This is a genomic window from Clostridioides sp. ZZV14-6154 (assembly GCF_020657785.1).
Classification (GTDB): domain Bacteria; phylum Bacillota; class Clostridia; order Peptostreptococcales; family Peptostreptococcaceae; genus Clostridioides.
In genome coordinates, this window is record NZ_JAGWCY010000017.1 from 1 (window position 1) to 47,112 (window position 47,112).

The following is a 47,112-nucleotide window of genomic DNA, read 5'->3' on the forward strand; positions in this document are numbered from 1 at the left end:
AGCCAGGATCAAACTCTCAAATAAAAGTTTATCAGGCTCAGATACTATTGTTATCAAAATATCTGGCTTTATGGTTTGTTTCTTGTTTTATAAATTAACCTACTGTTTAATTTTCAAAGTTCATTTTGCTCTCTTTCGAGTACAGTAATAATAATATCACCTTTTAAATAACAAGTCAATACATTTTTTTATGTTTTTTTACATTTTTTCTATTCTTTTGTAAAAAACAAATTTATCTTGTTACACATTCATGTAGAATCAATACTTATTTTGTTTCTACTTTATTATCTATTAATTGTAAGTTATAACTTCTAATAACTTCTATCAGTAGTTCTGCATATATACGATTCCCACTTTTGTCTTCAGCTGTACTATATCCAGCATCTTCTAATGCTTGTGCTTGACTAATATAGTCTTTTGATTCAAACAATCCATTTTTTCTATACCTTTTATTATTCACTAAAAATAAACCATGGTCTTTTACAGAGTCCTCCAGTGAACCATATGACCTAAAACTTGCTACAATCTTTTCATTATAATGTTCAGAAGTTGAAATTGCTACACTTTTTCCCTTCCATGCTTTATCTGCCTTTATACCAAATAAATTATTACTTTGCTTTGTAAGTTTAGAATTACCCCACCCAGATTCTAATATTGCTTGTCCAATTGTTATAGATGGTAATATGCCATAATCGATATACTCTCTTATAGCTGAGTCTTCTAATTTCTTTATAAACTTAATTTTTTCATCACTATCTTTTAATTCTTTATTTCCAAGATACGTGTATTCTAAATCCTTCATGTATTTTTTTGCTCTACTTTTTTGAGAAGTGTCAAATTTCAATTCATTCAATACTTTATTAAACTTTTTTACCTTGTATACTTTTTCTCCCTTATCATTTTTGTCTTCTACTATAAATTTTTCACCGACATTTAATGTATCTTTCTTTTTTATATTACTTAAATCTTCATCATATATTACCATATCTATAGCAAGTAACTCCTTCCAGCTTAATTGAACTTTTCCGCCCCCTGCTTCATCAGCTACATCCATATAGTATTCAATTTTAGTAGTTTTTATATCTCTTACCTTGTATAAGTCTTCAAAATATTTTGTTATATTAAAAACAGCTATTATACTTGCTATTATAAATACAGTAATAAATATCTTTTTAAATATAAGCTTTAATCTTCTTATAGTTTTATTTTTACCTAAATTTTTTATACATTTTCTAGCCATATTATTCCCCCTTGCTAATTGTATTCCTTATCTTATCATAATTTTTATATTAAGTGGTTATATTTTAATTCTATCTTATATATAAAATTTAAATTAAGTTAATAAAAGCTAATTTAAGTATCTTCAATTAAATTTTTTCACTATTACATCCACTATATACTTACTTGCATTTCCATCCCCATATGGATTAGACGCTTTACTCATTTGAATATAATTATTTCTATTTGTTAATAATTGTTTTACAGAATTATATATATTTTCTTCATTTGTACCTATTAATTTAAGTGTTTTTGCTTTAACACCTTCTATTCTTTCTGTCTTTTTTCTTAACACAAGTACTGGTTTTCCTAGTGATGGAGCTTCCTCTTGTATTCCTCCACTATCAGTCATTATCATATAGGATTTGTTTAAAAAATTATGAAAATCAACTACTTCCAAAGGCTCGATAATGTGAATTTTTTTAGAATTTTTCCCAAATACTTCACTAGCTATACTACGTATTTCAGGATTTAAATGTATAGGATATACTACCTGTACATCTTCAAATTCATCTACTATTCGTTTTACAGCTCTAAATATATTTCTCATGGGTTCTCCTAAGTTTTCTCTCCTATGAGAAGTCAATAAAATCATTCTGTCATCACCAAGCTTATCTATTATAGGATGAGTATAATTTTCTCTTATTGTCATCTTTAATGCATCAATTGCAGTATTACCTGTTACAAATATATTGTTTTCAGACTTTCCTTCTGAAATTAAGTTTTGTTTTGCCAAACTAGTAGGGGCAAAGTGTATATCAGCAATAATTCCTGTAAGCTGTCTATTTAGCTCTTCTGGAAATGGAAAATATTTATCATAAGTTCTAAGTCCTGCTTCTATATGACCCACTAGAATTTTACTATAAAATGCAGTTAAACTAGTAGCTAGAGTTGTCGTTGTATCTCCATGTACTAAGATTATGTCTGGCTTTTCTTTATCTATAATCATGGGAAGTTCATTTAAAACTTTACATGTTATATCATTTAAACTTTGCCCTTTTTTCATTATGTCTAAATCATAATCTACATTTATATTGAAAGTTTCTATAACCTGGTCAAGCATTTCTCTATGTTGTGCTGTCACACACACAATACTGTTTATATGCTCTCTTTTTTCAAGTTCCTTAATTAAAGGAGCTACTTTGATAGCTTCAGGTCTAGTTCCAAATACAGTCATAACCTTGATGTCATCCATTTATATCTCTCCTAATCAACTATTTATATACTATAATTGTCTATTTATATAACAAGTTTATTTATACCAAGATTTAATAATCTTTATACTCTCTTTTGATGGATAAAAGTTTTTTTCTTCATCAATTTTACCTACACAAAATACAGAAAAACCATTTATCCAATCTTCTTTTTCAAAAACTCGCCTATATGCTTCAAAGCATCTTGCTTGTTCTTCATCATTTATAATTTCTGAAGGAACATGATTCCATGGTTGAGAGCTTGCATTTTCTCTATTTGAAAAACCTAATTCTCCAAAAAATATCGGTTTACGATGAACCTTATAAAGATTATATAGTTCTTCTTTTATATTTTGTCCTCTATTATTCACAGTAGATGAATGTAGAGCAGAAACCAATTCATCAACTGTATTGACAGATTTATCACTTAACTCAAAATACGCTGCTATGGATATAAAGTCTAACTTATCAAAAAAATTATTATTTAGTTTTTGTTCATAAGATAATTTACTATTTAAATCACCTTTTCTCGTATACCACCAATTAGTTCTATATGTTACAAGACCATCAAATTTTGATTGTACAAAATCTATTATTTCACCCCAATTTTGTTGATATTCTTCTAAGTATACAAAATTAGAGCCTACATTTAAAACCTTTACATTCAATGGATTTGATACATCTTCTATAAGTTCATTTAATACAGTATTTTGCCAGTTATAAAAAAATCTTTTTTTATTCATAGGATTCCAATCGGTCTCATATAACTCTCCATTTTTTATCCATGGATATGCTTCTAATATTGTGGAAATACCCTTCTTATTTAATTTTTTTATTAGTTTAATTGCCTTTTTTTTGCTATTATTATCTATTGACATGATATCAGAATTAATATCATCCACATTTATAACTATAGGTACATTTATTGTATTCAATCCTAGCTTATCTATATCCTTCATAACTTGATTTATTTCATAATCTATAGATAAATTGGCTGATTTAATCTTGCCCTCATACTGGCTATTTACTAAACTTCTATTTTTTAATTCAACATTTACAAAATAAATTATAAATATAAAAGTTAAAATAATTCCTAAGATTAAAATATTTTTCTTAAATTTAAATTTGTTTACATTTTTATTCAAATCATATACCTCATTTTAAAATAATACGTTTACTGTATTATCTTCTTTTATATTTCTTAATAAATAACATTGATAGAATTACAGCTACAACTATAACAATAAAAGAAACAACAAAAAAAACTTTAGCTGTTTTACTTATATTCAATTCTCTACTCGAATCTTTTATTTCTTTATTTATTTTTGTATTATACGTTAAATCTTTTACTTCTCCATATTCATCAATTGTTAATGTATCTCCTTTTAAATCATTCACTTGACTTTTATTTAATAAATAATCCATTCCTAAATATAAATTTTTTTCATCTATTGAACTTATTACCATAATATTTTTTTGATTATTGTAAGGTGATTTTATCAATTGTATTGATGAAATATTTTTACCATAATCGTCAATAAAGCTTATCTTATCATTTGATAAAAAGTTAGAATAGTTTTTATTGAACTTTATATTTAAGTTGCTATTTATCATCTTTATAACAGAGCTGTTAAGTGGTACTCCAAAAACTATAATATTCGTATCTTTATATTTATTGCTAAACTCTTTACCTCTAATTACATTTATGTTTCCCTCATGCGAATTCATATTTGCACCTAAATTAACACCTAGTCTGGACATCCATGTCATTGCTTGGGACCCTGAATAATCTGGCATTATCACAGTTAAATCATTAAACTTATCATTCTTAACAAATGGATATGGATAACTTTCAAAACTCAGTGACTGATTCTCTTTTGTTGATAGTTCCAAATAAGAGCTATTTGACACATATGCCCAAGGATTATTACTTTCTCTTGTAACACAATTTAAATTTTTTATACTTAAATTAAACACCAGCTTAACTTGATAATAGTTTTTATTATCTATATCTTTAGGTATTTTTAATTCTAGTTTGTCATTATCTGAATATGCCCTATCTAATTTTTTACTTCCTACGACAACATCATTTATATACACTGTAACTAATGATTTGTCAAAATCCAAATTATCAGAATATCTTAAATTTAAAACAATCTTTGAGCCATTATCTAACTTTCTACCTTTTGGTATTCTAACATCAAATAAAGCTTGTTGACTAAATGCACCTTCCAGCAAAATATCTGTATATCCTAGGTCTTCTAAAGTCATATGACCTAAATTTAATTCTTGTTCACCAGCAGTCTTTATATTAGTATCTTTATTTACAAGTATTGATGATGATAAAATTTGATTAGAAAGTCTATTGTCTATCAATAAATTTGATGCTTTTATTAAATCTTCTTCATTACTACCTATTACTACTAACATCTTCTTATTATTGTTGTATGGAGAATTTATCTGTTTAATTATACAATTTGAAGATAATAAAGTTTGTTCCTTTGCACTTAGAATATTTAAAATTTCTTCTGCCGTATTTTCAGGTTTACCAATGTATATAATGTTATCATCTGACCAGTTTTTCATTTCTGAATATAATTTAACATCAAACTGTAACTTATCGTTCTGTGTTATTTTTCCAAATTCCGATGCTAAATTAAACACAGCTGTAGATTCACCCCTACTCATATTATCTGGAACTACTAAAGTTGTGTCTAATTTAAAATTTTCTTCAATTTCTATATATGGATATGGATACTCATTTATTGAATTGCCCAATTTTTTCTGCTTATATCTAATTGATGTATAAGATTCCTTATGAATAACCATCCAGTTTCCAGTGTTAGAATCATCTTGACATATTTTATCAGATATTGTTTTATATGCTTTTACTTTTATTTCATTATATCCTTGTATTATATATTCTTTTGGTATTAATACTTTTAGTGTATCTTTATAATCTTTTTTGGCATTTAGTTTAATTGATTTTATTGGTACATTATTTATTAAGATAGTTAAACTTGAAACATCTCCATTTAATATTTGACTCTTACTAAAATTAAGATTAAATGACACTTCCTCAACGTCCCAATTTTTGTTTACTTCAAAAAAAGTACTATTGCTCCCTATAACTCCATCAATAGTTACATCTCTTTCAAACTTATAATTTTTGACTTTAGTTTCATCAGCTTTTACTTCATCTACAAATGCGATATTTGAAAAAAACAATACTAAAGATACAATTAATACAACAAATTTTTTCATATTAATACCTCCTGTACATGAATTAAAATCTTTCCGTTTTATACCATTTGACCTCTCTTTTAAAAATTATATCTTTTAAATACTCTACCATTCCTTTTATAGCAACAAATAGCCATAGTTGAGAATATGTAAAATACATAAGTGCTACTATAAATATATTCTCGATTGTAGCCTCACCTTTTTCTATAGTTAAGCTTATACTCACTTCTATGATAAATAAAATGTACGATAGTATCCATATTATGATAAAGTTGATTGGAATAGAAATCTCTATTAATTTAAATACACTTAAGACAAATAAAATATCTGAGATAATAACAGATGTTAAAAATAGAAAATATACAGAAAAAAAGTAGGCTATATCAAATACAATTTTATTTTTCCCTTGTTTAAATATATTTTTTATATATTTCATTAAAACGTATATATTACCTTTTGCCCATCTAGTCCTTTGCTTTATCCAAACTTTAATAGTTTCTGGTTCCTGCTCCCATGTTATTGACTGTGGCACAAGTTTTATCTTATATCCTAACTTATATATTCTAAAGCTAATTTCTGTATCTTCTGCAATTGCTTTGCTATCCCATCCCCCAATTTCTTCTATAATACTTTTTCTCAATATAAAGTTAGTTCCTGGTATTGTACATAAATTAAATAATTGCCATCTACCAGCTTGAGACATCCATTGAAAGCTTAAAGTTTCTATATTTATAAATTTCGTCAATAGATTTTTACTTTTATTTCTGGTTCTAAACTTTCCAATAACAGCACCTAATTCATCATCTAGAACTATTGTTTGTATTAAATACCTAAGTGCATCTCTATCTGGAGTATTATCTGCATCATAGACTGCTATAAACTCTCCTTTTGAAATTTTATATCCAATATTTAATGCATTTGATTTTCCCTTACCTCCAGTTATGCTATCTGTATTTATAATAGTAAAATTATAATTTTTATATTTATTCTTTATGCTTTCTAAAATTTCTCTACTATTATCAGAAGAATTGTCATTTATCACAATAAGTTCCATTTTATCTTTAGGATAATTAAGTAGTAGTAAAGATTCCACAGTCCTACCTATTACCTTGGCTTCATTATGAGCAGGAACAAGTATTGATACCATTGGATATCTATCAATTTTTTTTATTTTTTTATCAAAGTTCCTAAAATAAAATAAATACCCCCCCATAGCTAAAACTATATTTATAAGTAGTAAAGACCATATACTAAATAAACTAAATATAAATAGATACTCTGATACATTTAATCCTCTCATAAAATTCTCCTAAAATCTTTTTAAATCTTAGAACTTAATCTAAAATTTTTTATTTTAAAAATTTCTTTTTGTCTATTTTTTTAAAATACATAAATATAATTACAAAAACTAAAACACTTATGGATACTATTGATATTAAGATTTTGCTGATTTTAGATATAGATTTAAACCTAGTTTCATCTTCTTTATTTTTTTCTAAATTTCTATCATAGTTGACTTTAATTTCATTACCATCATTTCTTATTTGTATCTCATCAACCTTTACCCAATTATCAAAATCTCTTAAATCCATAAACTCTATATTTTGTTTTTCTAGGTATTCTATTGTATCTTTCAAATATTTTATATCTAAATACGAATGAAAGAAAAAACCGCCACTAAAGCCTCTGACAATAGATACTGTATCTAAATTTTCTTTTATATTTTGAAAAGTAAACTTATCCTCTGGGTCTATATATCCCAAATTCTCCGGTACAAATATATTAAACTCTTCTGTATCCCTAATAACATAGGGATATGTATTTGTGCTAAATTTTTTATCATTATTTTGATGTTGTCCTACATAAGTAGAAAAATATTTTTTTAATTCTTTATATCCTTCAGATTCTATTGCATAATGAGGAGCTTCAAATGCAAGAGGATAAATCCCATTTTCTATACATATTCTAAGCCCTTTTAAAACTCTATCTTTCACAAAAATTGTCATATTTTCTTTTAATGGAGCATCTTTTTCCCCATCCCAAAATTCATATCCTTCTCCAGAAACTTCTTCATTTTTATATTGATGAGTGTATCCATGTAATATCACTGTACCACCCTTATCTTGCATGTATTTTACTGCTTTAACAATCTCAGGGCTTTCTGATAAAGTAGTTATTCTATGATTTTTAGGATTTACATAAGCTGGTATTAAAGCAATTGTAAATGGTATGTTCTTATTGCTTAAATAATCAGCTATTTTTATTAATTCTTTTGGTTCTCTAAATGCATGTACATCTTCTATTCTTACAAATATGCGACCATTATTGAAGGTTTCAATATCAAACACATCATTTAGTGAATCACAAAATATATAAAATAAAACACCATCTAAATCCAACTTTGACACATAGAAAAGATTTTTGTCATTTACAATATACGGATATTCATTTACTGTATCACTAATAGTTCCTATAATTTTATTGCTTTTATCTGTTGATTTTACAATATTAAATAAATGGTGTTCATCTAAGTTATACTCTTTACCTTTATAGGTTACACTGTTTATATTATTTGTTTTTTTTACATATTCTAAATTATATTTCTTATATTCCAACAGATTTTCTATACCATATCCTAACCAACAGATGACTCCTTTATAGGAATCTAATGAATTAATTAAGATGTTAGTTTTTTCATCATTAATATATGAATTTTCATTTATCCCTATAATAAATATATGACTATAATAAGTTTTATTTATCTCATTATCATAGTTGCTTAATTTTAATAACTCGATATTTGAGCTAAATCTACCTAATAGAGTTCTTACAATTTTCAATATGTCTTGATTGTAAGATGTTTCTTTCTTAGAATCATAGATAACCAATACCTTATTTGTATTAGAATAAGTTTCTAGTGCATATGAGTGTATATTAAAATTTGACATTATCAATACTATTAAAAGCACAATTAATACTTTAGATAAATTTTTATTGTAAGTTTTAAACATCATACTGCAATTCCTCTTCAACCATATTCTTAAAATTTATACTATCTCCAAAAGTATCTCTATACTCTAAAATTGCAATTTTCACATCTATATTTACATATTTTCCTTTATCATTTAAATCTAAGTTTAACTCTTTTATCCTCTTCTTTATTCTATCTCTAACAACCTTTGAACCTTCTAATGCTGTGTTTGGCATCAGTATTCCTATCATATCTTTTTGTAAACTGTATATTATATCTTCATTTCTTGTACACTCTACAATATTTGAACTAATATATTTTACTATTTTGTTAGTTTTACTTTCACCAAATATAGTCTGTAGGTTTTCATAATATGGTAGTTTTACTATCATAAGAGAAAAAGTAGTAGTATGTCTGACTGACTTACTTATTTCCATATTTACATCATTATAAAAAATTTTTAAGTTTCTAAGCCCAGTTTCATTATCTATAGTTACTAGTTCCTCATATTGTTCAGTTAATTTTATATTTGTAAGTTGTAATTCATTTATATTTTTATTTATATTTCCCATTATAATTGAAGATATTGGTACTGCTATTATCCATATATATGATATAAACTCAATATCTATATTATGAGTAATATTGTTATATAAAATATAGGACGTATATATAAATATAATTATTGAACTTGTTATTAAACCAACTACTGAGTTTGATAAATAAGTTAACATTATTATAAAAAAAATAACTGATAACATTATAAATACATTCAATTTATTTTCTGTTCTAATAGATAGTATTACTATCCCAACAATTAAAAATATAAAAACAAACAAACTTAACATTAATAAATCTATCTTTTTATTTGTCCCATTCATTTTTTATAAATTTACACCTCCAATTATTTTATTAAGTTGCCCATTTTTTCTAATTATTATTAAAATCAATATGCAAATAATTTTTTAACTTAGTAAAAATAAATTAAATTATATATGTATATAAATAATAAAAAAACAAACAAATATTTAACATTAATGTTCTCTATTTGCTTATCTTCAAAATAATTATCATGTATGTATTCATAGTAAATAAATTATATATATCTATAACATATACATATATAGATATAAGTAAAAAAAATAAAACTGTTCAATAATTAGAAAATAATTTCTAAATAAGAACAGTTTTATTAAGTAAATATTATTAAATAAATAATACTCTATTTTGATTTTAACTCTATCCAAGCTTTATCGTATAACTTGATATTTTCACCAATATCTTCAAAAGTTTCACATTTAGCAAGCACATCTTTAGATGGATATGCAACAGGATTGCTAGTTATTTCTGGGTCCAATAACTTTAGTGCTCCTGTATTAGGTGTTGAATATCCAATGTATTCAGCATTTACTTTTGCATTTTCTGGGTCTAACAAGAAGTTTATAAATAACTCAGCTTCTTTTTTATTTTGTGCTGTTGTAGGTACACACATAGCATCCACCCACTTGTTCGTACCTTCTTTAGGTATAGCATAGTCAAGGTCAGGATTTTGATCCATCAATGTAACTGCATCTCCAGAATACAACATCCCCATTGCGACTTCTCCACCTAATAATCTGTCTTTTCCTTCATCGTTTACATATGCTAGGACTAAATCCTTCTGCTTTATTAAAAGATTTTTTGCTTCATTTATTTCTTTTGGATTTACACTATTCATACTGTATCCTAATTTTTTAAGAGTTATCCCTATAGTATCTCTAACAGAGTCAAACATCATCATGTTTCCTTTGTATTTTGGATTCCAAAGTATATTCCAACTATCTATAGGCTCTTTAACTTCTTTTTTATTATATAATATTCCAAGAGTACCCCACATATATGCAACACTATATTCGTTAGTTTCATCATATACAGGATTTAAAAAACTCTTATCTAAATACTTCATATTAGGTATGTTTTTAAAATCTATTTTTTCCAAAAGACCTTCATTTTTCATTTTTTCCACCATATAATCCGATGGAAAAACTAAATCATAATGAGTACTACCACTCTTAACCTTTTGATACATCATTTCATTAGTATCATAAGTTGAATATTGAACTTCTATTCCTGTTTCTTTTTCAAACTTATCTATAAGAGATTCATCTATATAATCACCAACATTATATACATTTAGAACCTTTGTAGAATCTGTTGATTTATTGCATCCTGTAAATAAAGTAGCTGTAATCATACCTACAGTTACAAGGGATATTATTTTCTTAAACTTAATCATTATTTAGTCCCCCTTACTATAGATTCTTTTTTATTAGCCAATAGAAGTAATCCTAAAACCACTGCAAACATTATCGTTGATAATGCATTTATTTCAGGCTTTATACCTCTTCGAGCCATTCCATAGATTTCTATAGAAAGATTACTTACACCATTTCCAGCATTAAAGAAACTTATTATAAAGTCGTCTATTGACATAGTAAATGCAATTAAAAATCCAGAAACTATACCTGGTTTTATTTGTGGTAAAATTACTTTTCTAAGAGCATACATAGGTGTTGCTCCCAAGTCCATAGCTGCATCTTCTATATTATCAGGTAATTGCTTCATTTTTGGTAAAACTGAAAGTATAACATATGGCAAACAAAACATTATATGTGCTAATAACATTGTTGTAAAACCAAACTCCATTTTTACAAATACAAATAGACTCATAAGGGCTACTGCTGTAACTATTTCTGTATTTAAAATAGGAAGGTAGTTTACATTCAGTATTAATTTTTTACTCTTCCCTCTCATCTTATGTATTCCTATAGCACTTATAGTTCCTACTATTGTTGATATTACGGATGCTAATATAGCTATCACAACAGTGTAGTATAAAGCACTCATTATACTTTCATTTTGAAGTAATTGACCATACCACTTCCATGTAAATCCATTCCATCTTGCCATTGATTTTGAATCATTAAAAGAAAATAGTACCAATGCAAATATGGGTGCATACAAAAATAAGAATACTAATGCTAAATATATATTAGAAGTTATTTTCTTTAATTTTAAAATAGTAACCCACCACCTTCTTTGTCAGATTCATCTCCAAATTTTGACATTATCGACATGGATATTAATATTACTATCATCATAAATATTGATATAGCTGAGCCAAAGTTCCAATCTCCAACAACTGTGAATTGTTGTTCAATCAAATCTCCAACTAACATTATTTTGCCTCCACCTAGCAGTCTTGATATTGCAAAAGTAGTAACTGCTGGCATAAATACCATAGTTATTCCAGACATTACCCCAGGCAGACTCAAAGGAAATATAATTTTTCTAAATACTGTCATGTTATTTGCACCTAAGTCATGAGCAGCATTTATTAAATCATTATCCATCTTTGAAAGTGCTGTATATATTGGAAGAACCATAAATGGTAAAAAGTTATATACCATACCTAAAAGTATAGCAACATTAGTATACAAAATTGCTAATGGCTGTATTCCAAACCATCCTAAAAACGTATTTAAAAGTCCATTTTTTCCTAATATAGCTACCCATGCATATGTTCTTAAAAGAAAGTTCATCCACATAGGAAGAATAAACAACAGTATTAATGAACCTCTTCTACTTACATGAGCTTTTGAGATTATATATGCCACTGGATAACCAACTACAAGACATATCAATGTAGCTACTCCTGCTAAAAGAATAGAGCGAGCAAATACTTTAATATATATAGGGTCTATTACTTCTTTATAATTCTCAAGTGTAAACACATAACCTGTACTTGAGTCTTTTGTAAAACTGAAAAATACTACTAGTATTAAAGGAATTATTACAAATATCGCACTCCAAACTACATATGGATATGCTAAAAAAGATTTCTTCTTCATATTAGTTACTCTCTTTTCTCATTATATGGATGTCTTCTGGATATATATCCATGCCTAGTTCTACTCCAACTTCAGCATTTTTGGTATTATGAAGTATCCACAATCTTCCATTTTCATTTAATTCTATTTCATAGTGCACTCCTTTAAATACTGTAGATGTAACTTTCCCCTTTAACATTCCTTCTTCTGGCTTTACCATTTTTATATCTTCTGGTCTTATTACTACTTCTATATTTTCATTTTTTTCAAATCCTTTATCTACGCATTCAAACTCTCTCTTACAGAAATTTACTTTATAATCTTCCATCATAATTCCATCAAATATATTACTTTCACCTATAAACTTCGCTACAAATGAATTTTTAGGTTCATTGTATATGTCTTGAGGTGTACCCATTTGTTGTATTTTACCTTTATACATTACAACAATAGTATCTGACATAGTAAGAGCTTCTTCTTGGTCATGAGTTACAAATACAAATGTTATTCCTAACTTTTTTTGAATTCTTTTTAATTCTATTTGCATTTCTTGTCTTAATTTTAAATCTAATGCTCCAAGTGGCTCATCTAACAACAACACTTTTGGTTCATTTACTAAAGCTCTTGCTATTGCAATTCTTTGTTGTTGACCTCCACTTAATGAGTCTACTTGTCGTCTTTCAAATCCTTCTAATGCAACAAGTTTTAAAACTTCTTTTACTTTAGTATCTATTATATCTTTTGGAGTTTTTTTAATTTTCAAGCCAAAAGCTACATTTTCATATACATCCATGTGTGGAAATAAAGCATATTTTTGAAAGACTGTATTTACTTGTCTTTCATATGGTGGTAAATTATTTATTTCTTTACCTTCAAATAAAACTTTGCCATCATCAGCATACTCAAACCCTGCTATTATTTTTAATGTAGTAGTCTTTCCACATCCACTTGGCCCAAGTAAAGTTAAAAACTCATTTTTCTTTATATCTAAATTGAAATTATCTAAAACAGTAAGTTCCTCATAATGCTTAGATATATCTCTTAATTCTATTATATTTTCTACCAATTATTAAACACCTCTATTCTAAAATGATGGTGGCGTACTTACCCAAATCACTTTTGCTGTCGTTTTTCCTTCGTTTGATATATAGTGATTTGCTCTTGGTCTAAAGTAAAAGCTTTCTCCTTTTTTTACCTTATTTTTCTTTTCGCCTATATGAACATATATTGAACCTGCTAGTACATATCCAAATTCTTCACCTTCATGTGGCTTTTCTTCTTTATATTGTCCACCTGGATACAATGTTATTATTATTGGCTCCATTTCATTTTTTTGTGAATTTGGAATTAACCACTTTAATTTATATTTTAAGTCCTCATCTTCAGTTTCAAACATGTCTTCTTTTGTAAAACTAATTCTTTCGTCATCTATTTCATTAAAAAATTCCCTTAAATTTGTACCTAATATCTCAAGTATATCTATAAGGGTAGCTATGGATGGTGATGTTAAGTTATTTTCTAGTTGAGAAATAAATCCTTTTGACAATTCACATCTATTAGCTAACTCTTCCTGGGTCAGTTGTTTTTCTGTTCTTAATCTTTTTATCTTTTCACCTATATCCATGTTGCACCTCCTAATTTGTGTTTTATTTTACTAAACATTTTGTTTACTAAACATTGAGTTTAAAATTTGTAAACAACATAGGTAATTATATATAAAATTCAGATATAATACAAGACTTTTTTGCTAATTTTTTTATTTTTTTAGTTAGAATAAATACAAGTATTTTAAAGGCTTTGAAAATACACAATTTGAATGTGTTTATATTAATATCTATAAAGTTTAGTATCTCTAATTATAAATAAATCAATTCATCTAACATATATAAAAGCTTTTAAGGTCTTAGAATATGTTAAGTAAATAAAAAATTGCTAAAAATCTATATTTTATAGTTTTTTAGCAATCCATATCTTTTAATATTTGAAATTTTATATATTTACAAGAAAATTTTTATTTATAATTACTATATACTCTTAATTAATTCTTTATAGGACTATTTAGCCATATTTTGAGTGGCAGGTTTTTTATCTCCACTCATATATAATTTTATAAATTTTATATCATCTATTATAAATCTATGTTTAATTTTACTACAATCTAATTTAAACAAATTAAATAATATTTGTGTAAGATATCCTAGGCCAAATGCACTTATTATAGTTCCTATACCAACTTTTCCACCTAAGAAAAATCCAACTATTAATGCACCAACTTCTATAGTTCCTCTTATTAAGTTAAGTGATTTTCCTGTTTTCTTTTGAAGAGCAACCATCAAACCATCTCTAGGTCCACTTCCTAGACCACTTCCCATATAAAATACCATTCCAAGAGCTAAAAGCCCCAAACCTAAAATCAACATAATTATTCCTATTAATACACTATCAGTCTTTGGAATTAAGTTAGTGTATAGAAGTAAATCCATAAAAAAGCCAATTAATAACATATTAAATACAGTTCCCCATCCTACATTTTCACCAAGAATAACATCAGCTATAACTACTATAGAGCCTACAATTATAGAGGCAGTCCCTATAGTTATTCCTACATGATTTGAAAGACCTTGATGAAACACATCCCAAGGAGATAAACCAAGGTTACAATTTATCGTCAATACTATACCAATTGAACATATAAATAGACCTAAAACCAGCTTTGAAAATTTCCATAATACTTTTTGTAACAAAATCTACCCCTCCTAAACATAATTTAACTACTCACCTTAAATACCAAAAGTCAGCAGTTTTCATACAAAAATCCTATTTTATAAATTTTATAATACAACTCTATGATACATCATTTTATGCTAAATAACTACCATTTTATTACAATTTGGTTACAAATTTTCAGATTATTTTTTCGAAGAGATAATTTATATATTTCTATGTTGAAATTCTATATTTTAAAATCTTTTTTAGGCCTATTTATAATGAAATAGTAAAACCTAATGTGAGATTTTAAATTAATATAAAGCAAAAAAATACTGTTAAGAAAGTAGTTGCACTTAACAGTATCAGTATTTATCTATTTTTATTTTATTTTGACTTTATAAATTTTCTTCTATTTATTTTTGATATACATACTAACATAACCGACATAACTAACATAGAAGTTCCGCCTAAAACCAATTTAGAGCATGCTGTTGTTTTACTCATAGAACCTCCTCCTTTGCCTCCAAAGTTTCCAGCTTCTTTTGGACTACCTTGATTTCTATCCATTTTCATATTACCATTTTGCTTATTATTCGTATCGCCTTTATCCATATTTCCCATACCTGGCGGCGTATTACCATCCATTCCTTCAGGTGGTTCTGGCATTCCATTCATACCTTCATCAGCTTCTTTCATGTCTTTATTATCACTTGAATTCTCACTATCAGAGGTTTCCTTCGTTGAAGAAGACTCTCCACTTAATTGAGCTTTTATTGTTTTACTCATACTTTCTGCTACCTCTAAAACTCCTGGTATTGATTTTCCTCCTTTACCCATAGGACTTTCTAAATTTTCTTTACTCTTATCGTCACTTTCATTGTTATTTGTACTATCTTTGTTATTTGTATTATTCTTATCTTCATTATTGTCTACAGCTTGACTATCTGCATTATTTTTAGTTTCACTTAAAGTAAGTTCCGCATTGACTTCTTTTTCATCACTTTTATTTTCGTTATTTTCATCATTAGAATCTTTATTATTAAATTCTTGATTGCCAAAGCCCTTATTACCACCTTTATCATCATTAGAACTTTCAATTGAAGATGTTATATTTTTTTCAAATTCTTCATATGTATAAAATGCTGTTGGGTCTTCTTTTACATATGATACTATTAAGTCATGTACTTTTGTTGTCATATTTTCTAGATAATCTGAACCTAAATATTTTGTTACTATCTCTTCTAGATATTCATGGTATTTTGTTTTATATGTCTCATTTTTTAATAATGCAGATATTAGAGGTCTGTCTTCTAAATTACCTGTCGTTGGTTCATCAATATATATTGATTGCCCATCTCCGCTTTTACCAGTACCACCAAACCCACCAAATGACATATTAAAATCCCATGGTAACATAGAAAATACTCCATCTTGCTCATACAGATAGTAATTGTGAGCAAAATTACCTTGATAGCTATCGAGATTTAACAAAGCTGTATTTATTGCTATATTTTTAAGAACAGAATCTACATCAAGATACTTTTCAATGTCTTCACCTGTATCTAGAGATTTTAATAGTTTTGTGACCTTAGACCAATCAGCTGTTTTTTTGTCACTTTCAACGATTAAATTTGAATAACTTTCTGAATCATCTCCATTGTACTGCAATGAAGCGCCTTCATCAGACTTGTATAAATCACCTGTTACATCTCCAAAGTTATTTTCAAGATAAGATTCTTTTAATCCTTCCACTGCTAAATATAAACCATGATATTCACCATTTATATAAACATTTGCATATGCAAATTCTGGAGTAGCTAATCCCATATCTTCACAAATACTATATGTTATAAACTCTCTCATATAAGAGGGGTCAGAGTAACAGTTATTAAGATTTAATTGAGTAAGCCCTTCCATACTTTGACTAGTGTTATATTTATCAAAATTAATCTTATAACTATATCTATCACTATCACTATTTGCTACAGATGTAAGACTTGAATTTCCTTTAGTCCTGATTCCAACATTTCCATATGCATCACCATCTACGGTTACTTTTGCAACTTTAAATTCTTCTTTTATAGCATTTTCATTCATATCTTTTAAATCACTATCATCTATTTCTATATTAATTTCCATAACTTTGTCTCTATCAAAATATTTTTCAATATACGCATCACTATATAAATCAACACCTTTATTTCCAGATATACTGTATATTCCAACTATTGCACATAAAAATACAACCATAAATGAGATAAGAAGGGTAAGTTTTTTATCTTTCATAAAAGATTACTCCTCTCTATGCTACATAATCACCATTGTAACTTACAAGAACTGCATTAGTAACTCCATCTACTTGACTTAAATCATTTATAAGACTTGTTTCTCCATCTTTCATTCTAACTTCAAACACCAACTCTATACCTTTTTCTGGTGTCACGCTCTTTGATTTTATTTGATATTTAGAAAATACCCTTTTGATTTTGTCAGTTGCAATGTCTTCTGAATCTTCATTATTACAATTTACCATTAATATATATGGTGTTTCAGAGATTGTTTTGTTTGAAAAGAAGATTAAAATTAATCCCATAATTACTGAACCCATTACAGCTAATGGAATTAAACCTGCACCCAAAACTATACCTGAACCCAATGACCAAAATAGAAATACTAAATCCATTGGGTCTTTAATTGCTGTTCTAAATCTTACTATAGATAAAGCCCCAACCATACCTAGAGATAAGACTACATTTGATGTAACTGCCAATATTACAAAAGTTGTAAGCATAGTGAGTGCTACAAGTGATACATTAAATGGTCGAGAGTACATAATTCCCATATATGTCTTCTTATAAACCATATATATAAACAAACCTACTAAAAATGCTGAGCCTAGAGCTAAAGCACTATCCACAAATGAAAAACCTGATACGTTTTCTATAAAACTTGACTTAAAAATATCGTTAAATGTCATAATTAAAATCATCCTTCCTATTTCTTCGTTTTTTCTTTAAATTTTATTTAAACATGTCTTTATCTAAATCTTAAATTTTTATTCTTATGTATATAACCTACTTGATGCATACTTTGAAACAGCTGTAGAAGTAGTCTTATTAATTTGAACTAAATCTTTTATAAAGTCTGGTATAAATTCGTCATATTTAACTTCCAATACAGTCATATTTTCGTCAATAACTGAAACAGTTGGCAATTCTTTATTAAATAAATCTGTTGAGTTTACAGCAGTTTTAATGTCACTATCAATTGTCACTCTTACATTCCCAACTGGATAAACAAAAGCTTCTCTATCGTAATCGACTATACTTTTTGCCTCCAATCTTTCACATTTTATCTTTAGATAAAACTCCCTTAATAAACAGTTTGTTGATTCTTTTAAGAATTCAATATCATTATTTAATATCTTCAATACTTCTTTTTTAGTTAAACTAGCTGACAGCTTTGATGTCATATTATAGTGCTTTATTTTTTTTTCTAATTTTATAAAAGAACAATCATTATTATAAAATCTTATTCTAAACTTTTCTCTTATTGCAACACCATTTAACTTATCAAGAAGAGCTTTATCTTCTGGTGTATCAAAATATAAACTTCTAATAAGATATTTTCCATCTTTTGATGCATTTGCATCTTTTTTCATTATTGGATAAAGTCTTGATTTCAAAGCTAACACATCCGCTTCAGTTATTTTATGTTTCATTTCAAATCTGTAGTTTAACTTTTTATCCATTTTTATCACCTCTCAATTTCTTAACTATATTTGATTTATTTTATATTTAGAGTATACTTTACTCGGCTTTGTTAAATCTCCGTAAAATAAGTGCATCTTTATGGCATATATGTGGCAAAGAAAGTTTTCCAGATAATTTAATGTTTCCAATTTTATCTCATGCTTAAACTTTACATTGTAATGACAAAATAAATAGGCTATATAGAATACACCAATATTTTGTATTCTACATAGCCTTTATTCATGTTACTTATTTTCAAAGTAAGTCATTGAGTTGGATTTATTCTCTAAAAATCATGGAATATAGATTATGAATCTTCCATTAAATTATACAACTTCTTCATCATATTCTCTTGAAAATTGACTATTATAAAGTTCCTCATAAAATCCTTTATTCTCAAGAAGCTCTTTATGGCTTCCTTGTTCAATAATAGTACCTTCTTTCATTACTAATATTAAATCTGCATCACGAATAGTTGATAATCTATGTGCGATAACAAAGCTAGTTCTTCCTCTCATCAAGTTATTCATAGCCTTTTGAATTTCAACTTCTGTCCTAGTATCTACACTAGAAGTTGCTTCATCTAGAATTAACACTGATGGGTCTGAAAGTATTGCCCTGGCAATTGTTAAAAGTTGCTTTTGACCTTGAGATAAATTAGAAGCATCTTCAGTCAATATAGTATCATATCCTTTAGGTAAAGTCCTTATAAAATGGTCTACTCTTGCTGCTTTTGCTGCTCTTACAACATCTTCCATTGTAGCATCTGATTTACTGTATGCAATATTTTCTTTTATGCTTCCATTAAATAGCCATGTATCTTGAAGTACCATTCCAAACATCGTTCTAAGTTCTCCACGTTTTAAGTCCTTTATATCAATACCATCAATAGTAATTCTACCCTCTTGTATCTCATAAAATCTCATAAGTAAATTTACAAGAGTCGTTTTTCCGGCTCCTGTTGGTCCAACAATTGCAATCTTACCTCCTGCATTTAACTTAATATTAATATCTTTCATAAGAATAGAATCATCATTATATCCAAATTTAACATGTTCAAATTCTACCTTACCTTTAGGTATATTTATAACTTTTGAAGGCTCTTTATCTTTTACCTCCTCTATTTCATCCATTACTCCAAATACTCTCTCAGCAGATGCAATTGCTGCTTGAAGCATATTTGTAATATAAGATATTTCTGTGGTAGGCTCTGATGATTGATTTACATATTGAATAAATGCCTGTATACTACCAAGAGTCATTGTTCCATTTGCTGCAAATATACCACCTACAACTGCTATAACCACATACCCAATTTGATTTACAAATCTAATGATTGGAGATATTGAATATGATGAGAATTGTGCTTTTCTACTAGCATTATAAAGATTTTGATTTACTATTTTAAAGTTTTTAATAGTATCTTCTTCTTTACTAAACGCCTTAACTACTACTTGACCAGTAAACATCTCCTCTATATTACTATTTAATTCACCTAAAGCCTTTTGGTTTTCTGAAAATCTTTTTTGTGATTTCCCCGCAATTACAATAGTAATGCATAGCGAAACACCTAATGTTATAGCTGATACTATTGTAAGTGACATACTTATGTTTATCATCATAACTATAGAACCAATCACCGTAACTACTGCTGTAATAAGTTGCATTAATCCTTCTTGCAGGCTATCTGCAACCTTTTCTAAATCATTTGTAACTATACTAAGAGTTTCTCCCTTTTTATGTGAGTCATAATACTTAAGAGGAAGTTTATTTAGCTTATCACTTAAATCTTTTCTCATACTAAGAACTAAATTTTGTGCAACTCCTGACATAATATATTGTTGTATATATATAAATACTGAACTAAGAAGATACAAGCTTAAAAGTACTGATATTATACCTCCCATAGTACTAAAGTTTACACTAAATTTTGTGCCAGTTTGAACTGCCGTTTTTATTCCATTAAATAGTTGGTCAATAGCTTTTCCCATAATCATTGGTGCTAAAACCGTAAGAGCTGAACTTATTAATACTGCAATAAAAATTGTCAGTATTTTAAACTTTTGTTTTGCCATATATTTTAATAGTCTTTTTGTAGTTTTTTTTGCGTCCTTAGCTTTTTCTGCTGACATACCATCTTCAAAACTAAGTACATCTACTTCTTTTTTTTCTACTATATTTTCACTCATATTACACCTCCAAATAAACAAATTGAATTTCTCTTTTGCTATGCAAGTTCTTCTTTACTAAGCTGTGAATCTGCAATTTGCTTATAAACATCACATTTTCTAAGTAAATCTCTATGTTTACCAATACCTACAATTTTACCTTCATCTAAAACTATAATTTGATTGGCATCCATGATTGTACTTATACGTTGTGCTATAATTATAGCTGTTGAATCTTTAATTTCATCTTTTAATGCTCTTCTAAGTTTTTTATCTGTCTTAAAATCTAATGCAGAAAAACTATCATCAAATATATATATTTCTGGCTTTCTAACTAATGCCCTTGCAATAGAGATTCTCTGCTTTTGTCCACCAGATAAATTATTTCCACCCTGAGCTACAAATGAATCATAATTATCTTCCATACTAGAAATAAATTCATCAGCTTGAGCTATGTTTGCTGCATGTTTTATTTCTTCAATACTTGCATCTTCTTTTCCATACTTTATATTTTCTTCTATTGTTCCACTAAACAAGAATGCTTTTTGTGGTACAAATCCAATTTTATCTCTAAGCTCTTTTTGAGACATATTCTTAACATCTTGACCATTTATAGATATCTCACCTTCTTGAATTTCAAAAAAACGTGGTATTACATTTGCAATCGTAGATTTGCCAGAGCCAGTACTTCCTATAATTGCAGTTACTTCTCCAGATTTTGTTTCAAATGTTATATCGCTTAAGACAGGTTCCTCTGATTCTGAATATGAAAATGTTACATTCTTAAAGACTAAATGCCCTCTTTCTGAAATAATATTTTCAGAATTATTTCCATCTACAATTTCAGGTACTATGTCTAATATTTGATTTACTCTATCTGCACAAGCCCCTGCTCTGGGTATGTACATAAATACCATTACTGCCATGATTAGATAAAATAAAATTAAAATACAATACTCAACTAAAGCCATTATATGACCTATTTCCATATTTCCATTACTTACTCTTATTCCACCAAACCAAATAATACTTACTATACCTAAATTCATTATTAACATTACAATAGGCATAAGTACTGCAAATATCTTATTTATTGAAATTGCTGTTTGAGAATAATCCACTGCTGTTTTATCAAATCTATTCTTTTCAAAACTAGTTCTATTAAAAGCTCTTATAACTCTTACTCCAGTTACAGCTTCACGTAACACTCTATTCATATTATCCATTTTTGTTTGCATTATCTTAAATAATTTGATAACTCTTTTACCAACTAAGCATGCAAACAGCATGAATAAAACCATTATTACAACAATAATAATTGTCATTACTCTATCTATAGAATAAGCTAAAAATAATCCAGAAATAGTTATAATTGGTGCTGGTAACACCAACTCAATAAACATAAATAAAGATTGCCCTATTAAAGTAATATCACTAGTACTTCTGGTAATCATAGATGCTGTACCTATTTTATTAAAGTCATTTATTGATAATTCTTGAGCTTTTATAAATACTGCTTCTCTAATATCTCTACAAAATCCTGATGAAAGATTTGCTGATACTTTACATACTAATACAGCTGATAGAGCTGTTATTCCTGCTACTATTAGCATTAATACACCTGTTTTTACAATATAATCTATATCTCCTTTTACTACACCATTATTTACTATACTCGCGGTAAGAGTTGGTATATATAAAGTTCCAAGTGTTTGCAAAAACGTAAATATTAACATTGTAACAATTAAAATCCTATAAGGTTTTAAAAAACGAATTAATTTTTTCATACTTTCACACTCCTTTACAAAATATTATGATAAACTATACTGTAACAGGATAGTCAAGGAGGAATTTTAATTATGAGCCAAAATTCAAAAAATTACTTTAGCACTGGTGAATTTGCAAAGATTTGTGGAGTCAATAAAAAAACACTTTTTCATTATGATGATATAGGTCTTTTCTCTCCAGAATTGAAAAAAGAAAATGGGTATAGATACTACTCATACCATCAACTTAGTATTTTTAGCATAATCTCATCACTTAAAGAAATAAAAATGCCTTTAAAAGAAATTAAAACTTATATAGATAAACGAACTCCTAGTTTGTTAATTGAACTTTTAGAAAAAAAGAGTATTGATATTAACAATGAAATTGAAAAATTAAACAATATTAAGACTTTAATGGAATCCACTATTGCACTTACTAAAAAAGCTTGTGATATTGATATAAATACTATTACTTTAGAAGAACATGAAGAAGAATACATAGTTAAAAGTCCTCTTATAGAAACAGAACAATTTATGGGAGATGATGAAGAGAAATTCTTATATGAATGTATCAATTTTATGGATAACTATGAATTAAGTGATGATTGCTTGATTGGTTCGATTATTAAAGGTGAGGATATACTAAATAAAAATTTCGAGTCATATTCACACTTGTTTACTAAAGTTAATCGTGAATACAAAAAATGTCCAATATCAATCAAACCAAAAGGACTCTATGTAACTGCTTATCATAAAGGAAGTTATGATACACTTGAAACAACTTATGAAAAACTATTAAATTTTTTTAAGGATAATGATTTACGTATAGGAGACTTTGTTTATGAAGAATATCTTCTATATGATATAAGTGTTCGAGATATTGATGAATATATAACTCAAATCTCAGTTGAAGTTAAACAACTTTAAAAATAACTACAACTGATTTTGCTTTTACACAAAACTTAAACTTAAATTAGTATAATTATCAGAAATCACCCTATTTAATTCTTTGACTCTTTTATATAAGTTTATCTCTATAAATTAACTATATAGACAAATAAAAAAGTGATAGTTAAATATAGCTATCACTTTTTCATCCATTAATTATAAGTATATAAATTTAAAGTTATTCTAAACATTAACCAATTTATATATGTAAAGGTACTTCTTTCTATTCTATTAGATTCATTTTATTTTCTTCTTTTCCCATCTATTTTTTGATTTTTGATAAATTAAATAAGCAGTAATTGTATATAAACATGAAAACAAAGAAGCAAATCCAGAAACTCGTGTAAGACCTAAAATACCTCCAATTCCAAATCCAAATGTAAAAATTATAACAGCAATTCCACCTAAAAAAGCAATGCTTGCAAGAATAATCAAAATAATTTTCTGCCAAAATATAGTCACACACAAAGTAATAACAAAATATACTACTGCTTCAATCAACAATAATGAACCAAGATAAACAGGTGATACGTGGATTAAGTAACGTGAAAAAGCTATTGAGTGAAGTCCAAACACAATAAGTAAAATTGCTATAATAAGACTTCCATAGTTAAAAAGGTGTTTTGCACCATTTTCTAAGATAAAATCCACAATCCGCAAAACACCACATAAAATCATATATCCAACAATAACATAAAACATGCCTCCAAGAAGAAATTCAGGGAATATTAAAAATGCAATTCCCATGCCTCCAAGAAAAACCGCTCGCAGTATTGCATGCTTTGTAAACTGTTTATAGAGTAATAAATTCATAATCAATCCCACCTCTCTTGGAAGGTATGATACCATGTAAACATTACTCTCACATGAATCTCTACTTACAATTTTGTAATGTTAACCATCTTTCTGCATCTTCATAAAGCTTATCAACCATTTCTTTTCTATCTATTCCAGGAAGTTCTTGATTTATTTTATATCCATCCTTACTCAACATATAAGAAAGATTTGCATACGTTGGTCTATAATTTTTTATTTCACTCTTAGAAACTTTGACATCACTATTCTGATAAACTGGTAAAAGTATATCTTTTTCGTATATAGCATCCATAGATACTATATACCACATATCATCTATCTTTTGAGTTTTATACACAAGCTTAACATCTGACTGAAGTTCAACTAAATTTCCATCTATCTCATTTCTAATATGAATAGCCGCCATTGTAATTGATACTGCCTTATTATTATTTATCCAAACTACTGTATTATAAACTTTATGAGGTGCATAAGACTTCATCTTACTTGATTCTTCTACAAAACCTTCTCCACTCCCTTGGTACCAAGATATTGATACTGTTGAATCTTTTGCAAAACATTTTTTCATTTCATCCCACAATGCATTATCTCTACAAAATCTCTCAAATTCTATAAGTTCTTTTACACTATTTTTATCTATTATATCTTGTATAGAATTATTCTCTAGTCTTTTTAATAACATATTTTTAATCTCCTTTAGTATAATATTTCTTTTATTTTTTTACCTATATTCATCTAATAATACTCAAGCTACTATCTTACTCTCTTACCTTTTATCCATACACCTTCTATATTTCTAGTTGCTGTTATATCTTTAGTTGGGTCTCCCTCAACCATTACTAAATCGGCTCTTTTTCCCTCTTTTATTACTCCACGGTCATCAAGTTCTAATAATTTTGCTGGTAAACTTGTTGTACTCTTAAGTACTTCAGTTGTAGTAAGCCCTGCTCTAACTAATAATTCAAACTCACGATGAAGGGATTCTCCATGCTTTACTATGCTGACAGAGTTTTCATCATTATTTGAATCAGTACCAGCTAGTATATCTACTCCAGCTTTTTTCAGTGCTGCTGTATTTTCTATTGCTGTTTCTAATCTAATATCTTCTCTTCCTGTGACTTTATTTATATTTGATGCTATTTTTTCCATCATAACTATTGTTGGAACTGAAATAAGATTTTTATCTTTTATATTTTTAATTACCTCATCAGATAATTTACCTATAAATGGAATGTGATTTATTACATCAACACCTGCTTTTTCTGCATATTCATAAGCTATAGTTGTAGGTGCATGAGCGAATACTTTTTTACCATTTTCATGAGATACTTCAACTACTCTTTTTATAGTTTTAAAATCAAAAGCTGTATTTGATGTTTTTGGATCTTCTATTATAAGCTTTACAAAATCTGCTCCTTGTTTAATTTGTTTCTTAGCAAAATTTTCAGCATCTTCAATAGTGTATATTTTACTGTCTTTAAATCCCATTCCCATAAGGTGAGGATGTGCTGCTGGTGCTACAGGTTCATATACACTACGAATATCTGTTAATCCCTCTCTATTTCTCAAATAATCTACTATCTCTTTACTATCAGTTGCCATATCAAGCATAGTAGTTATACCCCAGTTAGTTGCATCCTCCAGGTTTTTTATACTATCTAAATGTATATGAGAATCAATAAATCCTGGAAGTAAAGTACATCCTTCCCCATCTACAATAATGTCACCAGTTGTTTTTGATGATATTAATCCATCTTCTATAACAATACTTTTTGCTTCTAAGAGCTTTTCTCCATCAAATATTCTAGCATTTGCAATTTCAGTTGTTGCCATAGTCTTACACTCCTTTTATTTTTGAATTTATTAAGACATTTACCTTTTATTAAGTTATTATTTTTATTACTTTGAATCTTTCTTAATTTATATAACTAATTATATATAAATAATTTTATCTAAACTATGTATTACAATTTAAACTTTGTTGTAAAATATATTATAGTGATTGTGCTATAGCACAATCAAATATGATTATAGGAGTTTTAGAATGAAACTAATAGATTTAATGAAAGAAATATCTCAGTATATATCAGTTTTAAAGCCATTTTCAGACGAAGATATAGATATCACCAGCTTAAATATTTATAAAAATAAGCAGACTGAATTTATTTCAGGATGTTTGTATTTAGGAAATATATCGGATATTCCTGTAAATTTGACCAATATAAATTTTTTAGGTATATTTATACAGAATGAAAATAACAGTGATTTGAAAATATACAATTTAAATTCAAATATTTGTATCATAAAGTCTAAAAAAGAAAAATATGACCTTTTTAGTGAACTATTAAATGTCATCAATCAAGAAATACATATTAGTTTATCTTCTCAAAAATTTTTTAATGTAGTCTCTGAAAATAAAGGCATACAATATTTAATTGATATAGCATATGAGGAATTTGGCTATCCTATAATAGTTAGAGATTCTAGCTTCAAAGTCTTAGCTTATTCTTGTAATGTTAAGGATATATTGCAACTTAATGAAGATTCTAATGGTGACACATATTTAAATGAAGAAACTATAAATTACATAAAATATCAAAATATACACAAAAAAATATATTATAACAAATCTACTAAAGATGAAAATAAACCAAATAACTGGCTTGGCACACTAATTTCATCAGTATGTGTAGAAGAAATCGAGGTAGCTCATATAGCCGTCTGTGAATTGAAAATACCCTTTAAGAATTTTCACTTTAAACTATTAGAATCACTTAATAAAGCCATCTCTCTTGAACTACAAAAAAATAATTTATTTAATATAGATAAAAAACTTATTCCTAATTATATACTTTCTGATTTATTGGAAAAAAAATATATAGATGATGATACTATAAGTAAAAGATTTCACTATTTAAATTGGACTAAATCAAATTCATTAAATATAATGGTAATAGTAAACAAGGATAATAATTCTTTTGACAGTAAAGTACCTTTTATTATGCAATCTTTAAGTGCATTTATACCTTCTAATAACTGTGTAGTATATAAATCTGCTTTAGTTGTTTTTATTAATGATTCCTTGATTCCTAATTTAATCGATTGTGAAAATAAGGATTTTATTGATTACTTAAAGCTAAATTCACTTTATGCTGGTATAAGTTCAAAATTCTCAAAGTTATCTGATAGCCATAAATATTATAATCAAGCTAAAAGAGCCAGTGAAATTGCTCAAAAATATGGTATAAATTTTTCTCCATTTGGAAAAAGCATACCATATATACTTTACGAGCTACTTAGTGCAAACTATGATTTATATGATCTTAATCATCCTGCTGTAACTAAATTGATGGAAGAGGATAAAAAAAATGGTTCTAATTTCTTAGAAACTTTAAAACAATATATATACTTCAGTAACTCCCCCAGTAAGGCAGCTAAGATTTTAAATATTCATAGAAATACTTTATTTTATAGAATTAATAAAATAAAGGAAATTACCGGTATTACATTAAATTATGCTGATGAAATACTTCAAATTTATATTTCTATAAGGATGCTTGAAATTAATAAAAAAATAGACTACTTGCCTAAGTGATGTTTACAATTAAAAATAACTACAGCTAGTTTTGTATTTTCACAAAATTAACTGTAGTTCCAAGTTATAATTATATTCTAAAGATTTATATAATCATCTATCACATAACTATACATATTAATCAAATTTTTATTGTATTAAAATTAATGTATATAAATATCTTCTTCAAATAAACAATATGAATTTTTTCCAGATGCCTTTACATTATAAAGTGCTCTATCTGCATTTTTAAACAATTCTAAAAATGAATTTCCATTTTGAGGATACCTTGCAATACCAATACTAACAGAAGCCTCAAAGCTAAAACTTAAATCTTTGTAATTATCTGTAAGAACTCTGTTTAATTTTTTTGCTTTTTTATGTATATTTGCTTCTGTATAATAATCTCGCATATATACCACAAATTCATCTCCACCAATTCGACCAATTAAATCTTCATTATCAAAATTAGCTTGAATCTTCTCAGCAAAAGTTTTTAGTACAAAATCTCCAAATGGATGTCCAAAATTATCGTTTATCTCTTTGAAATCATCTAAGTCAATAATGAATAAAGCATCTTTTTTATCACCTTTATTCATGACTATAGCTTCTTCTACTAATTTTTCAAATACCCCTTTATTATATACATTAGTTAGGGAGTCTCTTTCTGCTCTAGTTTTTAATTCTTCATATTTTTTTATATCATTATCTACATCTACAATTACTCCCACAACTTTTAAAATCTCATTCTCATTATTACAAATATTTGTTGCTGATGTTCTACACCAAATATACTCACCACTAGATTTTCTTAAACGATAAACTGCTTGATTATGTTTGTTATTCTTTTGAATACTTTCAAAAAAACTCTCAAAGATATTATAATCTTCATGATGAACTAAATCTTTATCTCTAATTTCTTTAAAAATATTTTCACAAACACTACTATATCCAAATTTTTCAGTCCAAATTTGAGACACAAATGACTTCTTCTCCTTGATGTTCCATTCAAAAACAACAGAATCAGTCTGTTCAACAATAGTTTTGTAACGCTCATTACTAAGCCTTAATTCTTCCTTATGAACTACTTCTTTTTCAAGCATTTCATATTTCATAGACAATTTAGTCTTTTCTATAATAGATTTAAATAAATAAAATACAATAAAGTTGATATATAAAATACCAACACTTGATATTAAGTTTAAAATTTTTAAACTTTGAGCTGGAAAAAATTTATTTATATCAAAAATAGAAATAGATAAAAATACACTAAATAAAGGTATTACAAGTAAAGGAAGCCAATATTTTATTGGCATATCTGAATGTATGTCCTTTTTAAAAAGGCAAACAATTTTACAGATAAATAAAAAAACAATTTTTGATAAAATTACAGCTAATACTCTTATGCTATTATTTTCAAACATTATTTTAAAATCTTCTTTTATAAATAAAACAAAGATACTTGTAACTACAACTTCTGATAGTATAAAAAATGAACTTAGTAATACAGTCGCAAATAATCGTGTCTTTATATTTCCTTCATACAAAAATGAGGACGAAAAAATAAGGATAAAAATTAAAGGCATTGTTACTATAGGATTTAAAGTTACTAAATTAGAAATACCTAAACATATCATAAAACCCAATCTAGCATATTTTATAGCTTTTGTATATTCTTCTCTTTGACCTAAAAAATCTGATAAAAACATATGGACAACAAAGGCTTCAAACACAACTGTTACTAAATTTGTAATATCAAAAAGCAGTTGTTCTTTCATAAATAATTTTTTGTAAAATCAAGGGTCTCTTTAAACTTAAATACTCCTCAGATTTTACTTTTCCTTTCTCTATCTATATTTAAACACGTACTTTAAATGTCAAATTTTACAATATATGTCAGCTTGATATTCTTCTTTTTTCAACAGTATACAATAGATATATGTAAAAAACAACTTTAAATATTACTATATTTTCTTTAATTACTCTTTATATTTTTTTATAACTTAAACACTATAGTAAATTTAGCACCCTTTTTCCCATTTTCTACATATATACGACCTCCATGCTTATTTACAATGGATTTAACTATTGATAATCCAATTCCATGATTTCCGCCAACTCCCTTGTAAAATCGGTCAAATACATGAGGTAAATCTTCTTTATTAATTCCTATTCCATCATCTTCCACTATTACAACTATATTTTTTTGATTATGTTTACATATTATTTTAATTTCACTCTTAGCATATCTTAAAGCATTTTCTATAAGATTCATAAATGCTTTGGATATATTTTTTTCATCACATTCAAATAGAACCATGTCTTCCTCAAATTCATAATTAAACTTTATTCCTTTATTTATAGCTCTTACATTTTGCCTAGAGCCACAGTTTGAAAGCACTTCTCTTAAATCACATTCTACCATTTCATAATCTTTAGTGATATTATCTATTTTAGAAATATACAGTAAATCTTCAACCATATCATTTAACCTATCACTTTCTTCAAGTATGATATCACTTGCATGTTTGCTATCTATAATATTATACTTTATAGCTTCTGCATATCCTTTAATAGACATAAGTGGAGTTCTAAGTTCATGAGATGCATTTTGGAAAAATATTTTTTGCTCATTATCATACTTATCCAGATATTCAGCACTCTTATTCATAACATTTGAAAGCTCTACTAACTCCTTATCCGAAAAATCAAAGTAATTTCTTTTAAAATCTCCTTGACCTATTTTTTTTGCAAATCCACATAACTCTTTTATAGGTTTTGCAATTTTTTCAGATAAAATCACAGCTGTAAATATCGCCAATATCCCAGCAAAACACATTACAGATATTAATACAATATTTATCTTCTGGGCTAAATTTAAAGTCTTTGATATATCTATAAAAAGTATTAAATAATTATCTTGTTCATCATTTATACTAGTAATTTTTACAGTGGAAATATAATAATCTCTATTTCCAGTAGAAACACGTGTATTATTATCTGAATTTAAATCCAATTTTTCATTTTGAATATAAGTTCTAATCAAATCCATTTCATCAATATTTTTTAAAAAATCATCCTCTCTAGTTGGAAATATCAGTTTATAGTTAGAATCAACTACCATTGCATCTGCATCTGATTGCATCTCTGCCATTCTAACCTTATCTTGTACATTTCTAATAAAGTTCGATAATTCTTTAGGAGGTAGCTTTCCATCATTCTGCGGAGGCTTAATAGGCTTAAAATTACTATCCATATGTTCTATCATTTCTGTAGATTTTGTAAGTTCTTCATTTGCTGTTGTTTTTATATATGTATTGACCAATATGTTAAAAGATACTAATATTATCAAGAAAACCACTACTGTCAAACCTAATATGCTCACTAAAATCCTAGTTTTTATACTTATATTTTTCCTTGAAAATTTCAATTTAAATAATGATTTAACTTGATTTTTTATACTTTTATTATTTTCATTTTCCATCTGATTTTTTCTCCTTTAATCTAAACCCAAATCCCCAGACAGTTTCTATTAAAATATTTGTTTCTAAAATTTTTTTACGTAGTCTCTTTACTGACGTATAAACTCTATAAATTTATATAAATACTTTATATTTTTTATAGTTTTATTTCCTTTTTCATCCTGCCCTATTTTGAAATTCATAAGAATATCTACTCTAGTTTAATATGGCAGTCCAAAGGCTTAAATTCGACCTCGTCAATGTCTACATATTAGCACAATCTTTTTATTTGATTTTCTATGCTAATTTAAGTAACCACACTGGCGATTACTTTTATAATTTGCTAAATTAATACTTGCATTTTTATCCCTATCAATCACAAGATTACATTTTTCATTAGGACATACATAAGTCCTATCTTTTAACTTTAAATCTTTTTTGATAGTTCCACAACATGAACACATTTTACTACTTGGATAAAATCTATCTGCTTTAACAAATTCAATTTTGTTCCATTTGCATTTGTATTCAAGTATAGTTATAAACTTATTAAAATATTGCTCTGAAATTGATTTAGACAAGTGTTTATTTTTCAATAAACCTCTTACATTTAAATCTTCTACTACTACTCTACAAGGCTTGGTTTTCACTATTGTATTAGTAGTTTGGTGTATATGATTTAATCTAATATCAGAAAGTTTTTTATAGACAAGTTTTATCTGCTTTTCAACTTTTATGATATTTTGAGTTTTTAAAAGTTTCTCACCTTTTTGAAAGGTGTTACCACTTTTCAACATATCATATTTCCTTGAAACTTGCCTTTGAAGTTTTCTAAGTTTTTTATTTAATCTTTTAACTTCTTTTGATTTATTAATGTTTTTAAAAGGCTCATCTATATTACTAACTATGGCTAAATCCTTGATACCTAAATCAATACCTATACTTTCATTAGTAAGTTTAATATCAGTTTTTTCCTCGACTTCCATTGCTAGTGACAAGTACCAATACTTTCCATTAAACTTTACCCTTGGATTTAGAACTTTTATAATCTAATTATAGCCATTGTGAAAATTACAGGAACACTCATAAATAGAGAGTTTCTTTTTTTGCAAGTTTATTTAATTTAACATTTGACGAATTATAAAGTATTTATATTAATTTATAGAGTTTATACATTTTTATCTACAATCGCTACTTTGTAGATGCTATTTCGCTCACGCTAATAACCACTTCCTTTCAGAACGTGCAAAGACTATTTCTTCATCTTCAGCATTACCTGTTAAGAGCCACCCATTTCTTCCCTCAATCGCTTAGGGCTTTACGACCTCTCGGTCTAGTCGTTTGACCTTCCTATTTCTAGGCTTGGCGACCAAATCTCCATTGTATAAGCACTTAGGATTTAACCTTATGCCATCTCTACACTTGTTATGATTTCTCCCCATCATAAAGGTTTCTGATTCTATCCTTTATTGTGGTAGTAGAGCTTTAGGGTTTACTGGTTTTAAAGTGGTGTCCTATGCAGATTTCTCTACATACGCAGTATAGTTTATATTTTTATAATTTTTTTATAAAGTTTTATAAACTATTTGTTACTGTATCATCTGCAGCTCTTGTCTCAACTTCTATATCATATCCCCATATTTTATTTAACAATTCATCCCTAGAGACTGCTCTATCTCTATTTTCAAATAAATATGTCAATAAATTATATTCATTTGGTGTAAGATCTATATTGATATTTTTACTTGTAACCATCTTACTTTTTTTATTTATTGTTACATCTCCAAATTTTAATTCCATGTCTAAAAAATCATTACACTTATCATAATTCTGTTTCTTCTCAAATTCAATCCTTCTAAATATAGACTTTACTCTCATAACCAATGACATAGGACTAAAGGGTTTTGTAAAATAATCATCACTTCCCAAAGTTATTCCTGTGATATAATCTATGTCAGTATCTCTTGCTGTAAGCATTATTATTGGTACTGTACTTTTTTCACGAAGCTTTGTGCATACTTCAAATCCACTTGAACCTGGCATCATTATGTCTAGGATTACTAAATCACATTCTTTTTTATTAAATTGTTCTAAAAGTTCATCTCCAGTTTTAAAATCTACAACATTGTGACCTTCATTTTTTAAAAACGTCTTTACTAAATTTCTAATATTATCTTCATCATCTGCTATATAAATTAATTTCTGCATAAAAAATTCCTCCTTATTTCACTTTTAATTTAAATTAAATAATCTAATATACTAATTGACTACTAATTTCTAATAAGATTTCTATTTCAATTTTTCTCCTATACTTAAATTATATCAGTTTTTTGTAGTACGTTAGTTTCAAACTTGTTTGGATTTTAAGGCAAATTTATGGCAAATATAAGCTTTCGATAATATTGTTGAATTGTATATAAGAAATAGTACAACGTAATAGTTCAATAATCGACTATATTTATTCGTTTTTTATTAAAAATGATATTTGTCATGTTTTTTATTGAATATTCTAACTATTACCATTATAATTATACTAAATACTATAATTTATTGTTTTTTTAATAAATTTTTGCATATTAAAATCTGTTCATCTCACTACTTCAACTATTTTAGATTTTTCTTGAATCAGTTCAATAAAATTTAGGTTATAACAAAATCAAACTAGATAAAATTCTTTTGAAAGGGGAATTTAAAATGAAAAAGTCAATTAGATATTTTTTATTTTTGATTATTTTAGTTATTCTATATCTTTTAGTTGTAAAGCTGAATTTTGACTACTATGTACAAACTCGCACTGACTTTGCCTTCAACTTTAATAAGCTTCTCTTTATTAATTTAATTTCATGTGGTCCCATTGGATTATTGCTGGGATTTGAATCATTTCTTAATGAATATAGAAAAAGTGGCAGTTGGAGTATTAATGTACCAAGATTGATTATTCTTTGTTTACCATTTCTTTTACTATCAGCAATGCCTATATTAATCTTTAATTTTGGAATAGGAAGATTACCAATTGTAGGTAGCATTATTATAACTGATAACAAATTCTTAAGCATAACAATTTTTAATATATTATTTGGATATTTTTTAATAACAAGTTTTTACAAGAAATAGTATATATATTAAATAGTTTAAATAAAAATAGCTATCTTTAAATAATCAAAATTATTCAAAGATAGCTATTCTTTTAGAATTATCTTTCGTATTCTTATACTAGTTTGTAATCTTCTGGGTTTAACTTACTTGCTGCTGCTTCATCTACTATAACTATAGTATCTTTATGAAGTTGGAGTATAGAACCAGGAACTTCTGGAGTTATATCGCCATAAACAGTTTTATATACTGCATCAGCTTTTTCTTCTCCTGAAGCTAAAAGTAATATTTTTTTAGATTTTAAAATTGAGCCAATTCCCATACTTACAGCTTTTTTAGGAACATCTTCTCTTGATTCAAAGAATCTTGCATTAGCTTCTATTGTAGATTCTGTTAATTCAACTACATGAGTTCTTTTTGCAAATTTATTATCAGGTTCATTAAAACCTATATGAGCATTACGGCCTATTCCAAGTACTTGTACATCTATACCACCTGCTCTATCCATAGAAGCTTCGTAATTCATACATTCTTTTTCAATATCATCAGCCATTCCATTTGGTAAATGAGTATTTTCTGACTTAATGTTTACATGATTAAAAAGATTTTCTTTCATAAAATAATCATAACTTTGGTCATTAGATATTGGCAACTTATAGTATTCATCTAAATTAAAGCTTATTACATCTGAAAAATCTACTATATTTTCATTATATTTCTTAACTAAATCTCTATACATACCTATTGGTGTACTTCCTGTAGCTAATCCTAGTATTGAATTTGGCTTTAAAACTATTTGAGCCGCTATCATTTCAGCTGCTTTTTTACTCATTCCATCATAATCTTTACATACTAATACTCTCATTTTATTCCTCCTAAATTTTAGCTAATACTTTCACTGATATAAGTTTAATTTATTACTATTTTTAAATATCTTTTATTTTCTTTAAAGCTTATTTTTTACACACTACATAGTTTTGTATACTACTTCACCCAAGCATAGAGTCATCTTGCAGTCCAAATTTTTATCAAAGACAGCTATATCTGCATCTTTACCTATATCTAGACTTCCTTTTTTATCATTTATGCCTAAAGATGTTGCTGGATTTAAAGATGCTAAATTAATTGCTTCATTTACTCTAAGGTTTGTATTATTTAGAAAGTTAAGTACCATTTTATTTAAAGACAATACACTACCAGCTAATGCACCATTTTCAAGTCTTGCTTCATTACCTTTAACTATAACTTTTTGACCTCCAAGAGCATAATTTCCATCTTCAAGCCCACCTGCTTCAATAGAATCTGTTATTAAAATCAATCTTTCTCTACCTTTGTTGTTCAATATAAATTGAAATAAATCTTTATTTATATGGATTGTATCTGCTATTAATTCACTATATACATCAGTTGTAAGTGCTGCACCGACAACTCCAGGGTCTCTATGGTTTAATCCAGTCATTGCATTAAACATATGAGTTATATTTGTTACACCTAAGTTTATAGCTTCCTTAGCTTGCTCATAACTTGCATTACTGTGACCAATAGATAAAACTATATCTGTACATCTTTTGATTTCTCTAGTAAAGTCAAAATCTATATCCTTTTCTGGAGCATAAGTTATGACCTTTATAACATCCTTGTATTCTTTGATAAATTCATATTTTGAATTTATTATAAACTTTTCATTTTGTGCCCCTTTATAATTTTCATTTATAAAAGGTCCTTCTAAATGTGCTCCTAATACTTGAGCTCCTCCAGTTTTTCTACTTTTAGCTTTTTTAATAACTTCAAGTGCATCATAAACATGCTCTTTATCCATTGTCATTGTAGTTGGAAGAAAAGATGTTACACCATGTCTCATTATTGATTTTGAAATTGTCTCAATAGATTCATCAGTTGAATCCATTGTGTCTTTCCCCATATTTCCATGTATATGAATGTCAATAAGACCTGGAGATATATATTTACCATCAACATCTATAACTTCACAATCTTTTGGTATCTCATCAGCTATATCAATTATTTTTTCATCAAATACTAATATTTTATTTTCTAAAATTTGATTTTTTAATACTATTTTCCCATTAATTAAACATTTCACCTTATTCACCTACTCACTCAATACTATTTCATATTGATATTTATCTGTTCTAAATATCGATATGGTATACTCTATAGGATTACCTTCTTTATTATAAGAATTCCTATGAAGTTTAAGGGCTAAAGAACCTTCTTCTGTTTCAAGAAGCTTACTTTCTTCATCTGAAAGTATAATTGGCTCCATTACTTGCTCAGCTTTTTGTATCTTGTAGCCATATTTTTCATTCAAAACTCTATATAATGAAGAATTATCTAATATTCCTTTTGTAAGACCTTTACACATTTCTTCTGATAAATACACTATTTCTAATCCAAATGGCTCTCCATCTGTATATCTAAGTCTAATAATTTTATATATATTTGTTGTATTATCACTTATTTCAAGCTTTCTTTTTACTAAATCGTCTGGTAGTTCCATCTCAAAGGATAATATATCCGTTCTTATGTTTACTCCCTTTTCCTTCATTACATCAGTGAAACCTTTTACATTTGAGAACTGATACTTCTTTTTTTGCTTTGCGACGAATGTACCCTTTCCTTGTACCCTGTAAAGAAGACCTTCTGTAACTAAGCCAACAATAGTTTTATTCACTGTCATACGACTTACATTTTGTATATTACAAAGTTCTCTTTCTGGTATTATTGCATCACCTTCTTTAAGCTCACCTGTTTCTATCATCTCTCTTATTATGGCACTTAGTTGAGTATGCAATGGTATATTACTAGATTTATCTACTATTTTCATAAAATCACCACTTTTCAATATGGTATATACCAATTTTGGTATATACCAATTATACTTTAAAAGAAAATTTATTTCAATACTTTTAACTTATTTTGTAAAAATTTTAGGAAAATCTAAAGACAAAAAAGAAATTGGAGTTTATACTATATAAGAAGCTAAATAATTGAAAATACATGAATAATTACATTATTTATTATAAATTTCACTAATACTAATACATATACTGTGAAACACTACTACATAAGAGTAGTATGACTAAATTGTAAATATAAAATGAGAGGATGATTTTAATTTGATAAAAATAGGTGATTTTAATAAGCTTATAGTAAAGAGAAAAACAGAATTTGGATATTTCCTAGATGGACAAACTAATAACACAAAGGACGATGTGCTTCTTCACAATAGATTAATAGGAAAAAATGAAATAAATATAGGCGATGAAGTAAATGCTTTTATATTTAAAGATTCTGAGGATAGAACTGCTGCAACTTTAATACCTCCTTTAGCTAAAGTTGGAGATGTTGCATATCTAAAAGTAGTTGATAACACAGACATTGGTACTTTTATAGATATGGGGCTTACAAAAGACATACTAGTTCCTTTTAAAGCTAAGACTTATCCATTGTTTAGAGATGAAAAATATTTATTTTATATATATTTAGATAAAAGTGGAAGAATAGCTGCTACTACAGATATAGATTCATATTTAGAGACAGACCATACTTACAATGCAGGGGATGTGGTAAATGGAGTTGTGTATGGATTCCAAACCAACAACTCTGCTATGATATGTGTTGACAATAAATATGCTGGTGTAATCCTTCATAATGAATACTTTACAGAATTAAAAGCTGGAGATGTTCTTGAAAATTTACATGTTATAAAAATATATGATGATGGTAAATTAGGGCTTTCTCCTAGAGGAAACAGAAAAGATGAACTTGATACCTTAGAAAATAAAATTTTAAGCTATTTAGAAGGTTCAGATGGATATATGAGATTTAATGATAAATCTGACCCTAAAGATATTTCTATCTTATTTAATTCAAGTAAGAAAAATTTTAAACGTGCTCTTGGAGTACTTATGAAGAAAGACTTAATTTATCAAGATGAAGATGGAACTTATCTAAAGTAAATTATATAACACAAAAATCGAAGTAAAAATGAAAGATATTTTCTATTTCATATTTACTTCGATTTTTGTTTAAGTTACTACCTATATTTATTGCGCATTTACTACATCTATTATGTCTAATTCACAAATCTTTTTAATTGGTTTTCTTACTGATAGTAAAGTTATTAGTATCATAGTCACCACAATGATAAACAGTAAATCAAAAGGTATTTGCCACTCTATATGAAATTTTAATGTTACTAAAGATACAAATATATACCTATGTAATATTAATCCAAGTACACTACCCAATAAACACCCACTTAAAACATATGTACTTGATTCTACTATTACCATTTTTCTTAATTGCTTATTGGACATGCCTATTGCACGCATAATACCATAATAATTTATTCTACTTGTAACACTTATACTCATACTGTTTATGATATTAAACATACTTATAATCGCAATTATAAATACAAACCCATATACAAAAATTGCCATAGTGTAAAATGAATTTTTAGCTTCTAAGTTACCTTGTCGCTTATCTCGAACCTCTAAAGTATCATCTAGCATACTTCTTATATTTTGAATTAAATTTCCAGGAGCATCTTCATCAACTTGAGTATCAATTATTATATAGTCTTTTATACCTGTTACATTTGTAAAAGTATTTTCAGATGTTATAATATTTCCAATATATTTGTCTTTAACATCAAATGGAGTTGAAGAAAGTATACCCGCTACCTCTATCTCTTTCTTAGAATTTCCATTTTTAATATATATCTTATCTCCAATATTAAACCCATGACCTTCCTCTACCAATCCAAGATTTTCTGACTCTAATTTTTCTTCATTAATTTCCCCTTTTACTAGATACTTTTTAGCCCAGTTAAATTGATTCTTTTCATAAGAAATTAGCTGAGATTTTGCCCCTTTATTATCATATGTAGCCTCTATATCTGTCATCATTCTACTATATACTTTTTTTATTCCTTTGATATTACTTATTTCATTAATATCTTCTTTAGTAAGAACAGATTTAAAGTCAGGGTCAACAATAGATATATGAGCAGCTTCTGGCTTTATAGGTTTAAGTGCTTGATACATAAAGTCTATAAATACACTAAAACCTAAAAATAACACAATACTAATAGCAAATGAAGAAGTCATCAGTATAAAAGATTTTTTTCTTGAAAAAGCATGATTTATTCCCATAGAAGTATCAATTTTAGAACTTCTTGCATTAGCAATTTTACTTGCTTTTTCATTAGTTAAAATTTCTTTGAACATTAGATTTCCACGTATAGCACTTAGTGGCGATACTCGAGAAGCTTTTTTTGCTGGAACAACAGCTGATAATATTACTGTTAAAAATCCTACTATTATTCCAAACACAATACCTATAAAGCTAACCTTTAAAATTGGCATCGAACCAAATAACTCTGTATTCACATATTTGAGAAATATAGAGGATATAATGGTTACAATACTTCCTAATAACACCCCTATTGGAATAGCCTTTACACTTAGAATTAAACTTTCTAAAACAACAAATTTTTTGACTTGGAGTTTTGATGCTCCCAAGCAACGTAATAGTCCAAAAAATTTTATTCTCTCTACTACACCCATATTAAAACTATTGTATATCATGATAATACTTGCTATTAACACAAGTATAAAAAGTACTCCTGCTGTCAAGTAAAGTGGTTTAGAATAATCAGAGTCACCTTGACCTATAATAGAAAGTAATTTTTCATTTTTACCAACTTGTTTATCACTTAAGTTTAAGGTGTTTTTAATATCAGAGGTTGCTTTTCTAATATTAACTCTGTCTTTAAATGTAATATAATAATTATTATATGTTTCTGATTTTTCAATAGCTTGTATACCTAGTATTGAAAGCATCAATCCATGTTTATCTGAGGCTTTTAATCCTGCCATTGATGAATATACGCCTACTATCTTATAGTTTTTATCTCTCCCATCTGACAACCTTACTTTTATAAAGTCTCCTACTTTTAAATTAAATTCCTTAACTGCATCTATATCTATTAAAGTTTCATTCTCTCCAACAGGATAACGCCCTTTTATTATTTCTAGACCTAATTGTTTTGCTAAATCTTCATCTAAACCTTGTATCAAAATCTCCCTTGATTTAAATTCTCCATTTTTAGCAACTTGCCCTCTCCCATGGTGAGCTATATCTACTCTACTACTTATTTCTGATATAGCTTCTTCATTAAGATTTTTAAGTACTATGTGCCAATTTCCATCATCCTTAATAAATTGTACTTTTTGACATTGTATAGCCATATCTGCTAGTCCAAAAATAGCAGTAACTAAACATACTGCAATGACAATACATAAAATTGTAGTTTTATTTTTTTTCTTATGTACCTTTGCATACTGTGGTACTAGCTCTAAGTAGCTTCTCATTCTCTATTCACCCCCAGGTCTTTAAGCACTCCGTCAGAAACCTGCAGTATCCTATCTGCTGTAGAAGCTATATTTGTATTATGAGTTATCATAATAATAGTTTGATTATATTTTTCTGCTGTCACTTTTAAAAGTGAAATTACATCACTACTATTTTTACTGTCAAGATTTCCCGTTGGCTCATCTGCCAATATAATTGATGGCTTTGTAATCAGTGCTCTTCCAATTGCAACCCTTTGTTGCTGACCACCAGATAATTGATTTGGAAGATGGTTTTTTCTATCTTTAAGACCTAAGATTGTCAATACTTCATCTAGATAAATAGTATCTGGTTTTTTGTAATCTAGTAGTAAAGGAAATACTATATTTTGTTCCACAGTTAATTCAGGTATAAGATTATATGATTGAAAGACAAATCCTATATTACGACGTCGAAAAATAGTCTGTTTTTCTTCTTTCATTGAACATATTTCTTTACCATCAATAAATATTTTTCCTGAGGTTGGAGTATCAAGACCTCCTAAAAGATTTAATAATGTACTCTTACCTGAGCCAGATTCTCCAACTACAGTCACAAATTCTCCCTTAGAAATTGTAAATGATACATCTTTTAACGCCTCTACTTTTGTGTATCCATTTCCATATGTTTTACATAAATTATTAACCATAAGAATATCCATTTGCTCTCTCACCTTTCTAATTGATTAATATCATAATAATTCATACACCTTACTGTAAGATGTATCCTATCTTACATATTAGTAAGCTTTAAAAAACTTAGAGTAAATGTACATCCTTGTGAAAAATTACTTTCTACAGTGATGGTTCCATTGTGTTGTTCTATGATAGATTTGACTAGTGGCAACCCTAGTCCAAGACCTTGATTATTTTTTGAAAACTTACTCCTATAAAATCTTTTAAATATATGATGTATATCTTCAATATGAATTCCATTTCCAGTATCCCTTACTGAAATAATAGTTGTTATAGGTGTTTCAATCCACTCTATCATTATTTTATCGTTCTCTTTTGTATTATCTAATGCATTTTTTATAAGATTACTTAAAGCTTCTGACATCCATTCATAATCGCAAAATAAGTTTGTATTTTCTAGGCCTCTTATAGAGATAATCTTTCCTTCTTTTTCTGCTCTAGTTTCAAAACTATATAAAATTTTAGTAATCATTTTTTTTATGTTAACACTATTTTTGTTAAGAATTATTGTCTTTGAATCTATCTTTGTAATCTTTAATAAATTTTGTATCAATGATTCTATACGCTCTAATTCATTTTGACTCTTCTGGACAAAACCTTCAATAACTTCACTATTATGAATCTCTTCTTGCAATATTTGATTGTACATCATCAATGCAGTAAGTGGAGTTTTTAGTTGATGTGATATATCTGAAATTGTATTTTTAAGAAATTCTTTATTCTGTTTTTCTTTCAATATATGCGTGTTTAGAGATGTTGACATAGCATCTATTGAACCAAATAACTTTGATAAGCTACCTTCTTCATAAGTATTTAACCGTACATTTATATTTCCATTCATAAATGAATCAATTTTATAACTAGCTTCTTCTATCTTGTTTTGTTGCCTAAAAAAATACACATACAGTATAAAAATAATCAAAGCAAAGAACATAAATAAATACAGAAACATAGTTTTTATATATTTACTTTGAAACAATTTCACACTTGGCATAAAACTATCATCTGTATCAAAGTCATATCCAGCTGTATTTAAGATTTCTTTTCCTTTTAGAAGATACTTATCTTCATTAGTAGTGAATACTGCTGGTATTTTTGATTTATCAACACCCATACTCTGTAAATATCCAGCTATATTATAATCATGTTGTACCAATGCTCTTTTATAATCACTGGTTATATTTACAACTACTACTTGACCTACTACCATAAACATCAATAAAACGGATATAATCGCCAAAAAAAATATTTTTATGTCTTTATTAGAAAATATCTTCATATTAACACCCTCACTTTATAACATTCCATTTATAGCCCATTCTTCTAACTGTTAATAGAAATTTTGGATTTTCTGGATTATCTTCAATCTTATTTCTTAGTCTTCTTACATATACAGACAAAGTGTTATCATCTACAAAACTACCATTTCCATCCCATAGCTTGTCCAATATATTTTTTCTCGTAAGTACAATGTTTTTATTTTTCATAAGTAGGCACAATAATTTATATTCTGCTGTAGTAAGTTCCAGCTCAATTTCATTTTTAAAAACACGATTTTCAAGTAATTTAACAGTAATATTATTTGATTTTAATTCAGCTATATTTTCATTTGTAAAATTATAACGTCTAAACAAAGCTTTTATTCTTGAAATTAACTCATTTAATTTAAAAGGTTTTGTTATGTAATCATCTCCACCCATATCAAGCCCCATTACTACATTTACTTCTTCATCAGAAGCAGTTAAAAATATAATTGGCACATTAGAAATTTCTCTTACCTTTTTACAAATATCAAAACCATTACCATCAGGTAAGGATACATCCAAAAGCAGTAAATCATAATTTTTTTCTTTGTACATTTGCAATGCTTCTTTTACTGTTCTTGCTATATCAACACTAAATCCACTCTTTTGTATAGAAAATTCTAACCCATATATCAAACTTAAATCGTCTTCAACCAACAATATACTACTCATCTCAATCACTTCCATTTTATTTATTTTTATTTTTCATATATTATATACCTAACTTATTATATTTTTACTCTGTTAAAAATACAATACCTTGAAATCAATGATTTAAATATTTTAAAATTATTTTTATATGATTTTATATCATTAATTTAATACTTTGAAATCTTAATAATTAAAAAAGCTTAAAATACACTAAGTATTCTAAGCTTTATTTAATCATATTTTATATATTTATATTATTTATTTTTTTAAAATACTATTTTCAATACTGCCTTTATCAAACATTTCATTATCTTTACCATTACCTATAGAAATATCACTTATATTTCTAATATTTGTTGAATAGTTACCACTAAGTTCCATCTTATCGAAATTCATATGCCCTAGCTTTTGTATTACAAATCCCATTGATGCAAGTAAAATAGCAAATATTATATACTGACTAAAGTTACTCATATAATAATTTATAATGTTATATTCATTCCCTGTGACTGTTAACTGTTTTGTAGATAGCATAGTATATATATATTCAGTACAATTTATAAATACATATATACCATAAATAACCAACAAAATAGATAAACAGTACATTATAATTGAAACTTTTGATATTTTTTTAAATTGCTTCACTCCAAAACTTTTTTTCAACTTCTCAATAAAATTTTTCATTTTAACTCCTCCAATACATTATTTAATAAAATATAATAATATTAGTATATAGAGTTAATGTGTTTATAGTATTAAGTTTTAATGAATTTTATATGAGTTATTGATTTTGTATAAGCTTATTTCCAGCGCTTTAATGTTGGAAAGAAATTATTCATCATACTTCTTGCTTCATCTTCAGTCATACCTTTATTACTTTGAACCATAGGAGGTATACAGATTTCTATCATCTCTTCCATACTTATATCAGCAGTAAATTCACCATCTTTAAAACAATAGCTACAGTAATCATCACTTTTACTTCCATCTTTATTTGTTCCATACAATTCATTAGTACATCCCATTGGCATACCACAACATTGACAAAATCTAGTTTCTTCCATTATAATCACTCCTTGTATATTTTTCTTTGGCTCCTAACCATATTTAAATTATAGCAATATTAATATGACATGATTATGTCATATTAAAAATAAAAAGACTAATAAAATTATATATTAAGATATAAATTCTATTAGTCTATATTTTATTTACTCACTTAAATTTTTGATTCTTAAATAAAGGTTATATTCTATTTACTTTAGTCTTTATTGCTGCTTCTTTAACTGCTTCAGCAACATTTTTTACTACATTTTTATTAAATACATCTGGTAATATATATTCTGGACATATTTCTTCATCAGTTATTGTATTAGCAATTGCATATGCAGCTGCTATTTTCATTTCTTCATTTATTTCTTTAGCTTTCACATCAAGTGCCCCTCTAAATATTCCTGGGAATGCTAAAACATTATTAACTTGATTAGGGAAATCTGAACGACCAGTTCCCATTATAAACGCTCCACCTAATTTTGCTTCTTCTGGCATTATTTCTGGAGTAGGATTTGCCATTGCTAGTATTATTGGTTTTTCAGACATACTTTCAACCATTTCTTTTGTTACAGTTTTTGGACCTGAAACACCTATAAATACATCTTTACCTTTTATAACATCTTTCAAAGAACCTTTTTCATTTCTTATATTAGTTACATCTAACATTTCTTTTTGAACCAAATTTAATCTTTCCATGTTAGCTTCCAGTGCACCACTTCTGTTGCATAGTACTATATTTTTAACATTCATTTTAAGTAATATTTTTGCTATTGCTATGCCCGCAGCACCTGCTCCATTTATAACTATTTCTAAATCTTCTATTCTTTTGTTTTCAATTAACTTTATTGCATTTATTATTGCTGCTGCCACTACTATTGCAGTACCATGTTGGTCATCATGAAAAACAGGTATACTCAAAGATTTTTTTAATCTATCTTCTATTTCAAAACATCTTGGAGAAGATATATCCTCTAAATTTATTCCTCCAAATACTGGTTCCATTAATTCCACAGACTTAACTATTTCATCTACATCATTAGTCTTTAAACATATTGGAAAAGCATCTACATCTCCAAATTGCTTAAATAATATAGATTTACCTTCCATAACAGGTATAGCTGCTTCAGCACCAATATTGCCTAATCCAAGTACAGCACTTCCATCACTAACTACTGCTACTAAATTACCTTTAGAAGTATATCTATAAACATCCTCTTGATTTTCATGTATTTTTAGACAAGGTTCTGCAACACCTGGCGTATATGCTGTTGATAAATCATCCTTAGTTTTAACTTCTACCTTACTTTCTACATTTATTTTCCCTTTATTAACTTCATGCATTTCTAATGCCAATTTTGCGTAATCCTTAGACATCAATCTTCCTGCTACTCAAAATATGGTCAAATATATCCATATCGAGATTTTTCCTTCTTCACTGAACCTCGCCTTGCCTAAGCTACTACGATTTGGTATAGTTCTCCAAAGGCTTAAATTCCGAAGTTAGCCCTCCGTACATATATAAGTGCTTTTGAGCCGCGTGTGGGAAAATTACTTTGTATTTAAGCTATCTTATATTTTTTAGCATTTTTAAGATTAATACTTGCATTTAAATCTCTATCAATAGATAAACCACAACTACATTTATAAACTCTATCTTTAAGTTTTAAATTCTTATTAATCTCTTCACACTGGCTACAAGTCTTTGATGATGGATAAAATCTATCAACAATTCTAAGTTCTATATTATTTTGCTTACACTTAGACATTAGTTTAGTTTTGAACTCAAAGAATTTCTGACTTGCTATAGCCTTTGATAAATGCTTATTTTTCATCAAATTAGAAACTGCTAAATCTTCAATAGTTATATAGCTTGGTTTTTGCTTTATAATCGAAGATACAGTTTTATTAATATAATCAGTTCTTATATTAGTCAATCTTTGATGAAGTTTTTGTACTTTAACTACTTGCTTTTGGATATTTTGACGAGTAGCTCTCCCTTCTTCTATTTTATTTCTTATTTTTAAACTCTCATATTTTCTTGAAAGTTTTCTTTGCTCTCTTTTTAATTTCTTTTCAACTTTTTTGATAGTTGAAGTCTTATTTATATTTTTAAATTTACTTCCATTTGAACATATTGCAAAATCT

Annotated in this window: 40 protein-coding genes; 3 read left to right on the top strand and 37 right to left on the bottom strand. The window is 27.2% G+C overall.

Translation table 11 applies throughout. The features are described 5' to 3' along the window. Positions 1 to 265 precede the first annotated feature (265 nt). The 18 genes from KGF45_RS18555 to KGF45_RS18640 form a co-directional block, all read right to left on the bottom strand. A complete protein-coding gene (locus tag KGF45_RS18555) occupies positions 266 to 1,240 on the bottom strand; it encodes a glucosaminidase domain-containing protein (RefSeq protein WP_227830091.1) in 975 nt (324 codons plus the stop codon). A 123-nt stretch (positions 1,241 to 1,363) separates the two neighbouring features. Continuing rightward, entirely contained in the window at positions 1,364 to 2,473 is a 1,110-nt protein-coding gene (wecB, locus tag KGF45_RS18560) for a non-hydrolyzing UDP-N-acetylglucosamine 2-epimerase (protein WP_227830092.1), read from the bottom strand. 57 nt (positions 2,474 to 2,530) lie between these two features. Beyond that, positions 2,531 to 3,616, bottom strand: coding sequence for a glycoside hydrolase family 113 (locus tag KGF45_RS18565; RefSeq protein ID WP_227843017.1), 1,086 nt, complete (start codon positions 3,614 to 3,616; stop codon positions 2,531 to 2,533). 37 nt (positions 3,617 to 3,653) lie between these two features. Next, entirely contained in the window at positions 3,654 to 5,735 is a 2,082-nt protein-coding gene (locus KGF45_RS18570; protein ID WP_227830094.1) for a cellulose biosynthesis cyclic di-GMP-binding regulatory protein BcsB, read from the bottom strand. A gap of 22 nt (positions 5,736 to 5,757) precedes the next feature. Further along, a complete protein-coding gene (locus KGF45_RS18575; protein WP_227830095.1) occupies positions 5,758 to 7,014 on the bottom strand; it encodes a glycosyltransferase in 1,257 nt (418 codons plus the stop codon). 49 nt (positions 7,015 to 7,063) lie between these two features. Then, the gene (locus tag KGF45_RS18580) at positions 7,064 to 8,728 is read right to left on the bottom strand and encodes a DUF2334 domain-containing protein (protein ID WP_227830096.1); all 1,665 of its coding nucleotides are present in this window, start codon (positions 8,726 to 8,728) and stop codon (positions 7,064 to 7,066) included. Beyond that, positions 8,718 to 9,566 (bottom strand): GGDEF domain-containing protein, encoded by an 849-nt coding sequence (locus tag KGF45_RS18585; protein ID WP_227830097.1) that lies wholly within the window; start codon positions 9,564 to 9,566, stop codon positions 8,718 to 8,720. Before KGF45_RS18585 ends, KGF45_RS18580 begins: the two co-directional genes overlap by 11 nt. Positions 9,567 to 9,907: 341 nt before the next feature. After that, complete coding sequence (locus KGF45_RS18590) at positions 9,908 to 10,960, bottom strand: ABC transporter substrate-binding protein (protein WP_227830098.1); 1,053 nt, start codon at positions 10,958 to 10,960, stop codon at positions 9,908 to 9,910. Beyond that, a complete protein-coding gene (locus KGF45_RS18595; protein ID WP_227436781.1) occupies positions 10,960 to 11,634 on the bottom strand; it encodes an ABC transporter permease in 675 nt (224 codons plus the stop codon). The genes KGF45_RS18590 and KGF45_RS18595 overlap by 1 nt, the downstream gene beginning before the upstream one ends. Before the next feature lie 104 nt (positions 11,635 to 11,738). Continuing rightward, positions 11,739 to 12,575 carry an ABC transporter permease gene (locus KGF45_RS18600; protein ID WP_227830099.1) on the bottom strand — a complete coding sequence of 279 codons (837 nt, stop codon included), beginning with the start codon at positions 12,573 to 12,575 and terminating at the stop codon, positions 11,739 to 11,741. Position 12,576: 1 nt separating this feature from the next. After that, positions 12,577 to 13,620 carry a spermidine/putrescine ABC transporter ATP-binding protein gene (gene potA / locus KGF45_RS18605; RefSeq protein ID WP_227830100.1) on the bottom strand — a complete coding sequence of 348 codons (1,044 nt, stop codon included), beginning with the start codon at positions 13,618 to 13,620 and terminating at the stop codon, positions 12,577 to 12,579. Between the two features lie 18 nt (positions 13,621 to 13,638). Continuing rightward, a complete protein-coding gene (locus KGF45_RS18610; RefSeq protein WP_021383760.1) occupies positions 13,639 to 14,178 on the bottom strand; it encodes a helix-turn-helix domain-containing protein in 540 nt (179 codons plus the stop codon). Positions 14,179 to 14,608: 430 nt separating this feature from the next. Beyond that, positions 14,609 to 15,298, bottom strand: a complete 690-nt coding sequence (locus tag KGF45_RS18615) for a hypothetical protein (RefSeq protein ID WP_227830101.1) — start codon at positions 15,296 to 15,298, stop codon at positions 14,609 to 14,611. A 349-nt stretch (positions 15,299 to 15,647) separates the two neighbouring features. Beyond that, positions 15,648 to 17,549: a CotH kinase family protein gene (locus KGF45_RS18620; protein WP_227843018.1), complete on the bottom strand. Its 1,902-nt coding sequence runs from the start codon at positions 17,547 to 17,549 to the stop codon at positions 15,648 to 15,650. 16 nt (positions 17,550 to 17,565) lie between these two features. Next, positions 17,566 to 18,240 carry a DUF4956 domain-containing protein gene (locus KGF45_RS18625; protein WP_413841505.1) on the bottom strand — a complete coding sequence of 225 codons (675 nt, stop codon included), beginning with the start codon at positions 18,238 to 18,240 and terminating at the stop codon, positions 17,566 to 17,568. 84 nt (positions 18,241 to 18,324) lie between these two features. Further along, positions 18,325 to 19,014: a polyphosphate polymerase domain-containing protein gene (locus KGF45_RS18630; RefSeq protein ID WP_227830104.1), complete on the bottom strand. Its 690-nt coding sequence runs from the start codon at positions 19,012 to 19,014 to the stop codon at positions 18,325 to 18,327. A 327-nt stretch (positions 19,015 to 19,341) separates the two neighbouring features. After that, entirely contained in the window at positions 19,342 to 21,147 is a 1,806-nt protein-coding gene (locus KGF45_RS18635; protein WP_413841514.1) for an ABC transporter ATP-binding protein, read from the bottom strand. A gap of 95 nt (positions 21,148 to 21,242) precedes the next feature. Beyond that, positions 21,243 to 22,970, bottom strand: coding sequence for an ABC transporter ATP-binding protein (locus KGF45_RS18640; protein WP_227843020.1), 1,728 nt, complete (start codon positions 22,968 to 22,970; stop codon positions 21,243 to 21,245). Positions 22,971 to 23,042: 72 nt separating this feature from the next. Between KGF45_RS18640 and KGF45_RS18645 the strand changes: the two genes are divergently transcribed. Beyond that, on the top strand, positions 23,043 to 23,876 hold the full coding sequence (locus KGF45_RS18645) for a MerR family transcriptional regulator (protein ID WP_227843021.1): 834 nt from the start codon (positions 23,043 to 23,045) through the stop codon (positions 23,874 to 23,876). Positions 23,877 to 24,134: 258 nt separating this feature from the next. Here the strand turns inward: KGF45_RS18645 and KGF45_RS18650 are convergent, their stop codons facing one another. The 3 genes from KGF45_RS18650 to KGF45_RS18660 all read right to left on the bottom strand — a co-directional run bounded on the left by KGF45_RS18650 (position 24,135) and on the right by KGF45_RS18660 (position 26,546). Beyond that, on the bottom strand, positions 24,135 to 24,746 hold the full coding sequence (locus tag KGF45_RS18650) for a hypothetical protein (RefSeq protein ID WP_227843022.1): 612 nt from the start codon (positions 24,744 to 24,746) through the stop codon (positions 24,135 to 24,137). A 25-nt stretch (positions 24,747 to 24,771) separates the two neighbouring features. Beyond that, positions 24,772 to 25,395 carry a hypothetical protein gene (locus tag KGF45_RS18655; RefSeq protein WP_227830109.1) on the bottom strand — a complete coding sequence of 208 codons (624 nt, stop codon included), beginning with the start codon at positions 25,393 to 25,395 and terminating at the stop codon, positions 24,772 to 24,774. A gap of 71 nt (positions 25,396 to 25,466) precedes the next feature. Continuing rightward, on the bottom strand, positions 25,467 to 26,546 hold the full coding sequence (locus tag KGF45_RS18660) for an amidohydrolase family protein (RefSeq protein ID WP_227843023.1): 1,080 nt from the start codon (positions 26,544 to 26,546) through the stop codon (positions 25,467 to 25,469). A gap of 211 nt (positions 26,547 to 26,757) precedes the next feature. On the opposite strand from KGF45_RS18660, the gene KGF45_RS18665 reads away from it, so the two are divergent. Next, positions 26,758 to 28,308 carry a PucR family transcriptional regulator gene (locus KGF45_RS18665; protein ID WP_227830111.1) on the top strand — a complete coding sequence of 517 codons (1,551 nt, stop codon included), beginning with the start codon at positions 26,758 to 26,760 and terminating at the stop codon, positions 28,306 to 28,308. Between the two features lie 143 nt (positions 28,309 to 28,451). Here the strand turns inward: KGF45_RS18665 and KGF45_RS18670 are convergent, their stop codons facing one another. The 8 genes from KGF45_RS18670 to KGF45_RS18705 all read right to left on the bottom strand — a co-directional run bounded on the left by KGF45_RS18670 (position 28,452) and on the right by KGF45_RS18705 (position 37,686). Further along, positions 28,452 to 30,065: a sensor domain-containing diguanylate cyclase gene (locus tag KGF45_RS18670; protein ID WP_227843024.1), complete on the bottom strand. Its 1,614-nt coding sequence runs from the start codon at positions 30,063 to 30,065 to the stop codon at positions 28,452 to 28,454. A 218-nt stretch (positions 30,066 to 30,283) separates the two neighbouring features. After that, positions 30,284 to 31,771 (bottom strand): sensor histidine kinase, encoded by a 1,488-nt coding sequence (locus KGF45_RS18675; protein WP_227830113.1) that lies wholly within the window; start codon positions 31,769 to 31,771, stop codon positions 30,284 to 30,286. A gap of 279 nt (positions 31,772 to 32,050) precedes the next feature. Beyond that, entirely contained in the window at positions 32,051 to 32,797 is a 747-nt protein-coding gene (locus KGF45_RS18680; RefSeq protein WP_413926603.1) for an RNA-guided endonuclease InsQ/TnpB family protein, read from the bottom strand. 526 nt (positions 32,798 to 33,323) lie between these two features. Then, a complete protein-coding gene (locus KGF45_RS18685; protein WP_227841504.1) occupies positions 33,324 to 33,956 on the bottom strand; it encodes a response regulator transcription factor in 633 nt (210 codons plus the stop codon). Positions 33,957 to 34,525: 569 nt separating this feature from the next. Continuing rightward, positions 34,526 to 34,804, bottom strand: a complete 279-nt coding sequence (locus tag KGF45_RS18690; RefSeq protein ID WP_227843025.1) for a hypothetical protein — start codon at positions 34,802 to 34,804, stop codon at positions 34,526 to 34,528. A 152-nt stretch (positions 34,805 to 34,956) separates the two neighbouring features. Continuing rightward, positions 34,957 to 35,706: a glucosamine-6-phosphate deaminase gene (gene nagB / locus KGF45_RS18695; protein WP_227830116.1), complete on the bottom strand. Its 750-nt coding sequence runs from the start codon at positions 35,704 to 35,706 to the stop codon at positions 34,957 to 34,959. A 102-nt stretch (positions 35,707 to 35,808) separates the two neighbouring features. Then, complete coding sequence (gene nagA / locus KGF45_RS18700; RefSeq protein ID WP_227830117.1) at positions 35,809 to 36,942, bottom strand: N-acetylglucosamine-6-phosphate deacetylase; 1,134 nt, start codon at positions 36,940 to 36,942, stop codon at positions 35,809 to 35,811. A 9-nt stretch (positions 36,943 to 36,951) separates the two neighbouring features. Continuing rightward, positions 36,952 to 37,686 carry a GntR family transcriptional regulator gene (locus tag KGF45_RS18705; protein WP_227843026.1) on the bottom strand — a complete coding sequence of 245 codons (735 nt, stop codon included), beginning with the start codon at positions 37,684 to 37,686 and terminating at the stop codon, positions 36,952 to 36,954. A gap of 292 nt (positions 37,687 to 37,978) precedes the next feature. On the opposite strand from KGF45_RS18705, the gene KGF45_RS18710 reads away from it, so the two are divergent. Next, positions 37,979 to 38,821 carry a S1-like domain-containing RNA-binding protein gene (locus KGF45_RS18710; RefSeq protein ID WP_227830118.1) on the top strand — a complete coding sequence of 281 codons (843 nt, stop codon included), beginning with the start codon at positions 37,979 to 37,981 and terminating at the stop codon, positions 38,819 to 38,821. 87 nt (positions 38,822 to 38,908) lie between these two features. Here KGF45_RS18710 and KGF45_RS18715 read toward each other — a convergent pair whose 3' ends face one another. The 8 genes from KGF45_RS18715 to KGF45_RS18750 all read right to left on the bottom strand — a co-directional run. Beyond that, the gene (locus KGF45_RS18715) at positions 38,909 to 41,242 is read right to left on the bottom strand and encodes an ABC transporter permease (RefSeq protein ID WP_227843027.1); all 2,334 of its coding nucleotides are present in this window, start codon (positions 41,240 to 41,242) and stop codon (positions 38,909 to 38,911) included. Beyond that, positions 41,239 to 41,922, bottom strand: coding sequence for an ABC transporter ATP-binding protein (locus KGF45_RS18720; protein ID WP_227830120.1), 684 nt, complete (start codon positions 41,920 to 41,922; stop codon positions 41,239 to 41,241). Before KGF45_RS18720 ends, KGF45_RS18715 begins: the two co-directional genes overlap by 4 nt. 71 nt (positions 41,923 to 41,993) lie before the next feature. After that, the gene (locus tag KGF45_RS18725) at positions 41,994 to 43,235 is read right to left on the bottom strand and encodes a sensor histidine kinase (RefSeq protein WP_227843028.1); all 1,242 of its coding nucleotides are present in this window, start codon (positions 43,233 to 43,235) and stop codon (positions 41,994 to 41,996) included. 10 nt (positions 43,236 to 43,245) lie between these two features. Continuing rightward, positions 43,246 to 43,932: a response regulator transcription factor gene (locus tag KGF45_RS18730; RefSeq protein ID WP_227830122.1), complete on the bottom strand. Its 687-nt coding sequence runs from the start codon at positions 43,930 to 43,932 to the stop codon at positions 43,246 to 43,248. A gap of 237 nt (positions 43,933 to 44,169) precedes the next feature. Then, entirely contained in the window at positions 44,170 to 44,598 is a 429-nt protein-coding gene (locus KGF45_RS18735; protein WP_227830123.1) for a hypothetical protein, read from the bottom strand. A gap of 116 nt (positions 44,599 to 44,714) precedes the next feature. Further along, complete coding sequence (locus KGF45_RS18740) at positions 44,715 to 44,978, bottom strand: zinc ribbon domain-containing protein (RefSeq protein WP_077705485.1); 264 nt, start codon at positions 44,976 to 44,978, stop codon at positions 44,715 to 44,717. 181 nt (positions 44,979 to 45,159) lie between these two features. Then, positions 45,160 to 46,341 (bottom strand): NADP-dependent malic enzyme, encoded by a 1,182-nt coding sequence (locus tag KGF45_RS18745; RefSeq protein WP_227830124.1) that lies wholly within the window; start codon positions 46,339 to 46,341, stop codon positions 45,160 to 45,162. Between the two features lie 185 nt (positions 46,342 to 46,526). Further along, positions 46,527 to 47,112 (bottom strand): RNA-guided endonuclease TnpB family protein (locus KGF45_RS18750; protein WP_227843029.1); only part of this gene is annotated, 586 nt, incomplete at its 5' end.

Bases quoted from the DNA above. Each gene is read 5' to 3' on its own strand.
- KGF45_RS18555 (WP_227830091.1), bottom strand. From the start codon at position 1,240: ATGGCTAGAAAATGTATAAAAAATTTAGGTAAAAATAAAACTATAAGA.
- wecB (WP_227830092.1), bottom strand. From the start codon at position 2,473: ATGGATGACATCAAGGTTATGACTGTATTTGGAACTAGACCTGAAGCT.
- KGF45_RS18570 (WP_227830094.1), bottom strand. From the start codon at position 5,735: ATGAAAAAATTTGTTGTATTAATTGTATCTTTAGTATTGTTTTTTTCA.
- KGF45_RS18575 (WP_227830095.1), bottom strand. From the start codon at position 7,014: ATGAGAGGATTAAATGTATCAGAGTATCTATTTATATTTAGTTTATTT.
- KGF45_RS18580 (WP_227830096.1), bottom strand. From the start codon at position 8,728: ATGATGTTTAAAACTTACAATAAAAATTTATCTAAAGTATTAATTGTG.
- KGF45_RS18585 (WP_227830097.1), bottom strand. From the start codon at position 9,566: ATGAATGGGACAAATAAAAAGATAGATTTATTAATGTTAAGTTTGTTT.
- KGF45_RS18590 (WP_227830098.1), bottom strand. From the start codon at position 10,960: ATGATTAAGTTTAAGAAAATAATATCCCTTGTAACTGTAGGTATGATT.
- KGF45_RS18595 (WP_227436781.1), bottom strand. From the start codon at position 11,634: ATGGCAAGATGGAATGGATTTACATGGAAGTGGTATGGTCAATTACTT.
- KGF45_RS18600 (WP_227830099.1), bottom strand. From the start codon at position 12,575: ATGAAGAAGAAATCTTTTTTAGCATATCCATATGTAGTTTGGAGTGCG.
- KGF45_RS18610 (WP_021383760.1), bottom strand. From the start codon at position 14,178: ATGGATATAGGTGAAAAGATAAAAAGATTAAGAACAGAAAAACAACTG.
- KGF45_RS18620 (WP_227843018.1), bottom strand. From the start codon at position 17,549: ATGAAAGATAAAAAACTTACCCTTCTTATCTCATTTATGGTTGTATTT.
- KGF45_RS18625 (WP_413841505.1), bottom strand. From the start codon at position 18,240: ATGACATTTAACGATATTTTTAAGTCAAGTTTTATAGAAAACGTATCA.
- KGF45_RS18630 (WP_227830104.1), bottom strand. From the start codon at position 19,014: ATGGATAAAAAGTTAAACTACAGATTTGAAATGAAACATAAAATAACT.
- KGF45_RS18635 (WP_413841514.1), bottom strand. From the start codon at position 21,147: ATGTCAGCAGAAAAAGCTAAGGACGCAAAAAAAACTACAAAAAGACTA.
- KGF45_RS18640 (WP_227843020.1), bottom strand. From the start codon at position 22,970: ATGAAAAAATTAATTCGTTTTTTAAAACCTTATAGGATTTTAATTGTT.
- KGF45_RS18645 (WP_227843021.1), top strand. From the start codon at position 23,043: ATGAGCCAAAATTCAAAAAATTACTTTAGCACTGGTGAATTTGCAAAG.
- KGF45_RS18650 (WP_227843022.1), bottom strand. From the start codon at position 24,746: ATGGTATCATACCTTCCAAGAGAGGTGGGATTGATTATGAATTTATTA.
- KGF45_RS18655 (WP_227830109.1), bottom strand. From the start codon at position 25,395: ATGTTATTAAAAAGACTAGAGAATAATTCTATACAAGATATAATAGAT.
- KGF45_RS18660 (WP_227843023.1), bottom strand. From the start codon at position 26,546: ATGGCAACAACTGAAATTGCAAATGCTAGAATATTTGATGGAGAAAAG.
- KGF45_RS18665 (WP_227830111.1), top strand. From the start codon at position 26,758: ATGAAACTAATAGATTTAATGAAAGAAATATCTCAGTATATATCAGTT.
- KGF45_RS18670 (WP_227843024.1), bottom strand. From the start codon at position 30,065: ATGAAAGAACAACTGCTTTTTGATATTACAAATTTAGTAACAGTTGTG.
- KGF45_RS18675 (WP_227830113.1), bottom strand. From the start codon at position 31,771: ATGGAAAATGAAAATAATAAAAGTATAAAAAATCAAGTTAAATCATTA.
- KGF45_RS18685 (WP_227841504.1), bottom strand. From the start codon at position 33,956: ATGCAGAAATTAATTTATATAGCAGATGATGAAGATAATATTAGAAAT.
- KGF45_RS18690 (WP_227843025.1), bottom strand. From the start codon at position 34,804: ATGCTTAAGAATTTGTTATCAGTTATAATAATGCTACCTACAATTGGT.
- nagB (WP_227830116.1), bottom strand. From the start codon at position 35,706: ATGAGAGTATTAGTATGTAAAGATTATGATGGAATGAGTAAAAAAGCA.
- KGF45_RS18705 (WP_227843026.1), bottom strand. From the start codon at position 37,686: ATGAAAATAGTAGATAAATCTAGTAATATACCATTGCATACTCAACTA.
- KGF45_RS18715 (WP_227843027.1), bottom strand. From the start codon at position 41,242: ATGAGAAGCTACTTAGAGCTAGTACCACAGTATGCAAAGGTACATAAG.
- KGF45_RS18720 (WP_227830120.1), bottom strand. From the start codon at position 41,922: ATGGATATTCTTATGGTTAATAATTTATGTAAAACATATGGAAATGGA.
- KGF45_RS18725 (WP_227843028.1), bottom strand. From the start codon at position 43,235: ATGAAGATATTTTCTAATAAAGACATAAAAATATTTTTTTTGGCGATT.
- KGF45_RS18730 (WP_227830122.1), bottom strand. From the start codon at position 43,932: ATGAGTAGTATATTGTTGGTTGAAGACGATTTAAGTTTGATATATGGG.
- KGF45_RS18735 (WP_227830123.1), bottom strand. From the start codon at position 44,598: ATGAAAAATTTTATTGAGAAGTTGAAAAAAAGTTTTGGAGTGAAGCAA.
- KGF45_RS18740 (WP_077705485.1), bottom strand. From the start codon at position 44,978: ATGGAAGAAACTAGATTTTGTCAATGTTGTGGTATGCCAATGGGATGT.
- KGF45_RS18745 (WP_227830124.1), bottom strand. From the start codon at position 46,341: ATGTCTAAGGATTACGCAAAATTGGCATTAGAAATGCATGAAGTTAAT.